52 protein-coding genes (1 of these 52 running past the window's edge) are annotated in these 56,498 nt (G+C 64.8%); 33 read left to right on the top strand and 19 right to left on the bottom strand.

The features are described 5' to 3' along the window. Positions 1 to 234 precede the first annotated feature (234 nt). From fdhF to KP010_RS08165, 4 genes are all read left to right on the top strand, one after another. Positions 235 to 3,111, top strand: a complete 2,877-nt coding sequence (fdhF, locus tag KP010_RS08180) for a formate dehydrogenase subunit alpha (RefSeq protein ID WP_142863347.1) — start codon at positions 235 to 237, stop codon at positions 3,109 to 3,111. Positions 3,112 to 3,536: 425 nt separating this feature from the next. Then, the gene (locus tag KP010_RS08175; RefSeq protein WP_185966514.1) at positions 3,537 to 5,132 is read left to right on the top strand and encodes a sugar transferase; all 1,596 of its coding nucleotides are present in this window, start codon (positions 3,537 to 3,539) and stop codon (positions 5,130 to 5,132) included. A 56-nt stretch (positions 5,133 to 5,188) separates the two neighbouring features. Next, positions 5,189 to 6,211 (top strand): enoyl-CoA hydratase/isomerase family protein, encoded by a 1,023-nt coding sequence (locus KP010_RS08170; RefSeq protein ID WP_216280729.1) that lies wholly within the window; start codon positions 5,189 to 5,191, stop codon positions 6,209 to 6,211. A gap of 36 nt (positions 6,212 to 6,247) precedes the next feature. Next, positions 6,248 to 7,102 (top strand): nitroreductase family protein, encoded by an 855-nt coding sequence (locus tag KP010_RS08165; protein ID WP_142864794.1) that lies wholly within the window; start codon positions 6,248 to 6,250, stop codon positions 7,100 to 7,102. Positions 7,103 to 7,112: 10 nt separating this feature from the next. Here the strand turns inward: KP010_RS08165 and KP010_RS08160 are convergent, their stop codons facing one another. The 6 genes from KP010_RS08160 to KP010_RS08135 form a co-directional block, all read right to left on the bottom strand. Beyond that, positions 7,113 to 7,937: an ABC transporter permease gene (locus tag KP010_RS08160; protein ID WP_216280728.1), complete on the bottom strand. Its 825-nt coding sequence runs from the start codon at positions 7,935 to 7,937 to the stop codon at positions 7,113 to 7,115. Between the two features lie 48 nt (positions 7,938 to 7,985). Continuing rightward, positions 7,986 to 8,738 carry an ATP-binding cassette domain-containing protein gene (locus KP010_RS08155; protein WP_216280727.1) on the bottom strand — a complete coding sequence of 251 codons (753 nt, stop codon included), beginning with the start codon at positions 8,736 to 8,738 and terminating at the stop codon, positions 7,986 to 7,988. Continuing rightward, positions 8,735 to 9,778, bottom strand: a complete 1,044-nt coding sequence (locus tag KP010_RS08150; protein ID WP_246660017.1) for a YVTN family beta-propeller repeat protein — start codon at positions 9,776 to 9,778, stop codon at positions 8,735 to 8,737. Before KP010_RS08150 ends, KP010_RS08155 begins: the two co-directional genes overlap by 4 nt. 83 nt (positions 9,779 to 9,861) lie before the next feature. Then, positions 9,862 to 11,046, bottom strand: coding sequence for an ABC transporter substrate-binding protein (locus tag KP010_RS08145; RefSeq protein ID WP_142863515.1), 1,185 nt, complete (start codon positions 11,044 to 11,046; stop codon positions 9,862 to 9,864). A 28-nt stretch (positions 11,047 to 11,074) separates the two neighbouring features. Continuing rightward, the gene (locus KP010_RS08140) at positions 11,075 to 11,479 is read right to left on the bottom strand and encodes a calcium-binding protein (protein ID WP_108915665.1); all 405 of its coding nucleotides are present in this window, start codon (positions 11,477 to 11,479) and stop codon (positions 11,075 to 11,077) included. Between the two features lie 115 nt (positions 11,480 to 11,594). After that, entirely contained in the window at positions 11,595 to 12,995 is a 1,401-nt protein-coding gene (locus KP010_RS08135; protein WP_142863516.1) for an ATP-binding protein, read from the bottom strand. 115 nt (positions 12,996 to 13,110) lie between these two features. Between KP010_RS08135 and KP010_RS08130 the strand changes: the two genes are divergently transcribed. Then, positions 13,111 to 13,743, top strand: coding sequence for a response regulator transcription factor (locus tag KP010_RS08130; RefSeq protein WP_108915667.1), 633 nt, complete (start codon positions 13,111 to 13,113; stop codon positions 13,741 to 13,743). A 208-nt stretch (positions 13,744 to 13,951) separates the two neighbouring features. Here the strand turns inward: KP010_RS08130 and KP010_RS08125 are convergent, their stop codons facing one another. Further along, positions 13,952 to 14,572 (bottom strand): response regulator transcription factor, encoded by a 621-nt coding sequence (locus KP010_RS08125; RefSeq protein ID WP_142863517.1) that lies wholly within the window; start codon positions 14,570 to 14,572, stop codon positions 13,952 to 13,954. A 117-nt stretch (positions 14,573 to 14,689) separates the two neighbouring features. On the opposite strand from KP010_RS08125, the gene KP010_RS08120 reads away from it, so the two are divergent. Together KP010_RS08120 and hemA are read left to right on the top strand one after the other, a co-directional pair. Continuing rightward, complete coding sequence (locus tag KP010_RS08120; RefSeq protein ID WP_142863518.1) at positions 14,690 to 16,039, top strand: histidine kinase; 1,350 nt, start codon at positions 14,690 to 14,692, stop codon at positions 16,037 to 16,039. Positions 16,040 to 16,268: 229 nt separating this feature from the next. Continuing rightward, positions 16,269 to 17,555 (top strand): 5-aminolevulinate synthase, encoded by a 1,287-nt coding sequence (hemA, locus tag KP010_RS08115; protein WP_142863519.1) that lies wholly within the window; start codon positions 16,269 to 16,271, stop codon positions 17,553 to 17,555. 230 nt (positions 17,556 to 17,785) lie between these two features. Here the strand turns inward: hemA and purC are convergent, their stop codons facing one another. Further along, entirely contained in the window at positions 17,786 to 18,580 is a 795-nt protein-coding gene (gene purC, locus KP010_RS08110; protein WP_018267133.1) for a phosphoribosylaminoimidazolesuccinocarboxamide synthase, read from the bottom strand. Positions 18,581 to 18,878: 298 nt separating this feature from the next. Between purC and KP010_RS08105 the strand changes: the two genes are divergently transcribed. The 3 genes from KP010_RS08105 to KP010_RS23055 all read left to right on the top strand — a co-directional run bounded on the left by KP010_RS08105 (position 18,879) and on the right by KP010_RS23055 (position 20,585). Continuing rightward, on the top strand, positions 18,879 to 19,199 hold the full coding sequence (locus KP010_RS08105) for a DUF1476 domain-containing protein (protein ID WP_142863520.1): 321 nt from the start codon (positions 18,879 to 18,881) through the stop codon (positions 19,197 to 19,199). A gap of 42 nt (positions 19,200 to 19,241) precedes the next feature. Next, positions 19,242 to 20,237, top strand: a complete 996-nt coding sequence (locus KP010_RS08100) for a tyrosine recombinase XerC (protein ID WP_142863521.1) — start codon at positions 19,242 to 19,244, stop codon at positions 20,235 to 20,237. Between the two features lie 213 nt (positions 20,238 to 20,450). After that, complete coding sequence (locus tag KP010_RS23055) at positions 20,451 to 20,585, top strand: hypothetical protein (protein WP_255461765.1); 135 nt, start codon at positions 20,451 to 20,453, stop codon at positions 20,583 to 20,585. 37 nt (positions 20,586 to 20,622) lie between these two features. On the opposite strand, the gene KP010_RS08095 is transcribed toward KP010_RS23055, so the two are convergent. Continuing rightward, positions 20,623 to 21,192, bottom strand: coding sequence for a hypothetical protein (locus KP010_RS08095; RefSeq protein ID WP_142863522.1), 570 nt, complete (start codon positions 21,190 to 21,192; stop codon positions 20,623 to 20,625). A 34-nt stretch (positions 21,193 to 21,226) separates the two neighbouring features. Beyond that, the gene (locus KP010_RS08090; RefSeq protein ID WP_108915675.1) at positions 21,227 to 21,502 is read right to left on the bottom strand and encodes a hypothetical protein; all 276 of its coding nucleotides are present in this window, start codon (positions 21,500 to 21,502) and stop codon (positions 21,227 to 21,229) included. Positions 21,503 to 21,694: 192 nt separating this feature from the next. On the opposite strand from KP010_RS08090, the gene KP010_RS08085 reads away from it, so the two are divergent. Next, positions 21,695 to 21,964 carry an usg protein gene (locus KP010_RS08085; RefSeq protein WP_036293855.1) on the top strand — a complete coding sequence of 90 codons (270 nt, stop codon included), beginning with the start codon at positions 21,695 to 21,697 and terminating at the stop codon, positions 21,962 to 21,964. 148 nt (positions 21,965 to 22,112) lie between these two features. Here the strand turns inward: KP010_RS08085 and lpdA are convergent, their stop codons facing one another. Together lpdA and KP010_RS08075 are read right to left on the bottom strand one after the other, a co-directional pair. Then, on the bottom strand, positions 22,113 to 23,525 hold the full coding sequence (gene lpdA, locus KP010_RS08080) for a dihydrolipoyl dehydrogenase (RefSeq protein WP_142863523.1): 1,413 nt from the start codon (positions 23,523 to 23,525) through the stop codon (positions 22,113 to 22,115). Positions 23,526 to 23,630: 105 nt separating this feature from the next. Then, on the bottom strand, positions 23,631 to 24,842 hold the full coding sequence (locus tag KP010_RS08075; protein ID WP_142863524.1) for a glycosyltransferase family 4 protein: 1,212 nt from the start codon (positions 24,840 to 24,842) through the stop codon (positions 23,631 to 23,633). Between the two features lie 171 nt (positions 24,843 to 25,013). On the opposite strand from KP010_RS08075, the gene KP010_RS08070 reads away from it, so the two are divergent. The 12 genes from KP010_RS08070 (at position 25,014) to KP010_RS08015 (ending at position 40,313) form a co-directional block, all read left to right on the top strand. Further along, entirely contained in the window at positions 25,014 to 25,808 is a 795-nt protein-coding gene (locus KP010_RS08070; RefSeq protein WP_142863525.1) for a carboxylesterase, read from the top strand. A gap of 199 nt (positions 25,809 to 26,007) precedes the next feature. Further along, on the top strand, positions 26,008 to 26,811 hold the full coding sequence (bcsS, locus tag KP010_RS08065; RefSeq protein ID WP_142863526.1) for a cellulose biosynthesis protein BcsS: 804 nt from the start codon (positions 26,008 to 26,010) through the stop codon (positions 26,809 to 26,811). Between the two features lie 65 nt (positions 26,812 to 26,876). Further along, positions 26,877 to 29,165, top strand: coding sequence for a UDP-forming cellulose synthase catalytic subunit (gene bcsA, locus KP010_RS08060; protein WP_216280726.1), 2,289 nt, complete (start codon positions 26,877 to 26,879; stop codon positions 29,163 to 29,165). Positions 29,166 to 29,223: 58 nt separating this feature from the next. Further along, complete coding sequence (locus KP010_RS08055; protein WP_142863528.1) at positions 29,224 to 31,854, top strand: cellulose biosynthesis cyclic di-GMP-binding regulatory protein BcsB; 2,631 nt, start codon at positions 29,224 to 29,226, stop codon at positions 31,852 to 31,854. Further along, a complete protein-coding gene (locus KP010_RS08050) occupies positions 31,851 to 32,984 on the top strand; it encodes a glycosyl hydrolase family 8 (protein WP_246659905.1) in 1,134 nt (377 codons plus the stop codon). Before KP010_RS08055 ends, KP010_RS08050 begins: the two co-directional genes overlap by 4 nt. A 323-nt stretch (positions 32,985 to 33,307) precedes the next feature. Continuing rightward, positions 33,308 to 35,221, top strand: coding sequence for a hypothetical protein (locus KP010_RS08045; protein WP_142863530.1), 1,914 nt, complete (start codon positions 33,308 to 33,310; stop codon positions 35,219 to 35,221). Positions 35,222 to 35,240: 19 nt separating this feature from the next. After that, on the top strand, positions 35,241 to 36,218 hold the full coding sequence (gene bcsN / locus KP010_RS08040; protein ID WP_142863531.1) for a cellulose biosynthesis protein BcsN: 978 nt from the start codon (positions 35,241 to 35,243) through the stop codon (positions 36,216 to 36,218). Between the two features lie 226 nt (positions 36,219 to 36,444). Further along, positions 36,445 to 37,608 (top strand): homoserine O-acetyltransferase, encoded by a 1,164-nt coding sequence (locus KP010_RS08035; protein WP_370464660.1) that lies wholly within the window; start codon positions 36,445 to 36,447, stop codon positions 37,606 to 37,608. A gap of 3 nt (positions 37,609 to 37,611) precedes the next feature. Further along, positions 37,612 to 38,271: a methionine biosynthesis protein MetW gene (gene metW, locus KP010_RS08030; protein ID WP_108915685.1), complete on the top strand. Its 660-nt coding sequence runs from the start codon at positions 37,612 to 37,614 to the stop codon at positions 38,269 to 38,271. Positions 38,272 to 38,605: 334 nt separating this feature from the next. Then, complete coding sequence (locus KP010_RS08025; RefSeq protein WP_108915686.1) at positions 38,606 to 39,307, top strand: Crp/Fnr family transcriptional regulator; 702 nt, start codon at positions 38,606 to 38,608, stop codon at positions 39,305 to 39,307. 89 nt (positions 39,308 to 39,396) lie between these two features. Continuing rightward, positions 39,397 to 39,882 carry a hypothetical protein gene (locus tag KP010_RS08020; RefSeq protein WP_108915687.1) on the top strand — a complete coding sequence of 162 codons (486 nt, stop codon included), beginning with the start codon at positions 39,397 to 39,399 and terminating at the stop codon, positions 39,880 to 39,882. 29 nt (positions 39,883 to 39,911) lie between these two features. Continuing rightward, positions 39,912 to 40,313: a DUF1636 domain-containing protein gene (locus KP010_RS08015; protein WP_142863532.1), complete on the top strand. Its 402-nt coding sequence runs from the start codon at positions 39,912 to 39,914 to the stop codon at positions 40,311 to 40,313. A 64-nt stretch (positions 40,314 to 40,377) separates the two neighbouring features. Here the strand turns inward: KP010_RS08015 and ppa are convergent, their stop codons facing one another. From ppa to KP010_RS07995, 4 genes are all read right to left on the bottom strand, one after another. After that, positions 40,378 to 40,911, bottom strand: coding sequence for an inorganic diphosphatase (gene ppa / locus KP010_RS08010; RefSeq protein WP_108915689.1), 534 nt, complete (start codon positions 40,909 to 40,911; stop codon positions 40,378 to 40,380). A gap of 27 nt (positions 40,912 to 40,938) precedes the next feature. Continuing rightward, entirely contained in the window at positions 40,939 to 41,460 is a 522-nt protein-coding gene (locus KP010_RS08005) for a GNAT family N-acetyltransferase (RefSeq protein WP_036293876.1), read from the bottom strand. A 117-nt stretch (positions 41,461 to 41,577) separates the two neighbouring features. Next, positions 41,578 to 42,450 carry an undecaprenyl-diphosphatase UppP gene (gene uppP / locus KP010_RS08000; protein WP_142863533.1) on the bottom strand — a complete coding sequence of 291 codons (873 nt, stop codon included), beginning with the start codon at positions 42,448 to 42,450 and terminating at the stop codon, positions 41,578 to 41,580. Between the two features lie 113 nt (positions 42,451 to 42,563). After that, positions 42,564 to 43,556, bottom strand: coding sequence for an NAD-dependent epimerase/dehydratase family protein (locus KP010_RS07995; RefSeq protein WP_142863534.1), 993 nt, complete (start codon positions 43,554 to 43,556; stop codon positions 42,564 to 42,566). Positions 43,557 to 43,737: 181 nt separating this feature from the next. On the opposite strand from KP010_RS07995, the gene ettA reads away from it, so the two are divergent. From ettA to KP010_RS07980, 3 genes are read left to right on the top strand one after another with little or no spacing between them, the layout of a single operon-like run. Beyond that, entirely contained in the window at positions 43,738 to 45,390 is a 1,653-nt protein-coding gene (ettA, locus tag KP010_RS07990) for an energy-dependent translational throttle protein EttA (protein ID WP_142863535.1), read from the top strand. Between the two features lie 34 nt (positions 45,391 to 45,424). Beyond that, complete coding sequence (locus KP010_RS07985) at positions 45,425 to 46,606, top strand: RNA-binding domain-containing protein (protein ID WP_142863536.1); 1,182 nt, start codon at positions 45,425 to 45,427, stop codon at positions 46,604 to 46,606. Then, the gene (locus KP010_RS07980; protein WP_142863537.1) at positions 46,603 to 47,598 is read left to right on the top strand and encodes a ParA family protein; all 996 of its coding nucleotides are present in this window, start codon (positions 46,603 to 46,605) and stop codon (positions 47,596 to 47,598) included. Before KP010_RS07985 ends, KP010_RS07980 begins: the two co-directional genes overlap by 4 nt. Positions 47,599 to 47,656: 58 nt before the next feature. Here KP010_RS07980 and KP010_RS07975 read toward each other — a convergent pair whose 3' ends face one another. Continuing rightward, the gene (locus KP010_RS07975; RefSeq protein ID WP_142863538.1) at positions 47,657 to 48,631 is read right to left on the bottom strand and encodes a LysR family transcriptional regulator; all 975 of its coding nucleotides are present in this window, start codon (positions 48,629 to 48,631) and stop codon (positions 47,657 to 47,659) included. A 196-nt stretch (positions 48,632 to 48,827) separates the two neighbouring features. Here KP010_RS07975 and amoC point away from each other — a divergent pair, with 196 nt between their 5' ends. From amoC to KP010_RS07945, 6 genes are all read left to right on the top strand, one after another. Further along, positions 48,828 to 49,604 carry a bacterial ammonia monooxygenase, subunit AmoC gene (gene amoC / locus KP010_RS07970; protein ID WP_108915693.1) on the top strand — a complete coding sequence of 259 codons (777 nt, stop codon included), beginning with the start codon at positions 48,828 to 48,830 and terminating at the stop codon, positions 49,602 to 49,604. 335 nt (positions 49,605 to 49,939) lie between these two features. Next, positions 49,940 to 50,275 carry an AtpZ/AtpI family protein gene (locus KP010_RS07965; protein WP_108915694.1) on the top strand — a complete coding sequence of 112 codons (336 nt, stop codon included), beginning with the start codon at positions 49,940 to 49,942 and terminating at the stop codon, positions 50,273 to 50,275. Positions 50,276 to 50,339: 64 nt separating this feature from the next. Next, positions 50,340 to 51,080, top strand: a complete 741-nt coding sequence (locus KP010_RS07960) for a F0F1 ATP synthase subunit A (protein ID WP_018267103.1) — start codon at positions 50,340 to 50,342, stop codon at positions 51,078 to 51,080. A gap of 52 nt (positions 51,081 to 51,132) precedes the next feature. Next, positions 51,133 to 51,363: a F0F1 ATP synthase subunit C gene (locus tag KP010_RS07955; RefSeq protein ID WP_018267102.1), complete on the top strand. Its 231-nt coding sequence runs from the start codon at positions 51,133 to 51,135 to the stop codon at positions 51,361 to 51,363. Positions 51,364 to 51,441: 78 nt separating this feature from the next. Beyond that, a complete protein-coding gene (locus KP010_RS07950; protein ID WP_142863539.1) occupies positions 51,442 to 52,026 on the top strand; it encodes an ATPase in 585 nt (194 codons plus the stop codon). An 11-nt stretch (positions 52,027 to 52,037) separates the two neighbouring features. Further along, on the top strand, positions 52,038 to 52,514 hold the full coding sequence (locus tag KP010_RS07945) for an ATP F0F1 synthase subunit B (RefSeq protein WP_142863540.1): 477 nt from the start codon (positions 52,038 to 52,040) through the stop codon (positions 52,512 to 52,514). Positions 52,515 to 52,708: 194 nt separating this feature from the next. Here the strand turns inward: KP010_RS07945 and KP010_RS07940 are convergent, their stop codons facing one another. After that, positions 52,709 to 53,332, bottom strand: a complete 624-nt coding sequence (locus tag KP010_RS07940; protein ID WP_142863541.1) for a GNAT family N-acetyltransferase — start codon at positions 53,330 to 53,332, stop codon at positions 52,709 to 52,711. 116 nt (positions 53,333 to 53,448) lie between these two features. After that, entirely contained in the window at positions 53,449 to 54,591 is a 1,143-nt protein-coding gene (locus KP010_RS07935) for a type III PLP-dependent enzyme (RefSeq protein WP_142863542.1), read from the bottom strand. 763 nt (positions 54,592 to 55,354) lie between these two features. On the opposite strand from KP010_RS07935, the gene KP010_RS07930 reads away from it, so the two are divergent. Further along, on the top strand, positions 55,355 to 56,498 hold the 5' portion of the coding sequence (locus KP010_RS07930; protein ID WP_108915699.1) for a glucan biosynthesis protein. It continues 416 nt past the right edge of the window; only the first 1,144 of its 1,560 coding nucleotides appear in the window; the start codon lies at positions 55,355 to 55,357; its stop codon lies beyond the right edge, outside the window.

Genomic DNA, 56,498 nt, shown 5'->3' with positions numbered 1-56,498 from the left:
CCACGCGCCGTCCGGCTCGCAGCGAGCTTCCCGAACGATCGTCTTTCGTATCGATATATTCGACGCATATGTTTCTGCACAGCTGCGGCCATTCCCACGTATCTGCGGCATCCTGACGAGATTATAGGCGTCGCCTATGAAGCGACGATTTGCAGATATTGACAAAAACCTCCCCGTCAATCGTTATGTAATTTTACTACATCGAATCCGTTCGGCCTCGCGGGGACCAGAATCATGAGCCTCATCAAGGAAATCGACTATGGAACGCCGGCTTCCCGCTCGCAGAAGGAAGTCACTCTGACCATCGACGGAACGCAGATCACGGTCCCGGAAGGCACGTCGATCATGCGCGCGGCGATGCAGATCGGCATAGAGATCCCCAAACTCTGCGCCTCGGACAATCTCCATTCCTTCGGCTCCTGCCGCCTCTGCCTCATCGAGATCGAGGGGCGCGGCAATCTCTCCGCCTCCTGCACCACGCCCGTCATGCCGGGCATTGCGGTGAAGACCTTTTCGCCGCGGCTCGACTCCATCCGCCGCGGCATAATGGAGCTCTATATTTCCGACCATCCGCTCGACTGTCTCACCTGCCCTGCGAATGGCGACTGCGAACTGCAGTCCATGGCCGGCGCGGTGAGCCTGCGCGAGGTGCGCTATGGCTATAGCGGGCGCAACCATGTGACGGCGCGGCGCGATGGCCGCCGCAATGAGGATTGGAAGCCCAAGGACAAATCCAATCCTTATTTCACTTACGATCCGTCCAAATGCATCGTCTGCAATCGCTGCGTGCGCGCCTGTCAGGAAGTGCAGGGCACATTCGCGCTGACGATCGAAGGCCGAGGCTTCGACAGCCGCGTCTCGCCCGGCGCCGGCGAGGCCTTCATGGAATCCGAATGCGTTTCCTGCGGCGCCTGCGTGCAGGCCTGCCCGACGGCGACGCTCATCGAGAATTCGGTGGTCGAGATCGGCCAGCCGGAACATTCGGCCGTCACCACTTGCGCCTATTGCGGCGTCGGCTGCACCTTCAAGGCGGAGATGCGCGGCGAGGAAATCGTGCGCATGGTCCCGTGGAAGGACGGCAAGGCCAATCACGGCCATAGCTGCATCAAGGGCCGCTTCGCCTATGGCTATGCGCTGCATCGCGACCGCGTGACCAGCCCGATGATCCGCGAGAAGATCACCGACCCCTGGCGCGAAGTGTCATGGGAGGAGGCGATCTCCCACGCCGCTTCCGAATTCGAGCGCATTCAGGCGAAATACGGCCGCCTCGCCGTCGGCGGCATCACCTCCTCGCGCTGCACCAGCGAGGAGACTTTTCTGGTGCAAAAGCTCATCCGCAGCGGCTTCGGCAATAATAATGTCGACACTTGCGCGCGCGTCTGCCATTCGCCGACCGGCTATGGCCTCAGCCAGGCTTTCGGCACGTCGGCCGGCACGCAGGATTTCGACTCGGTCGCCGAGGCCGATGTCGTGCTGATCATCGGCTGCAATCCGACCGACGCGCATCCTGTCGTCGGCGCGCAGATCAAGCGGCGTCTGCGCGAGGGCGCGAAACTCATCGTCGTCGATCCGCGCCGCACCGAGCTGGTGCGCTCGCCCCATATAGAAGCGGCCTTTCATCTACCGCTGCGTCCGGGCACCAATGTCGCGATCGTCACCGCTCTCGCGCATGTGATCGTGAAGGAGGGGCTCGTCAACGAGGCCTTTGTGCGCGAGCGCTGCGATTTCGACGAATATCTCGAATGGGCCGCCTTCGTCGCCGAGGAGCGCAACAGCCCGGAGCAGATCGAGAAATTCACCGGCGTTCCGGCGCATCTGGTGCGCGGCGCGGCGCGTCTCTACGCCACCGGCGGCAACGCCACTATCTATTATGGTCTCGGCGTGACCGAGCACAGCCAGGGCTCGACCACAGTGATGGCGATCGCCAATCTCGCTATGGCGACCGGCAATCTCGGCCGCCCCGGCGTCGGCGTCAATCCGCTGCGTGGGCAGAACAATGTGCAGGGCTCCTGCGACATGGGCTCCTTCCCGCATGAGTTCCCCGGCTATCGCCATGTCTCCGACGACAATGTGCGCGAGCTGTTCGAGGAGGCGTGGGGCGTTCCATTGGACGGCGAGCCGGGGCTGCGCATTCCCAACATGTTCGACGCCGCCGTCGATGGCGTGTTCAAAGGCATGTATGTGCAAGGCGAGGATATTCTCCAATCCGACCCCGACATCAAGCATGTCTCCGCCGGTCTTGGCGCGCTGGAATGTCTCGTCGTGCAGGACCTCTTCCTCAATGAGACCGCCAATTACGCCCATGTGCTGCTGCCGGGCGCGAGCTTCCTCGAGAAGGACGGCGTCTTCATCAACGCCGAGCGGCGCATCCAGCGCGTGCGGCGCGTGATGAGCCCCAAGGCCGGCTATGCGGATTGGGAGGTGACGCAGCTTCTCGCCAATGCGCTTGGCTGCAATTGGACCTATACGCATCCGAGCCAGATCATGGACGAGATCGCACGGCTGACCCCGACGTTCAAAGGCGTCTCCTATGAGAAGCTCGAGCGGGACGGCTCGGTGCAATGGCCCTGCAACGATGCGACGCCGGAGGGTATGCCGATCATGCATATCGACGGCTTCGCGCGCGGCAAGGGCAAATTCGTCATCACCGAATATGTGCCGACGGAGGAGCGCGCCGGGCCGCGTTTCCCGCTGCTGCTGACGACGGGGCGCATTCTCTCGCAGTATAATGTCGGCGCGCAGACGCGCCGCACCGAGAACAGCCAATGGCATCCAGAGGACGTGTTGGAAATCCATCCGCATGATGCGGAAGTGCGGGGCGTGCGCGAGGGCGATTGGGTGCGCGTGCAGAGCCGCGCCGGCGAGACGACGCTGCACGCCAAGATCACCGATCGCGTCGCGCCGGGCGTCGTCTACACGACCTTCCACCATCCTCTGTGCCAGACCAATGTCGTCACCACCGACAATTCCGATTGGGCGACCAATTGCCCGGAGTATAAGGTGACTGCGGTGCAGGTCTCGCCCTCCAACGGCCCCAATGAATGGCAGGAGCGCTATCGCGAAATGTCGGAGAAGAGCCGGCAGATCGTCGGCGCCGGCGAGGCGCGCTAGACGATCGCCCGGAGAGCGAGCGCCGGGCGCAGACAGCGGGACGTGATTCGGGAATCGCCGTCTCGATTGTTTCGGCTCGATGATTCCGTTCGATCCTCGCGCCGACGACGCTCGCGGACTTATCCACAAACGACGCTCTGCAAATCGGCGCCGATTGCGGCGGCGCGTCATCGCGCTCCGATTTGGCCACGCTGCGCCGATCATGGCGATGCGCCTCCCGCATCGTCCGATCGGACCGCCTTTCATTGTGCGCTGCAATCATTTTCCGAGCGATACCACGATATTGCGCGGCCATGCGCGGGCTCCGGCTTCGGCGTTGCGATCGTGATCGGCGCGAGCGTCCGTCTTTGGCCTTAGACGCCGGCCCGGAGTGACTTTTCGAAAATTGCGGGCCAGTTTTCGATCGCATTCGGAGAATCGGCGCTATGCGATTGGCTTCCCCAGCATCGAGAGATCGCAATCAATTTCGAATCGAGACAGCCGATCTGCTATTGGCGATCACGGCGCCTTTCGTCGCGCTCGCTCTGCGCGATCCCGTATTGCTCGATCCCGGCGATTTTCCAGCGACCATTCCGGCGCCCTATCAATATGGCTTCGTTTCCGCAGCTTGCGCCATTCTTCTGATTCTCGCCTTTCGGCTCGGCGATCACATGGGGCAGTTCTTCTCGCTGCGCGACGCCTTCGCCGTCTGCAGCGCTTCGGCTTGCGCGGTCGCGCTCGGCTGCCTGCTCCTTTTCGGAGTCATGCGCATCGAGGGCGTGCCGCGTTCGACGCCCTTGATCTTCGGCCTCGTGCTGAGCGCCGGCATGATCGCGATACGCATCGCGGCGCGCGCCTTTCACAAGGATCTCTGGCCTGGGCGTGGGGCCGACCGCGACGTGGCGAAGGCCGATCCGCGGCGCGTGATCGTCGTCGGCGTCGACCGTCTCGCCTCGGCCGCGATCAAATTGACGGATGAGCTGCGGCCGCGAAAGGCGCAGGTCGTGGCGGCGCTCGATGCGCGTCCGCGTCTCCGCGGCCGCAAGATCGCCGGCGTCTCCATCGTCGGCGATCCGCGCGACATCGGCGCCGTCATCGACGAATACGCCATTCATGGCGTCGAAGTCGACGAGGTCTGGCTCGCCGAAGATCCGGCCTCCTCGCCCGTCGATCGCCTCGCTGCGATCGAGTCGCAATGCGCGGCGCGCGGGGTCGTCGCCATCGGAATTTCGCAGGCGTTGAATTTCATCGCTTCGCCGCAGGACGATGCGGCCGCCGCGGCGATCGAGAGCTATGAGACGCCGGCCTACTTCAAAGCGAAGCGGCTCATCGAGTTCTGCGCGGCGAGCGTGCTGCTCGTCGCCATGCTTCCTCTCGCGCTCTGCGTCGCCTATGTCGTCTATCTCGATGTCGGCGCGCCTCTGCTGTTCTGGCAGCAGCGCCTGGGGAGGAACGGCCAGAAGTTCCTGCTCTACAAATTCCGCACCTATCGCGCGCCTTTCGACGCACATGGCCGGCCGGCGCCGGAGAACACGCGACTCTCGCGCGTCGGGCGTTCGATCCGCGCGAGCCGTCTCGACGAGATTCCGCAGCTCTATAATGTGATCGTCGGGCATATGTCGCTGATCGGTCCGCGGCCTCTTTTGCCGCAAGATCAGCCGGACGATCCGGGGCCGCGCCTCAGCGTGCGCCCGGGAGTGACCGGATGGGCGCAGATCAATGGCGGCACCAGCGTCTCGCCGGAGGAAAAAAACGCGCTCGACCTCTGGTACATCAGGCACGCGTGTCTGCGCCTCGATCTCGAAATCATCGTCAGCACGATCCTCGTGGCGCTGACGGGGGAGCGGCTGAATGGGCGCGCGGTCGATCACGCGCTCAGCTGGTATCGACGGGAATTCGAAGCGCCGAACCGCGACGCCGTCACGATGGGCGAAGCCCCGCGGGATCGTCGCCGGCGCGAGGAGGCCGCCCGCGCCGACAGGCGACGCGCCGTCGGCGCCGTGCGCATCGAATATCCTTATCGCGCCGTCGAGCCCAGCTGATTTCTCCGCCAGGTCGACGTCGCCGAGCTTCAGACGGCGGAGGAGAGATTTTCGATATGCGGCACGAAACCGAGTTTCAGCAAAAGGCGCGCGAGGCGCTCGGTCTCGTCGATGTTCCGGGACTGCGATACGAAACCATCGACGAGACGCTGCGCGTCACAATATCCGATCCATCCAATCACAATGCGTTGACGAAATCCGCGATGGACGGTCTCTATGAGACGCTTCGCCGCTTTCGCGCGCTTCCTTTCGATAGGCTGGAGATCGATTTCGATACGGCCTCGGGCTCGGTCGCCTGCGCCGGCCTCAATCTCGAGGATTTCGAAGCGGCCGCCCGCCGATTGCGTCCCGGCGAAGATCTGCTCGGAGCGGACAATTATTTCGTTCGCGCCGCCGCGGCTCTGCGCGGCCTGGGCGAGACGGTTTCGACGCGCGCCGTCGTCGGCGGACACCTCGTCGGCGCCGGCGTCGAATTGGCGCTCAGCTGCGGCGAGATCGTCTGCGCGCGGGCAGACGCCAAAATTCTGCTGCCGCATTTGCGGATCGGCGTTCCCTATCATACCTACGGCCTCTGCCATATGGCCGGCGTCATCGGCTGGGACGTGATGTCGCGCGCGATGGTGACGGATGCGATTCCGATTTTGCTGTCCGACGTTCTCGCCGATCGCGGCAGGATCGAAAGCGCGACGCCCGCCGAGCGCATCGCCGACGCGAAAATCGCGCTCCAGCGAATGGCGGCGGTGTTTCACGACCGGCCTGCGCGAATCGGCGACGCCTTTTTCGCCGTGCAAGATCGCACCGGAAGGACGCGGCAGATCGCCGAAGCGCATCTGATGCAGATATTGTCGCATATCGCCTTCGCCGGCGAGATGGATGCGCTGCCCGATGCGCTGAGCGAGATCATAGACGCGCCGCGCCTGCGCGCCTCCTCGAGCGCCGAAGGCCGGCTGGCCGAGTCGATCGCGGCGCATCGACAAACGCCGAAGCGCCTCAATCGCCATTTTTCGAAAGCCATCGGCGCCAGCCTCGCCTCCGAGGAGCCGGGCGGCGACGAAATCACATTGTCCTTGTCCGATTGACGCGCCGCGGCCGGCGAGACGAAGAGGAGAATCGCAATGGAGGCGATCGGCCTCGAACGAGGATTGCGCGAGCGAAGGGCGATACGACATTATAGCGATTCGCGGGTCGACGACGCTCTGCTCGCGGAAATTATCGAGCTCGCGTCATGGGCTCCCTCGCCCGGCAACACGCAAGCGTGGAAAGTGATCGCGCTCGGTCACGACGCCTCGAAGGATGTGATCGCGCGTTTCGAGCTTGCCGGATGGGAATCCGTCTTCCCGGTGCTGGAACAGGTGCTGCGCAATGGCGCGGCGGAGCGCGCCTCGATCGCGCCGAAAAGCGATTTGGAAGACGTGAGCCCGGCGACGGCGGACGAGTGGAGCCGGCGCGTGATCGCCATGTATCGACAGCGCTTCGAGGTGCGCGGCTCGCCGAGGCTGGTCTTCGTCTATCGCGTCGCCGATCGAAAGCGATATGTCGATCTCGCCTTTCTGTCTTTGTCGGCGCTGATCCGACGATCCCTTGGCAAGCCTTCGCCGCTCGGAGCGATGCGTTGCTTTTTCGCGGCCTTGCGCGACATTCCCGTGCTTTTGCGCGTCAATGCGCTGACACGCACTTTCGGACTGGCCAATTTCACTTACGCGCTCACGCTCGCCGCCCATTCGCGTGGACTTTCGACCTGCATTCAATCCAATTATCTCAATGTGCAGCGCGATCTTCGACGCTATCTCGGCCTCGGCGCGGATGTCGACATCGTCGCCTCCATATTGGTCGGCTTTGAGGCCGACGACGCGCTGCCGGCGCCCGAGATGTTCCGAACGCGCAAGCCCGTCGCGGTCGATTGGATCGAGACGACGCCCGGGACCGTCGCAGCGCGTCGCGGCGAGCGCGTCTTCGAGGCGGCGGAATGAGCGGGACGGCTCAGCCGCCCTTGCGCATCAGCATTCCTTTGGCGGGATCATAGGCGATGAGCGCGCCGGCGGAGAAGAGAGTCGTATAGGCGGCGACCGCCGCGAGCGATTCCCAGGAGATTTTTTCATAGAAGGCGAAGCGGATCAGCTCCACCGCATGGGTGAAAGGATTGACGACGCAGAGCCAATAGAGAACCGGGCTCGACTCCTGCACGCGCCACAGCGGATAGAGAGCGGAAGAGGCGAAGAACATCGGGAAGATGACGAAATTCATCACGCCGGCGAAATTCTCGAGCTGCTTGATCGCGGAGGAGAGCAGCATTCCGAGCGCGCCGAACATCAGCCCCGCGAGCATGAGCGCAGGAAGAACGGTGAGATAGCCGAACGGCGTCGGCGGCTCGATCTCCCAGAAATAGGCGATGACGAGATAGGCGTAGACTTGCAATATCGAGACGGCGACGCCGGCGAAGAGCTTGGCGCCGAGCAGGAACCAGCGCGGAAAGGGCGAGACCAGCAGCGTGCGCATATTGCCCATCTCGCGGTCATAGACCATCGACAGCGAGGATTGCATTCCATTGAAGAGCTGGATCATCGCCATCAGGCCGGGCGTGATATAGACCTCATAGAGAACATAGGTCTCATAGGGCGGGATGATGGACACGCCGAGCACTTGGCGAAAGCCGGCGGCGAAGATCAGCAGCCACACCAAGGGGCGCACCAGAGCGGAGACGAAGCGCTCGCGCTGATGCAGGAAGCGCAGAGCCTCGCGCCAGACGACGCCGGAAAGGCAGATGGCGTATTGGCGTGCGGTGAAGCCGCTGGTTTCGGTCGTCATCGAGATTCCATTCTGAGAGCGAGCCATCAGGCTCGCATCGCAAGGGCGTCATGCCGCGTCCCGCGCCTTGGCGCCGGTCAAATGCTCGAATGCGGCGCCGATCGACTCTGTCGATGTCGCCGCCATTATATTCACCGATGTGTCGGCGGCGAGAACCTTGCCCTGATGCAGCACGACGACATCGTCGCTCGGCGTCACCTCGTCGATGAGATGCGTGGTCCACAGCACGGCGAGCCTGCGTTCGGCGACGAGCGCACGCACTTGCGCGAGAATATCGGCGCGCGCCTTTATGTCGAGGCCGACGGTCGGCTCGTCGAGCAGCAGCAGGCGCGGCTCATGCAGCAGCGCGCGCAATATTTCGACGCGGCGCATCTGCCCGCCGGAGAGATCGCGCGCCTTGTCCTTGGCGCGATCGGCGAGGCCGGCGCGCTCCAGCAGCGCGGCGCCGCGCTGCTTCGCCTCCGCGGGGCCGATGCCGTGCAGCGCCGCGTGATAGATGAAATTCTGCGTCACGCTCAATTCGAGATCGAGCGTGCGCGCCTGGAAGACGACGCCGAGCCGGCGCAGCGCCGCGCCGCTCTCGCGCGCGACGTCATGGCCGAAGATTTCGATTTTGCCTTCGCGCGCGGCGTAGAGGCGCGTGATGAGCGAGAACAGCGTGCTCTTGCCGGCGCCATTGAGGCCGAGCAGGACGGTGAAGCTCCCCGCCGCGACGGAAAAGCTCACATCGTCCAGCGCGCGCCGCGCGCCATAGCTGTGGCCGATATGCGCGACGTCGAGCGCGAGCGGTTCGTCGCTCACTTCGTCGCCACCGCAATGCCCCAGGGGAAGGCTCCCACGGGGATCGACTTCAACACTTTCAGGCTGGCGGCGTCGACGATGGAAATATCATTGGAGACGCCATTGGCGGTCAAAAGATATCTCTCGTCCGGCGTGAAGGCGAGGTGCCAGACGCGCTGGCCGACGAGCAGATATTTCTCGATTTTTTTCGTCGCCGTGTCGATGACGGCGACGCGATTGGCGGGGCCGAGAGCGACGAAGGCGCGCTTGCCGTCATTGGTGAAGGCGATGCCGATCGGCTGGATCGCCTCCTTGGAGAGGCCCGGAATCTCGAAGCGGATTTTCTGCGTCACCTTATGGCTCTGCGGATCGATGATCGCGACCGTGCCGCCGATCTCCGACGACACCCACAGCTCGGAGGCGTCCGGCTTGAAGGCGGCGAAGCGCGGACGCGCATCGACGAGCACATTGGCGATGATCTGCTTCGTCTGCGTGTCGATGAGATGCGCCATATTGGTGGTCTCGGACGTATTGACGAGAATGCGTCCGTCCGGGCTCACCGCCATGCCTTCCGGCTCGACGCCGACAGGCACGTCGCCGATCTGGCGCTTGGTCTTGGTGTCGATCATGGTGACGAGATTGTCGTTCTCATTCGACACATAGACGGTCTTGCCGTCGGGGCTCAATATCATCAGCTCGGGATCGGGGCCCGAGGGCAGATTGCCGGTTATCTTGAGCGTCCTGGTGTCGAGCACTTGAATCGTGTCGTCGTCGCCTGCGCAGATATAGACCTCGGAATTATCCTTGGAGATCTCTATGCCGCGCGGCCGGCGGCCGACTTTCACGGTTTTGATCGCCTCCATCTTGTCGGTGTCGATGATGGTGACGCTATTGCCTTTCTCATTGCTGACATAGGCGGTGAAGGCGTGAGCGGGCGAGGCGAGAAGCAGCGCCGCGATCGCAGCCGAGCAGAACGCGCGCGCTCGCTCCCACTCGAGGGAGAAGGCGTGTGAATGCGGGACGGACGAGGGGCCGTTCGGGGAAGCTTCGAGGGCCCTCATCCGACCCCACTTCGTGGGGCCACCTTCTCCCGCGAGCGGGAGAAGGAGTCGCGCACGAAGGCTATTGGTCAGCGTCGTCGTTTTCATTTCAGCCTGCATTTGGTTTCGGGCTTGTCGACGCCCAATGTGTCGAGCTCGGAGGTCTGATGCAGGAAGCCGTCCTGCGGCGACACCGAAACAATCATGCGGCCGTCGCCGAGCAGGATAGGCTGGCGCAGCTGAAGATTCCAGGGCCGCAGCGACAGGCGCACGCCCTTGAAGGCCGCTATGTTGAAATCCGGCCCGGTGAGATAGGCGGCCAGCGTCTTCGGATCGGCGGAGGAGGCGCGCGTGACGGCTTCGCCGATCATGCGCGCGGCGATCCAGGCCTGATGATCGTGGGCGTTCATGCCGCGATGAAACTGCGCGCGGAAGCGGTTTTGCAGCTGCACCGCGCCCCATTGCTCATGCGAGGCGTCCCAGCTCGTCGGAACGAGGCCGGCCGAGCCCGCGACCGGACGCGGATCGAATGTTCGATAGGGCAGATAATTGCCGAACACCTCGCTCTCGTCGGCGGCGATCAGCACGTCATAATTCGCGCCTTGCGTCAGCGGCGGAATCAGCCGCTGCGTCTGCACGCTGCCCGAATCGGAGCGGCGCCCGCCCTCCGTGTCGACATAGACGCGCTCGTCCACGATCTTCGCGCCGAATTTCTTGGCGCTGGCGCGATAGGCGGCGGCGAGCAGCTCGTCCTGCGGATGCGAGCCCTTGATGATGAGCCAGCGACGCCATTGCTTCCAGACGAGATATTGCGCGAGGCCGTCGGTCAGCATGGAGCGCGTCGGCGCGACATGAATCACATTGGCGCGGCAGTCCGCCTCGCGCAGCCGCTCGTCGGTCGCGCTCACATTGAAGAGCAGCGTCTCGCGCGATTTCAGCGTATCGGCGACATGCAGGAGGTCATCGGCGGGAAGATCGGCGAGAATGGCGACGGCGCCCTGGTCGAGCAGCTTTTGCGCGGCGGCGACGGCGTCATCGCCGGGCGCGAGCTTCTCGTCGATGGCCTCATAGCTCTGGCCGGTGAAGCGGCCGGTGGTGTTGTCGTCGGCGACGCCGATCAGCGCGCCGGCGAGCGTGTCGTCCTCGGCCGGCAGGTCGAGGATCGACAGAGTTTCGCTCGAATGTTGCTGGCGCAGCACGCCGAATTTCACCCGCAGCGGCTCGGCCGCGGCGGGCAGTATGGAGAGGATGGCGGCGACCGAAACGCCGATGACGCAACGCTTGATCATGACGCTAGTCGGTCGCTCCTTTTTTCGCTCAGCGAATCAGCTTCAGCAGCGCCTTGCCCGCCTTGGACTTCAGCTCCTTGGCGTCGAGCGTGCCTTCATCGTCCTTGTCCGCCGCTTTGAACAGCTTGCCGACGAGGGCGAGATATTCCTCTTTCGTGAGCGTTTTGTCATCGTCCGGATCGGCGGCGGCAAATTCTTTCTTGCCGATGCGCGCGCCGACCTCCTTGCGGTCGACGGTGCCGTCATTGTCCTTCTCGAGCTTGTCGAAGACGGCCGCGGCAGCCTTGCTCACTTCGGCGATGTCGAGCGTGCCGTCATTGTCCGTATCGAAAGTCTTTATGGGCGAGGGCGCGGCGATGGCCGGCTGCGCGGCGATGGGCGCGGCGAGGCAGAGACCTGCGCCGAGGGCGATCATTTGAAATTTCGAAACCATATGCGCCTCCTTGTCCTGTCGTAAATCGCGACAAATCGGAAATCAGAATCTCCGATTTTTCCCAATATAGACAGGCCCGGCGCTTCGCACAAAGGGACCCGACGACAAGGCTGCGCTACAGATCGTCGCCCTCGCGCTCCTCGGCCTCGGGAAGTTCCTCCACCTCGGGAAGCGGCAGCAGCACCTCTATGCGCGTGCCGCCCTCCGGCCGGCGCTCCATGCGCATCACGCCGCCGAGCGTATGGACACGCTCGCTCATGCCGATGAGGCCGAGGCCGAATCTATGCTCTTCCGGCAGGCCGACGCCATCGTCCTCCACCACCACGCGCAATGCTTCGGCTGCGCCGGCGAGCTCGGGCGGCGCCTCGACGAATTCGAGACGCGCCTCGGCGTTGGCGGCGGAAGAGTGGCGGAAAATATTGGTGAGCGCCTCTTGCACCACGCGATAGGCGGTGAGCGCCGATCGTTCGTCGAGGCAGGAGAGATCATGGGCGATGCGCAGCGACAGCCGCACATCGGCGCGGCCGTCGCTCCAGGAGGCGACGAGTCCGCGCAAGGCGGTCTCGAGGCCGAGCTCGCTCATCGCCGGCGGGCGCAGTCGCTCGAGCATACGCCGCAGCAGCGTCTGCAACGCCTGCCCGGCGGCGTCTATATTGGCGCAGCTTCGCTGCAACAGATCGCGATCGGGAAAATTTCCCGAAGCCGCGGCGGCGAGCGTCGCCGCGCCGGCGCGGATGGAGAAGAGGCAGGGGCCGGCTTCGTCATGCAGATCGCGGGCGATGTCGCGGCGCTCGGAATCCTGCACGGCGAAGAGGCGCTCGATGAGCGAGTGATTCTCCTCCTGCACGCGATCGAGCGTCGACGCCAGCGAATTGAGCTTTTGGGAAATATCCCTGAATTCGGACGCGCCGCGCAGATCGAGTCGCACCGCCGTCTCGCCCGCCTCGAGCCGCGCCAATCCACGTCCGAGCGAATCGAAGGGAGCGAGCGTTCGGCGCAGCAGCGCCAGCACCAGCGCCAGCATCAGCAGCGTGACGGCGAGGCTGATCGCGCCGAGCCACAAAAGATCCGACCAGATTTCGGCGAGCTCGTCGACCGGATTGAAAATAATGGCGATATTGCCGTATTGCACGTCGCCGATGCGCGCTGGAATAATGTCCACTTTCGGCGCTGGCGCGACGAGGCTGACGAACCAATCCGGCACGCCGTTCTTGATTTCGGAGCGCAATTGCGAGTCGAAATTCGGCGCCGTGTCGTCATTCGGCAGAATCTCGATTTCGATGTGGCGCAGATTGCGCAGACTGTCGAAGAGCCGCCGCAGCGATGGAATCGGGTCCTTCGTCTCCTGCACGCTCGCGAGCGCCGTCTCGACCAGCTCATGCGACAAATGCTCTATGCTCTCCGCCTCGGCGCGCACGCGCGGGCCGGCATGGCCGATCATGATCGCGACATTGACCGCCAGCATGGCGGTGAGGACGATGGCGATGAGCCAGCCGAGCCTCGCCTTCAACGACATAGTATGCTCCCGGTTTCGCCGCGGACCCCGCGCAGGCCGGCGCGCGGGCCGGCGATTGACAAAGAAGATTTTGTATTCCCATAGTAATCTCGCTTACCAAGAGTGGCTATGCCCGATGCGCGTGCTGATCGTCGACGACCATCCCATGGTGATTGCCGGGTGCCGCGGCATGTTGTCCGGCCAATCGGACATTGAAGTGCTGGAGGCGCGCGACGCCGACGCCGCGCTCGAGGCGCACGCTTCCGCGCAGCCGGACGTCATCGTGCTGGATATAAATCTGCCGGGGCTTTCCGGATTCGAGCTGCTGCGACGAATGCTCAAGCGCAAGCCGGACACCAAGGCGATCGTCTTCACGATGAATGACGACCCCGTCTTCGCTGCGCGCTCCATAGAACATGGCGCCAAGGGCTATCTCGCGAAAAACGAAGACCCCGCGCAATTCCTCAAGGCGGTGCGCATGGTCGCCGCCGGAGAGCGCTATCTCTCCAACCAAGTGGCGCAAAAGCTCGCTTTTTTCGATCAGAAGCACGGCGCCAATCCGCTCGAAGGGCTCAACGGCCGCGAGCTGGAGATTTTGCGCCTGCTCGCGGAAGGCAAGGGCATGGCCGAGATCGCGCACATCATGCGCGTCTCCTACAAGACGGTGGCGAACAGCTGCTCTCTGCTCAAGCGCAAGCTCGGCGCCCGCTCGCGCGCCGATCTCATCCGCATCGCCGTCGAAAATAAGCTCGCGAAAGAATTGGTCTGAATCTCGGTGTGAGCTCCTTCTCCCGCTCGCGGGAGAAGGTGGCCCTCGCGTCAGCGAGGGTCGGATGAGGGCTCTGCGTGTTCAGAATTGCCGATTTATCCGGGAATTTTTAGACATTTCGTGCTGGAAAATTTAGAAAGAAAAATCCGCGGACCCTCATCCGACCCCGCCTTCTCCCGAAGGCGGGAGAAGGAAGAGCCCCTCTCCTTCACGCCAATCGCTGCTCTATCGCTATGCGCACCAGATCCATCGGCGTGCGCGCGCCGAGCTTGCGCTTGAGCAGCGAGCATGTGTTGGCGATCGTCTTGTAGGACACATGCACCGCATCGGCGATTTCGGTCATGCTCGAGCCCTTGCCGAGCAGGCGCAAAATCTCGAGCTCGCGCGAGCTCAGCTCCGCCAGCGGATTGGCGAGGGCCGAGGTCTTGTCGAAGGCGAGGCGATTGGCGAGCTTCGGCATCAGGAACACGCCGCCCGCCGCCACCTCGCGCACCGCGCGCAGCAGCAGAAACGGATCGTCGTTCTTGGTCACATAGCCGCGCGCGCCGGCCTCTATCGCCCGCGCGGCGAAGATCGGATCGTCATTCATCGAAAAAATGACGATGCGCGCCTCCTCGTCGTGACGCAGCATTCGGCGCGTCAGCTCGAAGCCCGAGGCGCCGGGCAGATTAATGTCCACGACGGCGACATCCGGCCGCCATTCCACGAAGAGCGTCAGGGCCGTCTCGGCGTCGCCGGCGTCGCGCGCTTCGATGTCGCCCTCGCCGGCGAGCATCGCCGCGCAGCCGGAGACGATGATCGGATGATCGTCGACGATCAGGACACGCATCTTTTTTTCGAACTCGCGACGCAGTGTTTCGAGGACGCTACGGCCGGAAGCGTCGGGACGGATTGACCAAGCGCTACCCTTACGTAAAGTCGCCGCGCATTGCAAAGGCGGGTCCCCATGCTGGAAAGTTTATCCTTGCGCGCCAGGCTGTTGGCGCTGCTCGGCGCGACGCTCGCGACCGGCCTCGCTCTCGGCGTCGGCCTGCTGATGCTGCACGCCGCCTCGCGCGTGCGGGCCGAATCGGACAGCACCGCCCGCCTCGCGCGGGAATTCGTGGCGACGGCGCTGGCCAGCGTGGCGGAGAGCGACGATCCGCTGTCCGCCCTTCGCGTCCGGCTCGCCGAGGTGGAGCGGCTGCGGCACATTCATATTTTCATGGCCGGCTCCGGCGCGGCGGGCGCGCCCGCTGGGGAGGGGCGGCGCGCGCCGGCCTGGTTCGCGGCGCTCGTCGCCGGGCCGCCGAGCGAGACGCGCATCGCCCTGGACGGCCGCGGCCCACTGCGCGGCGAGCTGGCGCTGGCCGCCGATCCGGGCGACGAGATCGACGAGATATGGGAGGAGGCATGGCTGCTGGCGCTGGGCGCGGGGGCGCTGGCGCTCGCCGGCTTCGGCGTGGTGTCGATCGTCGTCTCTCGCGCGCTCGCGCCCGTTTCGACGCTCGCCGAGGCGCTGCATCGGCTCGAACGCGGCGATCGCAGCGTGCGCATGGCGGCGGGCGATGCGCCGGAGTTCGTCGCCATCGCCTCCCGAGTGGATGCGCTGGCGCAGACGCTCGCGCGTCTGGACGCGGAGAATCGCGCGCTCGTCGAGCGCATCATCCATGTGCAGGATGCGGAGCGGCGCGACATCGCCCGCGATCTGCATGACGAGATCGGGCCGTTTCTGTTCAGCATTCGCGCCGGGCTCGGCGCGCTCGCGCGCAAGCTCGAGGGCGCACGTCGGGAAGATTGCCTGACCATCGACGCGCAGCTCGGCGCATTGCAGCAGGTCAATCGCCGCATCCTCGGCCGGCTGCGGCCGGCTGCGCTGGACGAAATGGGTCTCGAGGGGGCGTTGCAGGCGCTGGCCCAGGGCTGGCGCGATCTCGAGCCCGAGGTCGCCGTCGGTCTGCATGTCGCCGAGACCGGCGAGCCGCTCGACGAGACCATCGCGCTCACCGCCTATCGCATCGTGCAGGAGGGGCTGACCAATGTGTTTCGCCATGCGAGCGCCGCGCGGGTCGATGTGACGGTCGAGCGCATCGTCGCAGGCGCAGAGAGCGAATTGCGCATCCTCGTGCGCGACGACGGCGCCGGCGTTTCGGCAGGCGTGCGCGAAGGCATCGGCCTGCGTGGAATGGGCGAGCGCGTCGCCGCGTTGGGCGGCCGACTGACGCTCGAATCGACATCGCCGCGCGGCGCCGCGCTGCAAGCGCGTCTTCCTCTGCCGACCGGGGCGTCGCTCGAAACATTGTGCGACGCAAAATAGGATTGCGCGGCGCAGCAGTCGTTTTATTTCGCGCTCACGCTCGCGGAGAGAAAAGCATTCGTGGCCATTTCGTGACTTTGTCTCGGCGCGACGTTCTGCCTCTCGCCAAGCCTCTTCGGATAGTTTATGTAGCAAAACGCACAAAGCGGGAGCAGCGCGGTCCGATCGCGCGGCAGTCCCGCGGGGCCAAGAGTATCGGTCCCCCTATCGTGGTATGAAGGGTCGTCACATGAACTATCGGCGCTTTTTCGAGACGGCGGTCACTCGTCTCCAGGAGGAACGCCGATATCGGGTCTTCGCCCATCTCGAACGCTGCGTCGAAACCTTTCCGCAGGCGGTCTGGCACCGGGACGACGGCTCCACCCGCGATGTGACGATCTGGTGCTCCAATGATTATCTCGGCATGGGCCAGCACCCCGAGGTGATCGCCGCAATGGTGGAGACCGCCTCGCGCGTCGGCGCCGGCGCCGGCGGCACGCGCAACATTTCCGGCACCAGCCACGCGATCGTGGAGCTCGAGAGCGAGCTCGCCGATCTTCATGGCAAGGAGGCCGCGCTGGTCTTCACCTCGGGCTGGATATCCAATCTCGCCGCTATATCGACGATCGCCGATCTTCTGCCCGATTGCGTCATTCTCTCGGACGCCTCCAATCACAATTCGATGATCGAGGGCGTGAAGCGCTCGCGCGCCGAGCGCAAGATCTTCCGCCACAATGATCTCGCTCATCTCGAGGAGCTGCTGATCGAGGCCGGCGCGCGGCCCAAGCTCATCGTCTTCGAGAGCCTTTATTCGATGAACGGCAATATCGCTCCGGTCGCCGAGATCGCGGCGCTCGCCGAGCGCTATGGCGCGATGACCTATATCGACGAGGTCCATGCCGTCGGCATGTATGGCGCGCGCGGCGGCGGCATCTGCGAGCGCGAGGGCGTGATGCATCGCATCGACGTCATCGAGGGCACGCTGGCCAAGGGCTTCGGCACGCTGGGCGGCTATGTGGCGGGCGATCGCGTCGTCATCGACGCCATTCGCAGCTATGCGGCTTCCTTCATCTTCACCACCGCTCTGCCGCCCGCCGTCGCCGCCGCGGCGACGGCCGCCGTTCGTGTGCTCAAGGCGCGCTCCGATTTGCGCGCTGCGCATCAGCGCGCCTCGCATATCACCAAACATGCGCTGGCGGCGGCCGGCCTGCCGGTGCTGGAGAATGGCTCGCATATCGTGCCGGTGATGGTGCGCGACGCCGAGCTGTGCAAGGCGGCGAGCGACATGCTGCTCGAGCGCCACGACATCTACATTCAGCCGATCAATTATCCGACCGTGGCGCGCGGCTCGGAGCGTCTGCGCATCACGCCGACGCCGCGCCATACGCCGGAGCATATCGTCGCTCTGGTGGAGGCGGTGGCGGATGTGTGGCAGACGCTCGGCATTCCCTTCGTCGAGCCGCCGCAGCATCTGCATGTCGATCAGGAGAGCCGCGAGCGCTGTACCTATCCCGAGATCAAGCTCGCCGCGCAGTGAGCGGCGAGCTCTCTCGGGACAGATCGATCGAGATTTTAGGAAGGTTCGCGCTTTCCTTCTCCCGCTTGCGGGAGAAGGTGGCCCGACGAAGTCGGGTCGGATGAGTGCTCTCAGGCGCGAAGACAGTTTTCGAAGAGGTCGCCTCGCGACGCGTAAGCCCTCATCCGACCCTCGCTGACGCGAGGGGCGCCTTCTCCCACGAGTGGGAGAAGGATGCGAATGATTGCGCCTTACTGCACCAGCTTGGGCTGGCTCGGGCGGGGCGTCTCGTTCTCTTGCAGAATGCCGAGACGGCGCGCGACTTCCGTATAGGCCTCGACGAGGCCGCCCATGTCGCGGCGGAAGCGGTCCTTGTCCAGCTTGTCGTTGGACTTGATGTCCCACAGCCGGCAGGAGTCGGGAGAAATCTCGTCGGCGACGACGATGCGCATCATGTCGCCTTCCCACAGCCGCCCGCACTCCATCTTGAAGTCGACGAGGCGGATGCCGACGCCGAGGAAGAGTCCGGAGAGGAAATCATTGACGCGAATGGCCAAGGCCATGATGTCGTCGATCTCCTGCGGGCTCGCCCAGCCGAAGGCGGTGATATGCTCTTCCGAGACCATCGGGTCGTCGAGCGCGTCGTTCTTGTAATAGAACTCGATGATGGAGCGCGGCAGCTGCGTGCCTTCCTCCATGCCGAGGCGCTTGGACAGCGAGCCGGCGGCGACATTGCGCACCACGATCTCGAGCGGAACGATCTCGACCTCGCGAATCAGCTGTTCGCGCATGTTCAACCTGCGGATGAAATGCGTCGGCACGCCGATATCGTTCAGATGCTGGAAAACGAATTCCGAGATCCGATTGTTGAGGACGCCCTTCCCGTCGATGACCTCGTGCTTCTTGGCGTTGAACGCGGTGGCGTCGTCCTTGAAGTGTTGGATCAACGTCCCGGGCTCCGGGCCCTCATAGAGGACCTTGGCCTTGCCTTCGTAGATGCGGCGGCGGCGATTCATCGGGATCAACCGGGGCTTGAGAAAATCCATTACGGGCCCGTGGCTCCTCGGTTCGGCTCCGGCGGCCGCCGCCTCGGCCAGAGCGGGAGCTCGGGAAAAGGGACGTTCGTCCGAAGCGGCGTTGGTGACGGCCGCGGATGGAACCGGGTCCTATCCTGTTCCGGCGGTCGTTACAACCCGCGAAGCGAGACTAGCCGAATCGAGTGGCCGACACAACTTGACTGAAATTTTCGTTAATTGCGTGAACGTCACTGGATTTTCGACCGAATCGCCTACATCCAGACTTGCGCCGGGCCGAACGAGGCCAACGAAACATCCGAGGGTTGCAATGAGCACGTTCGACAATCGGGAAGAAGCTTTCGAGAAGCGCTACGTCCATGATCAGGAAATGGAATTCCGCGCGGCGGCGCGGCGAAACAAATTATTCGGCCTGTGGGCGGCCGAAAAGCTCGGCAAATCAGGGCCGGAAGCGGAGGCCTACGCCGAGGCGCTGGTGACCGCCGAGACGTCCGCCAATGCCGATGAGCTGGTTTTTTCCAAGGTGAAGGACGATTTCGCCGCCGCCGGCGTCGAGCAGTCCGACCATCGGCTGCGGCGCACGCTCGACGAATTGCTGGAGACGGCGCGGCGAGAGCTGACGAAGGGCTGACCCTTTACCCTTCCTTTATCGGCGCGCGCCACCACTTATGCCATGCGCGATTCCCCAAGAGCCGCAACCAAAAGATCGGGCGCCGCCTTTCTGGCGGCGCCCGATATCGTCTCGGCGGCCGAATCTTGGCTGGAGCATCTCTCCGGCGAGCGGCGCTGCTCGCGCCACACGCTCGACGCCTATGCGCGCGACACCCGGTTTTTTCTCGCCTTTCTCGCCGAGCGTCGCGGCGCGCCCGCCGACGCCGCCACATTGAGCGCGCTCGCTCCCGCCGACATACGCGCCTTCATGGCGCAGCGGCGGACCGAGGGGCTGGAAAATCGCTCGCTGCTGCGGGCGCTGGCTGCGGTGCGCTCGCTCATGCGCTTCCTCGAGAAAAAGGGCCTCGCCAAGACCGATGTCTTCGGCGCCGTCCATGCGCCGAAAAAGCCGCACAGTCTGCCCAAGGCGCTGAGCGTCGCCGACGCGCGCGATCTCACCCGCGCCGAGACCCGCGCCGGCGAAGCCCGCGAGCCCTGGATTTTGGCCCGCGACGCCGCCGCTCTGGCGCTGCTCTATGGCGCCGGTTTGCGCATTTCGGAGGCGCTGTCGATCGAGCGCGACCGCGCGCCCATCGGCGCCGTCGATCGCGTCTCCATCACCGGCAAGGGCGGCAAGACCCGCGTGGTCCCGGTCATCGAGCCCGTGCGGCGGGCCATAGAAGACTATATTTCGCTGTGTCCCTATCAGCTCGCCGGCGGGCCGCTCTTCGTCGGCGCGCGCGGCGGGCCGCTGTCGCCGCGCATATTGCAGCTCGCCGTGGAGCGAATGCGCGGCGCGTTGGGCCTGCCCGCGAGCGCCACGCCCCATGCGCTGCGCCATTCCTTCGCGACGCATCTGCTGGGCCGCGGCGGCGATCTGCGCAGCATTCAGGAGCTGCTCGGCCACGCCTCGCTCTCGACGACGCAGATATACGCCGCCGTCGATAAAGCGCGGCTTCTCGACGCCTGGCGCTCGGCGCATCCGCGCGGCGCCCGCGTTTCGACGAAATCGAATTGATTTTGCTTCGATTGCAATCGATCTCGTCAAGCGCTTCCTCGCCGAAATTTTGATCTCGAGCGAGGTCTCGCCTTTTCTCGTCCCCGCCCTTCCTTCCTAGCGAACCTGCCGCCTTTTCACTTCGTGCGCCCGCGCACGCGGACGTTTTTCGGGCTCGGGCAGGTTACGGCGTCCGTTGAGGGGACGGGCGCCGGCGATCGGCAGGAGGGGAAAATGGGTCATACGCCGAGATTGTCGCTGCTCGGAGTCGTTCTCGTCATGGCTTTCGCCTATGGCGTCTGGATCATCGTCACATCTGGGCAGGCGGCTTCGGCCGACGCCTGTCTCGGCTATGCGCTCTGCCGCTGAGCGGCGGAGCGAAATGTCGAGCGGCGGAGCGAGATCGTCACGCCGCGCCGCGGCGGCGGACGAGAGCGCGCAGCAGGGCCAGCTTGCGCAGGAACAGCGAGCGGCCCTCCTCGCCCAGAGCGCGGGACAGCCGCGCCTTCAAATAATCCTTCGCCTTGCGAATCTTCTGCTTGAACGGCTCGACCCGCTCATGCGCCCAGCGGCTGACGCGCAGCACGGCCGCATAGAGCTTCGCGAACCAGCCGATTTGCAAGAGCTTCTCGCGGCTGGCGTCGAAGAGGAAGGATGTGACGCCGAGCGCCAGCGTCTTGGCGGCGAGGATCACCGCGAGCCCCGTCACCACATGGCCATGGGCGATGGCGGCGACCGCGAGCAGCTTCAACGGAAAAATCGTGATCGCCGGAAGGGCGAAGACGGCGAGCGTGGCGATGGGCGATAGGCCGGCGATGAATGCGCGCAGCCGCGCCTCCAACTCCTTCACGCCGAGCGCGGCCGCGAGCCGCAGGATCCATAGTTTCACATGGTCCCACAGCCAGCTCTCGATGAGGAAGAGAACCGCCAGCGTGAACCAGAAGGCGCGAATGAGGCGTTGCTTGACGGATTCCATCGGGCGTTCTTCTCCTATCGGGCCTCGAGGGCCATTATCGCGCGCCGGCCGTTTCTGCGATCCTCGCCGCCTCGGCCAGCGATTCCCCGAGACGAAGCCGCATTCGCGCGTCGAGCGCTGCGTCCCGCTCACGCGCTTCGCGGTCGAAAGCGAATTCGAGAAGCAGAATATAAGCGCCGTTCAAGGCGGCGCCGAGCGCTCCCTCGGCGTCGAAGCATAGCGCTTCCACTTCCTCGACGCTCGTTTCGCCGCCGTCGACGATGCGCATCAGCAGGCCGACGATGTCCTTCACATCCCGAACAGCGCGCATGTCGGCGTCTCCTGAGATCGCGACAGAAATATGCCGTCTCGGCAGGTTTCGCCACAATGAGCCGGCCGATCGATCAGCACTCGCTCGCGCTTGCTGATAGCATATTGTTTTTAAAAGTTTATTCGGCATTGGCCTTGCATCTTTGTCGTGGTCGAACCTATCGTTCTCACGCGATCGAAGAGGAGGCGTCTCATGGCGTCGCGCGAATTTCGCCGTATGCTCGAAGGCTATGGGCTGACGACGGCCAATATTTTCTATCGTCTGCCCGATCACCCCGCGATCATGCAGTCCTACATCTGGCAGGACTACGATCTGCAGCCTGAATTTCCGCAATTGCGGAAGTTTCTGGATTTTTGGCAGAGGAGCCTCGACGGCCGGCTCCATTCGGTGCAGGTGGCGCATAGCGGGCTTATTCGCCCGGCGGAAATCTCCTTGGTGGACAAGGAGTTCCGTTTACATTGAGGGCGTCGAGGCCGGCCCCTCGCCCTGAGGAGCCCGCATAGCGGGCGTCTCGAAGGGCGGCCTCGCCCCGTCACCTGGAGCGCCCTTCGAGGCTTTTCGCGTTCCGCAAAAAGCGCCTCAGGACGAGGGGGCTGGAATTGCGAGCCTGTCACATATGGATCGAGCGCTTGGCGACGCCGAGCGCCGCTTCCTTGATCGCTTCCGACAGCGTCGGATGCGCATGGCAGGTACGGGCGAGGTCTTCCGCCGCGCCGGAGAATTCCATCAGCACGCCGCCTTCGGCGATCAGCTCGCCGGCGTCCGAGCCGAGAATATGCACGCCGATCACGCGGTCTGTGGCGGCGTCGGCCAGCACTTTGACGAATCCCTCCGTCTGCCGACTGGCGCGCGCGCGGCCATTGGCGGCGAAGGGGAATTTGCCGACGTTATAGGCGATTCCCGCCGATTTCGCCTCTTCCTCGGTCAGACCCACCCAGGCGACCTCCGGCATCGTATAGACCACAGACGGAATGACCCCGTAATTCACATGTCCCGCCTGGCCGGCGAGGATTTCCGCCACGGCGACGCCCTCCTCCTCGGCTTTATGGGCGAGCATGGCGCCGCGCACCACATCGCCGATGGCGAAAATGCCCGCCACATTGGTGCGGAAATGCTCGTCGATGACGATTCGCCCGCGCTCGGTGGCGACGCCCGCCTCCTCGAGGCCGAGGCCCGCCGTATAGGGAATGCGCCCTGTGGCGATCAGCACGGCGTCGGCCGTTATCGGCGTGCCGCCGCCGCCCTTGGTGGAGGCGTAGGAGACGGAGACGCCCTCCGGCGTCTTGTCGATCTTCGTGACCTTGGCGGCGAGATGGAAGGCGAAGCCCTCCTTCTCGAGAATCTTCTGGAAGCGGGTCGCGACCTCGGCGTCGGCGCCCGGCAATATGCGGTCGAGATATTCGATCACCGTCACCTGCGCGCCGAGCCGGCGCCAGACCGAGCCGAGCTCGAGGCCTATGACCCCCGCGCCGACGACGACGAGATGCTTGGGGACCGATTCGAGCTCCAGCGCCCCGGTGGAGGAGAGAATCTGCTTCTCGTCGAAGGCGATCTCCTTGCCGTCGACATCGCGCAGCGGCGCCACGGCGGAGCCTGTCGCTATGACGATATATTGCGATTCGAGAATCTGCGTCGCGCCATTCTCGCCCGTCACCTCGACGCGCCCGGCGCCGAGAATGCGGCCGACGCCATGGAACGAATCGATCTTGTTCTTCTTGAACAGAAAGGCGACGCCGCCGACATTGGCGGCGACCGTGTCGGCCTTGTGCTTCATCATTTTCTCGAGATCGAGCCGCGGCGGCTCGACGATCACGCCGAGATCGGCGAGGCCGTGGCTCGTCTCCGCGAACATATGCGAGGCGTGCAGCAGCGCCTTGGAGGGAATGCAGCCGACATTGCCGCAAGTGCCGCCATGGGTGGCGCGCTTCTCGACGACGGCGGTCTTGAGGCCGAGCTGCGCCGCGCGAATCGCGCAGACATAGCCGCCCGGGCCCGTGCCGATGACGATGAGATCATATGCCATCCGCCAACTCCTTTGTCGCGCTGCGATCGATCGCTAGAATGTTTTTATGAAAGGAGAATATCCGCTTCATGGGGGTGAGGTCGAACCATTTCTTCCGCAGCCGCTTCACAGCGCGCGTCCGATGAGCAGCCGCTCATAGGCGTCGAGCGTCGCAGCGCACATGCGTTCGACGGAAAAATGCGTCTGCACATGCCGCCGCGCGCGCGCCGTCAGCGCCTCGCGAGCGGAGGGGCGCAGCTCCAGCGCCTCGCGAATCGCCTGCGCCAGAGCGGCGGCGTCGCCGGCCGGCGTGCGCCAGCCGGTCGCCTGCGTCGCATCGACCTGCGGCGGGGCGAGCACGGTCTCGATCGCCGCGCCGAGATCGGAGACGATGACCGGCGCGCCCATCGCCTGCGCCTCTATGGCGACGCGGCCGAAAGCCTCGGGCGTCGTCGAGGGCGCGACGGCGACGGCGGCGGCGAGATAGGCGGCCGGCATATCGGCGCAATAGCCCGGCGCGCGCATGATTTCCTCGAGCCCGGCGCGCGCGATATGCGCCTCCACATTGGCGCGAAAAGCGGCGTTGGGCGCATCGCCCGCCAGCACGAAGCGCACATCGGAAAATCCTTCGGCGAGGAGCAGCTTCGCCGCGTCGACGAGCGCGAGATGGCCCTTGCGCGCCGAGAGCCGCGCCGGCAGCAGCACGACGCGCTCGTGTCGCGCGACGCCCCATGACGCGCGCACGCGCTCGACGCGGGCGGGCTCGACGGCGGAGGGCGAGAAGGCGCGCAGATCGAGCCCGCGCGCGATGACGACGATGCGCTGCCTCGCCTGCGGATAGAGCTCGGCGATATGGCGGGCGGTGAAATGCGAATTGGCGATGACGAGATCGCCCGCCGCCATGATGGAATTATAGCGCTGCTTGATGGCGGAGGCACCGCCGTAGATGCTGTGGAAGGTGGTGGCGAAGCGCGCGCCCGCGCGCCGCGCCGCGTGATGCGCGACCCAGGCGCAGGCGCGCGAGCGCGCATGGACGATATCCACGCCCTCCTCGCGCAGAATGCGGGCGAGGCGGAAGGAATTCAGCGCCATGGCGAGCGGGTTTTTGGTCGCGGCGGGAAAGGGCAGCCACACGCCGCCCTTGGCCTGCAGCTCGCTGACCATGCGGCCGCCCTCCGAGGCGACGAGCGCCCGCGCGCCCGCTATATGCAGCGCCTCGGCGATGTCGATGGTCGTGCGCTCCGCGCCGCCCGACTGGAGATCGGGCACGATCTGCAAGATCGTCCGCCCGGCGAGAGGGCGGCTGGTCGAAGGGAAGGCGTGGAAATTCTCTAGCATGGAGCGATCTTGCCCAGTAAACGAGAACCTCGCCGCGGTCGAGAGAGGCCGGGGCCTTCTTCGCCGTAGAAATGAGCCAGCAATAAGGCCCGGCCGCCGGAGCATGACTTTGAAGAAAAGCACATTTTTCGTTAATAGCGAGAGCGGGCGCATTCGCCCGGCGGGGAGACGATGGCTGTGGACGGCGTCGAGGAGGGGCTGAGCTTCATCGAACTCGCCCTCGAGGGGCGGGCGCCCTGGCGCATCGCCCGGCGCCTTCGCGCTGCGCATGGGGCTGGGGCGGAGCGTCCCGGCGTCATGCTGCTCGGCGGTTTCAAATCCGACATGCTGGGTTCCAAGGCCGCGCATCTCGACGCATGGGCGGAGCGCGAGGGGCGCGCTTTTCTGCGCTTCGATTATTCCGGCCATGGCGAATCGAGCGGACGCTTCGAGGATGGAACGATCGGCGATTGGCTGGCGCAGAGTCTCGCCGTCTTCGACGCTTCGACGCGCGGCCCGCAAATTCTCGTCGGCAGCTCCATGGGCGGCTGGCTCGCTCTGCTGATGGCGCGTCGACTCGCCGAGCAGGGCCGCCGCCTGCACGCTCTCGTGCTGATCGCGCCCGCCGTCGATTTCACGCAAGAGCTCGTCTGGAACAACGCCGACGACGATATTCGCCGCGCGATTCTCGAAGACGGCGCATGGTTGCGGCCTTCGCCCTATTCGCCGGAGCCAACGCCGATCACGCGCCGGCTCATCGAGGAAGGTCGCGCGCATCTCATGCTGGACGACGTCATCCGTGTGAATGCGCCCGTGCATATCTTGCAGGGGATGCGCGACGAGGATGTGCCCTATCGCCATGCGCTGCGGCTGATGGATTGTCTCGCGAGCGATCCCGTCGTGCTGACCTTGGTGATGGAAGGCGATCATCGCCTCTCGCGCAGCGAGGATCTCGCGCATCTCACGGCCACGATAGAGGCGCTCTGAAGCGCGTGCGCGAGCTGAGCAGTACCGCGCATTAGGCATAACGGCTTCTTTGCGAAGCGCGAAAGCATTCAATAAACATTGTCCCATTAACCTCCATTCTTAAGGAAGGCGCCATGTCAGGCGCTCTTGATCGAGAGACGCGAATGTAACGCGGTCGTTCCCGCGCGCGCCGTTCGATCGGGCCTGGGAATGAAGAGTCATGATGCTCTCGAAAACGGCTCTGCCGCTCGCATTGTGCGCGGCGCTCTGCTCGACGGCGCGCGCCGCCGATTGGTATACGGGCGTTCCCGCCGAGGCGCCGCCGCCGGCGACGCCTCGGCCGACGGTCTCCATCGACCTTTCCGTCGACGGAACGTCGCGCAATTCGATCGCCGGCGCCGCCATCGGCAAGATCGCGCCTTTCGGATCGCTCGTGGAGAGCGGCCCACGCATTCGCGTCTCCACCGTCATCGGCAAATATGCTTATGACGCCAGCGATCTTCCGGTCTACATCCCCGTCGGCGCCGCTTTCATTCCCAGCAATTCCGGCTATGGCCGCGTGAATGGAACGCTGGAGGACGGCTCCTTCATGGTCGGCTACGAGGTCGTCTCCAATCAGGGTGGCGTCGCTTTCTATGTCGGCCCGGATGTGATGAATCACAGCCTGTCGCCTTTCGATCCGGGCAATCAGGTGCGCGGCGTTTCCGTCGGCGCCAAGGTCGGCGTCGAGGCCTTCGCGCGGCCGACCGAATCCACCATGGTCGCGCTCATCGCCTATTATTCGACCGTGCATAATTCCTATTACACGCGGCTGAAATTCGGCGTGGAGCTCGCCGATTACGTCTATGTCGGACCGGAGGCGCTGGCGCTCGGCGATGATTATTTCGCGCAATGGCGCGCCGGCGCGCATCTCACCGGATTGAAATTCGGCGCGCTGCAGATCGGCCTCTCCAGCGGCTATCTGCGCGATCGCGTGCGCGGCGGCGGCGCCTATGGAATTCTGGACACGCATATCGCTTTCTAAAATCGACGGCCGCAGATTTCACGGCCGTACCTTTTCATTGTTCGTCTTTGCTCGAAGGCGTCGCCATGTCTCTCTTGCGCTTCCTCTCCTTTCTCCTTCTCGGCGCCGTCGCCGTCGCGCTCGCCACACAGCCGGTGAGCGTGCAGGCGCAGCTGGCGACGAGCCTTTCTGTCATCATGCTGCTGGCCTTTGTGTGGAAGTTCGCGCGCGGCGCGGAAGCGCGCCAGCTGTTTATCGCGCTCGCGCTGTTCGTGGTGCTGCGCTATGTCTATTGGCGCGTCACCTCCACCCTGCCGCCGCTCTCCGATCCTGTCGGCTTCACTTGCGGCTCCATATTGCTCGCCGCCGAGCTCTATTGCGTGGCGATGCTGCTCCTCACCCTCGTCGTCAACGCCGAGCCGCTGAAGCGCGAGCCGGCGCCGCAGATAGAGGACGAGGCTCTGCCGGCGGTCGATGTGCTGGTCCCGAGCTATGACGAGAGCGCCTCCATTCTCGCGACGACTCTCGCCGCGGCGAAATCCATGGATTATCCTGCCGACCGGCTGAATGTCTTTCTGCTCGACGACGGCGGCACGGAGCAAAAATGCGCGCATCCCGATCCCGAGATCGCCGAGCGCGCCCGCGCCCGCCGCGCATCCTTGCAGGAGCTCTGCGCTGCGCTCGGCTGCTATTATCTCACCAGAGAGCATAACGAGCGCGCCAAGGCCGGCAATCTCAACGCGGCGCTCGAGCATATCGATGGCGACATCGTCGTCGTGCTGGACGCCGATCACGCGCCGTTTCGTTCCTTTCTGCGTGAGACGATCGGCTATTTCTTCGAGGATGATCGGCTCTTCCTCGTGCAGACGCCGCATGTCTTCCTCAATCCCGATCCGATCGAGCAGAATCTGCGCACCTTCCGCCATATGCCGTCCGAGAACGAGATGTTCTATGGCGTCACGCAGCGCGGATTGGACAAATGGAACGCGGCCTTCTTCTGCGGTTCGGCGGCTCTGCTGCGCCGCGCCGCGCTGGACGAGGCCGGCGGCTTCTCCGGCGTCTCCGTCACCGAAGATTGCGAGACGGCGCTCGAGCTTCATGCGCAGGGCTGGACCAGCGTCTATGTCGACAAGCCGCTCGTCGCGGGATTGCAGCCTCAGACTTTCGCCGCCTTCATCGGCCAGCGCGTGCGCTGGTGCCAGGGAATGCTGCAAATTCTGCTGCTGCGCAATCCACTGCTGAAGCGCGGCCTCGAGCCCTTGCAGCGGCTCGGCTATCTGTCGAGCATGAGCTTCTGGTTCTTTCCCTTCCCGCGTCTGGTCTTCATGCTGGCGCCGCTCGCCTTCATTCTCTTCGACGTCAAGATTTTCGTCTCCAACATAGAAGAGGCGATCGCCTATACGGCGACCTATGTCGTCGTGAACGCGATGCTGCAGAATTATCTCTTCGGCCGCGTGCGCTGGCCCTGGGTGTCGGAACTCTACGAATATTGCCAGGGCGTGTTTTTGTCGAAAGCGATCCTCTCTGTGCTTCTGCGGCCGCACAGCCCCTCCTTCTGCGTGACGGAGAAAGGCGCGACGCGAGCGCAGGATCGTCTCTCGGAGCTCGCTTGGCCTTTCTTCGCCATTTATGGCCTGCTCGCCATCGGCGCTGTCGTCGCCGTCTATCGTTGCGTGGCCGAGCCCGGCGTGCGCCAGCTGATCGTCTTCGTCGGGCTATGGAACTTCTTCAATCTCGTCACCGCCGGCGTCGCGCTCGGCGCCGTGGCGGAGCGTCGCCGCCGCGAGAAGCATCCGAGCCTTCCCGTCGAGCGGCGCGGCGCGCTCGCTCTCGGCGAGGAGCATGTTCGCGTCGCGATAGAGGAAGTCTCCGCCGGCGGCTGTCGCCTGCGCGCGGCGACAGAGGCGGACGCCGAAGCGCTCGCCGCGGCGAAACAGACGGAAGGGCGCTTCTTCATCGACTCGGTCGTCGACGCCGCGCGCCGTCCGAGCCTTTCCGCGCGCATCGTCGGCGTCGCGGCGGACGGGCACCGCCACATCGTCTTCGCGCTCACGCAGCCGCAGGATCATCTCGCGCTCGCCGATCTCATGTATGGCGACGCCACGGCGCTCGAGCGCTTCCAGGCGGCGCGGCGCAAGCACAAGGGCATTGTCGCCGGCACGGCGCAGTTCCTCTGGTGGGGCGCGATCGAGCCCTTGCGCGCCTTCGGCTATCTGCGCCCCCGCGCAGGCGAGGCGGCGCGGAGCGAGCCGCCGCCCATCGCCGAGCTTCCGTCGATCTTCGGCCGCCGCCAACCCCGCCTGCGGCCGCCGTCGAAAGTGAAAACGCCGCCCGCGATAGAGCGCGAGCGCTCCGTGAGAAACGAAAGCGCCTGACCTTTTTCGCAAGTCCATTCTCGTCGACAAGACCATTCTCGTAAAAATGAGCGCCAAAATGAAGTACCGACTCCGCGCCGCTCTGCTCGCGGCCACGACGGCGCTGACGCCGATCGCGGCCTCCGCCCAGGCGATTTTCACGACGGCGCCGCAAGAGCAGCTGTTCCATCTGCAAGTCGAGCGGCCGCGGCAGGCCGCGACCCGCCTCCAGCCCATCATCCCCGCGCGTTTCGCCGCGCGCGAGCCGTCCCGCATCGCGGCGGTGGAAACGCCGGCCGCAGCGCCTGTCGCGCCGCCGCGGCCGATCGTCGCCGGCGCGATGCTGCGGCATCTCACCAATAATATTCAGGGCTACCGCCTCGCCGGCGAGATCGGCTCGTCCGAATGGCCGATCTATGTCACCGAGGCGCAGGCGTCGCGCCGTCTGCAATTTCGCATCGGCTATCTCGCCGCCGTGTCGGTGATGCCGGAGGCCTCCGCGCTCACTCTGACGATCAACGATCAGACGATCGGCGACACGCCGATCCGCGCGGTGCAGGAAGTGGAGACCATCGTCTTCGACATTCCGCCGGGCGTGATGCGTCCCGGCTTCAATTCGGTGCGCATCGCGACGAGCCAGCGCCATCGCGTCGATTGCTCGCTCGAGGCGACCTATGAATTGTGGACGCAGATCGATCCGACCGAGACCGGCCTGGTGCTGCCGGAGGACGATCCGGGCGTCGTCAGCCTCTCCGATCTCGGCGCGCTGCCGCCGGACGAGCAGGGCGCGCTGCCGATCCGCGCCGTGCTCGGCGCCAACGCCAAGCCTCTCGAGATCGAGCGCATGTTGCGCGCGGCGCAAGCGATTTCGCTCGCCGGCCGTTTCGAGCAGCCGGTCGTCGACGCCGGCCCCGCCGCGGGCGGACGCTATGGCGTCAATCTCTTCGTCGGCGCCGCCGCCGAGCTCGCCGGCCGCGTCGATCTTTCGCGCGCCGGCCCCATAGACGAGCCGCGCGCTTTCGTGCTGCCGGCCGCGCCCGGCCGTCGCGCCGGCATTGTGGTGACGGGCGCGACATCCGCGCAAGTGGATGAGGCGATCCGCCGTCTCCTCGTCTCGGCCGCGCCCAAGGGCTCGCCGCAAGGGCTGCGCGCTTCCGCCGCCTTTCCGGGCTATCGGCTCGACGGCGGACGCAAGGTGAAGCTGCGCGATCTCGGCGTCGCCAGCGAGGAATTCACCGGGCGTCTCTATCGAGCGGCCTTCAACATCGTCATGCCGCCGGATTTCTATGCGGCCGATTACGGAAATGCGCTGCTGCGCCTCGCCGGCGGCTATGCGGCGGGGCTCGACTCCAATGCGCAGATCGTCGTCAAGGTGGACGAGCGCACGGCGGTGAGCCTCAATCTCCTGAAGGCGTCGGGCGACGTCTTCCGCGACAATCCGCTGCCCTTGCCGCTCGGCTTTCTGAAGCCTGGCCTCAATCGCATCGAGATCGAGGCGCATGTGCCGACGCGCCGGGACGCCGATTGCGATCCGCTGGCGGCGATGCGCGCGGCCAAGCGCTTCCTCTTCCTCGACGAGACGGAGATCGAGCTGCCGCCGATCGCCCGCATCGCGCAAATGCCCGATCTCGCGGTGACGGCGTCCGGCGGCTTCCCTTATGCGGGCGCCAAGGGACGGCCGAAGCTCTATATGCCGTCGCTCGATTCCGACGCTGTGGGCGCGGCGGCGACGATCGTCGCGCATTTCGCCATCGCCGCCGGCAAGCCGATCGATTTCGAGATCGTCGATACGCCGCCCGGCGAAGGCCAGGGGCCGACGCTCGCCGTCGCGCCGCTCGATTCTTTCGACGCCGCGCTGTTGCAACGTCTCGACATGCCGGCCGACACATTGCGCGAGGCATGGGGGCCGCATCTGACCGCCGATCGCCGCAAAGCGTCGGAGAAGCGGCTGTCGCCGCTCGAGATCGCGGCGCGCAATCGCTTCGTCCTGCAGCGCAATTTTCCCATGGCCTGCTATGCGCCGCGCAACATGCTCGACAAGACGATCACCGCGCAGTCGGGAGGAGCGAGCGCGCCTCCGCCTCCCTCCGGCGAGGCGGAGCGCGTCGATTTCGCGCCCGTCGGCACGACGCCCGTCGGCCGTCTGGAGCGCCCCGATGGCGAGCGGGACCTGCTCGAGGCCTGGCGCGACGATCTGCGCCGCGAGGGCCATTGGGGTTATGGCGTCGTCGAGCGGCTGCGCGTCGCCGGCGTGTGGAGCGCGGCGCGCGTCGCCGACGCCGCGCAATGGCTGCGCGCCGGCTTCGAGGCGGAGGCCGCCGACCGCGTCGCTCCGCAGCGCGCCTCGCTGGCGATGAGCCAGACGATCCTCGGCGACACGGCCAAGGATGTCTGGACCATCGTCACCGCGCCCAACGCTGCGACTCTGGCGGAGGCCTCCGCCTGTCTCGTCGATCCGCGCGTCTCGCGCCGCGTGCAGGGCCAGCTCGCGATGCTCGACATGACGGACGCCGCCGTCGCGGCGAGCGGCGCCGACAGTCCGCGCTTCATCGTCACGCGGCCTTTGTCCTTCGGCAATCTTCGGCTCATCGCCGCCGGATGGATGTCGCTGCATCCCGGCGTCTATGTGGGCCTCGCAATTCTCGTCGCCGCGCTCTTCGCCGCCTCCACGCGATGGCTGACGCGCAATATCGGAAGGAGCTCGAGATGAGAATTGCGTCACTCGCCGTCGCCGCTCTCGGCCTCGCCGTCGCTCTCGCGCCGGCCGTCACGCGCGCCGAGCCGATCGCGGAAATCTCCGCCGCGATCGGCGTTCCGCTCTCGCTCGACGCGCATAAGATCAAGCTCGGCGGCGCGCTGAAATCGCCCGAGGCGTGGATGGCGTATAAAAAGCGCTTCATCGCCGAGCAGGGCCGCGTCATAGACACGGCCAATGACCATGTGAGCCATAGTGAGGGGCAGGGCTACGCCATGCTGCTCGCCGTCGCCGCCAATGATCGCGCCACATTCGATCGCCTGTGGGGCTGGACGCGCGCCAATCTCATGGTGCGCAACGACGAGCTCGTCGCCTGGCGCTTCGATCCGCAGCATCGTCCCGCCGTCGGCGACATGAACAACGCCTCGGACGGCGATCTCCTGATCGCCTGGGCGCTCGCGGAGGCGGCGGAATATTGGGACGATTTGCCGCTGCGCATGGCGGCGCGGCGCATCGCCGTCGAGCTGTCGCGCAAAGTGGTGCTGTTCAAGACCAAGATGGGGGCGCTGCTGCTGCCGGCGGTCGCCGGCTTCAACGCCTCGGATCGCTCCGACGGGCCTGTGGTCAATCTCTCCTATTATGTTTTCCCGGCCTTGGCGCGGCTCGACAGCGTCGCGCCGGAGGTCGATTGGGCGGGCCTCACGCAGACCGGTCTCGATCTGCTCGAGGCGTCGCGGCCGACGCCGCAGACTCTGCCCGCCGATTGGATCGCGCTCGAGGGCTGGCGGGCGCGGCCGGCGGAGGGCTTCGCGCCGGAGTTCGCCTATAACGCCGTGCGCATTCCGCTCTATCTCGCCTGGGCCGGCGTCGGCGAGCGCGCCCATTACGCGCCCTTTCTCGCCTGGGCGCAGCGCGCCAAGGAGGCGCCGCCGATCGTCGACGTCGCTTCCGGCAAGGATGTCGGCCAGTTCGGCGGCGGCGGCATAGCGTCGATCGCCGCGCTGGTTTCCTGCGTCGTCGACGGCGGCAAGCTGCCCGCCGATTTCGCCGCGCCGAGAGCCAATGAAGACTATTACCCCGCCACTCTGCATCTGCTGGCGCTGCTCGCTGCGCAAATGAGGTATTCGTCGTGTCTCGCCAATTGAGAGCCCTCCTTCTCGCGGCCTGCGCCGCCACTTCGTCGGCGGCCCCTTCGGCGCTCCACGCCGAGGGCGCCGCTCCGCAATTTGTCGTCGAAAAGGCGCCGGAAGAGGCGTTTTCACCACCTCTCCCTCGAGGGGGGAGGTCGAGCGCCGAAGGCGCTCGGGAGGGGGTGCTTCCGCCGAGTCTTCTTCGTGGAACCCCACCCCGGACCGCTTCGCGGTCCGACCCTCCCCCTAAAGGGGAGGGTGAGCGCGCTCCTTTCATCGTTCGTCAGACGGCCGCGGCCGGCGCGACATCCGAGCGCGAAAAGCCCGACGATCTCGCATTGCGCTATTACGCTTCGCTCGATCAGCGCGCCCGCGTGCGCGCCGAATTCTCGCGGCTGCGTCGGCTCTATCCTAATTTCGAGCCGCCGGCCGATCTCTATGGCCCGCGTCGCGGCGACGTCGACGAGGCGGGTCTGTGGGAGCTGTTCGCTGCCGACAAGCTCGACGAATTGCACGAGATCATCGGAGCGCGCCGCAAGGACATGCCCGGCTGGCGCCCTTCCGCCGATCTCATGCGCAAGCTCGAGCAGAAGGAGCAGCGCAACAAAATATTCGCCTTCTGGCGCGAGGGGCGCTGGCTCGACATCGCCTCCTTCGCGCGCGACAGTCGCTTTTTCGCCGCCAACGCCGATGTCGAATCGCAATGGACGATCGCCGAAGCCTTCGCCCGCACAGGTCAGATCAGCGAGGCGATCGATGTGTATAAATCGATCTTCGCCTCCAATGAGGACAAGCATATTCGGCTCGCGACCATGCAGAAGGCGATGGCCGCGCTGCATATGGGCGATGTCGAGGCTCTGCTGGTCGAAGCGCGCAAGAGCTCCAAAGAGCCGGAGGACGAATTCGCCCCGGTGGCGATCGACATCACCCGCGCGCGCATCGTCGCCGTGCTGCGCGACGAGCGCAAGGACGAGATTTCGCCGCAGGAGCTGCAACGCTTCGAGAGCTTCGCCAAGCTGACGCGCGAGCCGCAGCAGCTCGGCCTCGTCGCCTGGCTGCAATATAAGCGCCGCGATTTTCGCGCCGCGCTCGAATCCTTCAAAGCGGCGATCGAGCATGGCGGCGACGCCATGATCGCGCATGGGCTCGCCCATACGCTGCGCGCGCTCGATCTGCGCCGCGAGGCGGAGGAGGTGGCCTATGCCTGGCGCGCGCCGCTGGTGAACAATGGCATTCTCTTTCTCGATCTTCTGGAGCGCGATCTCACCCAGGAGACGCCGCCCTATCTCGAGCCGGCGCGCCTCGCCCGCTATGCGGCGGTGACGATCGAATCGGCCTCCGGCGAAGGCGCGCAGGGCCTCGGCTGGTACGCCTATAATTCCTGCCAGTTCGACGTCGCGCGCTTCTGGTTCGAGCGCGCGGTCGCCTGGTTTCCGAAAGAGGCGACCGTCTATGGCTATGTGCTGACGTTGAAGCGTCTGCGCCAGGACAAGGAGGCGCTCGAGCTCATCAATCGCTATGACGGGCTGTTCCCCAAGCTCGTCGAGCTGCTGTTCCCGGATGATTATTATCATCCGCCTTTCCCCTGCGATTCGCGCATCGCCGCCAAGGCGCATGGGCCGGCGGTGAAGATGGCCGGCTATGTCGTGCCGGGGCCGGCCGGCCCGGCGCTCGCCGCCGAGCGCGATCGCCTGCGCGTCGAGGCCGACAAGAAAGAGGCGACGACGCCCGACGCCGCCAAGGTGGCGGCGCAGGCGCAGCAGCGCGAGCGCGTGCTGAAAGCCGTGCGCGGCAAGTTCCCCATCGCCGTCGCGGCGGAGAATCCGCTGCGCTTCCAGCCGCTGGCGCAGGCGCGCTCGGCCGCGGGCTCGCCGGCGCCTGTCGGCCTGAGGGCGGAGCCGCAGCCGGGCAAGGCGCCGCTTGTGGCGCGGCGCGTTCCAGGGGTCGGGCCCATGCCCTCCGAGCGCTATGGCTTTTTGCTCTCGCCGAGCTGGAACGCCGTCGATCTCGCCACTTGGCCGCCGGCCTCCGAGCAAGTGGCCCCCGTCGGCACGCAATGGGCCAATCAGGAGGCCGATCCGGCCTGGATCGGCCAGCAGAAGGCGGATGCCGGCGCCAAGCTGACGGCCGGCGCGGCCGAGCACGTCGCCACCGCAATGGCGCCGCGCACCCGCTATGGCGCCGCGCCGCCGCCGCCGAACCTCGCCGCCGTCCTCTCGCTGCCGGCGTCCAAGCAGAGCCAGACTCGTTGATCCTTTTGGAGATTTCCTCATGAGACAATTTTTCAGACATTCGCCGCCGCTCTTTCTGCTCGCCCTCGGCCTTTCCGCCTGCTCGCCGACGCGCGGCATTCTGGCCGTCGATCCGACGCCCACCGGAGCCACCGCCGGCGCGCCGCCGGCGCGGGGCGTCGAGGCGCGCAGCGGCGCCGCCGCCATTCTGGCGCTGCCGGCCGAGGCGCGCGTGCGCGGCGGCCTCGAGGAGCGCCGCTACGCCAATGGCTGGCGCCAGAGCGTCGCGCTCGACCGCGCCGTGATGGGCAAGGGCTGGAACGAGATGACCGTCGACATTCGCACGGCGCCGGCCGGCGGCGGCCGCGAGGGCGCGATTCCCATGGGCAAGCCCACGGAGGAGGGCGTGCGCCAAGAGCTGTCGCTGCGCTTTCCGGCGACGCGAATGCGCATCGTCGCCAAGCCGTTGCGCAATGATCTCGGACCCTTCGGCCTCGCCGTCGGGCCGGGGCCGGAAGGAACGCGCTGCGCCTTCGCCTGGCAATGGGTCGACGATCTGCGCGCTGTCGCCCGGCCCGAAGCCACGGCGACGACGATCGTCCGCGGCGATGAGATTCCCGCTTCGATCCGGCTGCGTCTGTGCCGCAAGGGCGTCACCGAACGGCAATTCGCCGATTGGTTCTCGCGGCTGCGCGCCGCCGAGGCCGCCACTGTCGAGCGAGTGGTCGAGGCCGCTCGCAGCGGCGGCGACGCGCCTTTCCCGGCTCCGGCGGTCGGCGACCGGCTCGCGTCGCCGACGACGGTGGCGAGCATCGCGCGTCCGGCGAAGCGGCTGCCCGTCCTGAAGGCGCGGTCGAGGCCGACGCTTCGCGAGACGATCCATGAGGAGACGACGACCGAAGTGCGCCGCTACAGCGCGCCGCCGAAGCCGGTCGAAGTCCGGGCCGCTTCGTCGGGCTTCGATCCCGGCCTGCCGCCGCAGGCTTTCGCCGGGCCGCCCAAATCTGGGGCGCGGTGAGCCCAGGACCCCGCTCCGGCGTGCTCGCGCCAGGGAGGGCTGCGCCGGCCATCGCTTCAGAGTGGAGCGTGAACGCCCCTTTCGGCGTTCACCGGGCGATCCGTCCCCGAGGCCGGTCGCCCGACACCCGAGGTCTTGACACTCTTCTCCCGGCCGTCGATGCTGCCGAACAAATTGTTCGGCATATCGAACAGGAGAGAAGAATTTGGCCAATGCGCTTCCCGCCATAGAGACGTTGTCCTCTTCGGACCCGCTCAATGGGCGCATCGTCGAGTTCCCGCCGGACCGGCCGCTCGTCACCGACGGCGGCGGCTGCGTCACGCCTTTGACGATCGCCTATCAGGCCTATGGCGAATTGAACGCAGAGCGTTCCAACGCCATTTTGCTGTGCCATGCGCTGACCGGCGACCAGCACGCCGCCAATGTGCATCCGCTGACCGGCAAGCCGGGCTGGTGGGATGTGATGGTCGGCCCCGGCAAGCCTTTCGACACGGAGCGTTTTTTCATCGTCAGCTCCAATGTCGTCGGCGGTTGTCTCGGCTCTTCCGGGCCGTCCTCGATCAATCCCGCGACCGGCCGGCCCTATGGGCTCGATTTTCCGGTCGTCACCATTCGCGATATGGTGCGCGCCCAGGCGATGCTGATCGACCATTTGGGGATAGACCAGCTCTTTTGCGTCGCTGGCGGCTCCATGGGCGGAATGCAGGTGCTGCAATGGGCCGCGAGCTATCCCGAGCGCGTCTTTTCGGCCATGCCGATCGCGACGGCGCCCAAGCACTCGTCGCAGAATATCGCGTTTCACGAGGTCGGCCGGCAGGCGGTGATGGCCGATCCCGATTGGCGCGGAGGGCGTTATCTCGAGCAGGGCGTGCGGCCGGAGAAAGGCCTCGCCGTGGCGCGCATGGCGGCGCATATCACCTATCTCTCGGAGCCGGCGCTGCAACGCAAGTTCGGCCGCAAGCTGCAGGACCGCGCGGCGCCGACATTCTCCTTCGACGCGGATTTCCAGATCGAGAATTATCTGCGTTATCAGGGCATGGCCTTCGTCGATCGCTTCGACGCCAATTCCTATCTCTATGTCACGCGCGCCTGCGATTATTTCGATCTCGCGGCCGATTACGGCGGCTCGCTGGCGCAGGCGTTCAAGGGCACGAGGACGCGCTTTTGCGTCGTCTCCTTCAACACCGATTGGCTCTATCCGACCTCCGCCTCGCGCGCCATCGTCCATGCGCTCAACGCGGGCGGCGCCTCGGTCTCTTTCGTCGAGATCGACAGCGACAAAGGGCATGACGCCTTTCTCGTCTATGAGCCGGATTTCATTGCGACGACGCGCGGTTTCCTGGAGGCCGCCGCCGCGGCGCGCGGCCTGCCGCGGGCCGAGGAGGCTTAGCCGATGAACGCCCCCATTTTTCCGAAGAGCGCGCAGCAGCGCCCGGTTCGTCTCGATCTCGCCGCGGTCGCGGCGATGGTCGCGCCGGGCAGCCGCGTGCTCGATGTCGGCTGCGGCGACGGCGCGCTGCTGCAATTGCTGGCCGACACCAAGCAGGTGGACGGGCGCGGCGTGGAATTGTCGCAGCGCGGCGTCAATGATTGCGTGGCCAAAGGCTTGTCGGTGATTCAAGGCGACGCCGACACGGATCTGCGCGATTATCCGACCGATGGATTCGATTATGTGATTCTCTCGCAGACGCTGCAGGCGACGCATCATCCGCGTCAGGTGCTGGTCGAAATGCTGCGCATCGGCCGGCGCGCGATCGTGTCCTTCCCCAATTTCGGCCAATGGAAAGTGCGGCTGTCGCTATTGGCCAAAGGCCGGATGCCGCAGACCTCGACGCTGTCGCACGCCTGGTACGACACGCCGAACATACATCTTTGCACGATAAGAGATTTCGTCGATCTCGTCGAAGCGCTCGGCGCGCATATAGAGCGCGGCGTCGCGCTCGATCACGCCGGCGCGCCGATCCGCGTGAACGCGCCTTGGTGGGTGTGGAATCTGTTCGGCGCACAGGCGATCTTCCTGCTCGAACGCGATGCGCCGAAAAAAATATCATGATTAGCTGCTGAAAATACTTAGGCGATTGAATTTCGCGGCGCTCCGCCGCTGCGCAATATTGCCGAGACAAAGCGCGCGCGATTGGCCGCACAGCGCCGCGCGATTTGCGAAAACGCTAGAAATTCAAAGCAGATCGCCGTTTTTATGCGGCGGGCGTCGGTCTGCGGCGCGCGCCGCGTGCGACCTCCTGTCCAGAACGACCGCTTTCCCGAGGGGAAGCTTCACGATAGATTGCTCGCAATGACCGACGGACAAGCGCCGATTTGCGCTGAACATCGTCGGCGACCGCGGGAGCGCGCTGATGCTGGAGCCGCCGTCTCTACGAGACGTGCCGATGTTTGCGACTGTCGACGCACAGTCGATGCAGCGGCTCACGCGCGACGCCAAATTAGAACAATTCGAAGACGGACAGACGATTTTTCGTCAAGGCGACCATGCGCTTCATGTGGCGATCGTGCTCGACGGATTCGTGAAGCTGACGCGCACCGCCGCCTGTGGCGACGAGACTCTCATCAATATCTGCAATGTCGGCGAGAGTCTCTATGAGGCGTTGACGCCGGACGGCGAAAGCTATCGCGTCGGCGCGGAAGCGATCGGCCAGGCCCATCTCATGAAGCTCTCGGCGCCGCGCTTTCGTTTCATGCTGCGCGAATCTCCCGCGCTCGCATCGGCGGTGATCGAAGAAGCGGCGCGCAAATTGAGCGGCCTCATCGGCGAGATCGAATCGCTCAAAGGGCAGACCGCCGAGCAGAGGCTGGCGCGTTTTCTCTTGTCGCTATGTCCGCCGAACGCCGAAAGCTGCAGCGTGCGCTTGCCTTATGACAAGCGCCTCATCGCCGCGCGGCTCGGCGTCAAGCAGGAGACGCTGTCGCGCGCTTTCGCCAAGCTGCGTGAGATCGGCGTCCGCACGGAGACGCGCGATGTGTCGATCGAGAATGTCGCGCGCCTCTCCAGCGAATGTTGCGGCGGCGAGCGCGAGCCTTGCCTGCCCTCCGAGCGGCGCGATCTGATCGAGAGCCGCGGCGCGCTCGCCTGAGTTCTGTTGCGTCCTCGCCTTGATTTCGGCGGGGCGCGCGATGATCCTCCACCACTCGCGCGCGACGCGCCGAGACGGAGGAATTGCGCATGAAACGGATTTTCTCGACGGCCCTTTTTGTTCTCGCGGCCAATGGCGCGGCGTTCGCCGGCGCTGCCACGACGGATGGAGCCGGCGCTTTGTCGCTCGCCGCGCTCGTCGGCAAATATGCGCCGGGCGTCACGCCGAAGGAGAAGACGGCGCTGGCGGCGCTCGCCGACGGCCATGCGAAAATCGCTTTTCCCAAGGGCAAGACCATAGAGGTCGCCGTCGACGCGATCAGCTGCCGCGCGAGCAATGTGGACATCACGCAGCACGCGTGCGAATTGACCTTCGGCGACAAGAAGGTCCAGGTCGCCGGCCGCCTCGCGCATGAAATCTTCGCGACGCTGCTCGAGGTCGGTGCGCCGCCCGAAGGCGCCGCCGGAACGATTTATGCTGCGGTCTCCGCGCTCGACTGCACGATCGACCCGGACGAGATCGCGCAAAAGGCCGGCGGCGGGGCCCAATGCAAATATGAGCCGCCCAAAATGTGAGCCGCCGGAGCGGCGGTGAAGGAGGTCATGTGAGCCAGCCGGAAACGACTGTCCCGAAAACGACTGTCCCGAAAACGACTGTCTATGTGTGCACTGTCTGCCGAGCCAAGGACGATCCCGAGGCGCGTCCGGGCAAGGCGCTGCTCGAGGCTTTCGACGCGCGCCTGTCCGCGGAGGATCGCGCGATCGTGGCGGCCGAGCCGGTGGAGTGCCTCGGCGTCTGCTCGCGCCCCTGCACGGTCGCCATGGCCGCCCGCGGCAAATGGACCTATGTGCTGGGCGATTTCGACACTGCCGCCGATGTGGACGATCTCATCGAATCGGCGCGCCGCTATACGGCTTCGGAAACCGGCCTCGTGCCGAAGAAGGATCGGCCGGAGGCGATGCGGAAGGGCGTGATCTCGCGCACGCCGCCGGCGCCGAGGGGGTGAGCGAGTAGCGAAATAGCGAGCAGCGAATAGTTCATGCTGCTCGCTACTCTCTATTCGCTCTCTGCTACTCGGCCTTTTTCGCCCGCTCGATCGCCTCATTGATGATCTTGCGGGCCGCGTCCGCGTCGCCCCAGCCGGCCGCCTCGACCCATTTGCCGGGCTCGAGGTCCTTATAATGGGCGAAGAAATGCTCGATCTGCCGCGTCGTGATGTCGGGCAGGTCGGTGTAGTTCTCCACTTTGTCGTAGCGCTTGGTCAACTTGGGCGCGGGGACCGCGATGATCTTCTCGTCGCCGCCGGCCTCGTCGCGCATGTAGAGCACGCCGATCGGCCGCACCGCGATCAGCGCGCCGGGCGCGATCGGCCGCGTGTTGGCGACCAGCACGTCGCAGGGGTCGCCGTCTTCCGACAGAGTGTGCGGAATGAAGCCGTAATTGCCGGGATAGCGCATCGACGTATAGAGGAAACGGTCGACGACGAGCGTTCCAGAGGCTTTGTCGAGCTCATATTTGATCGGCTCGCCGCCGAGCGGCACTTCGATCACGACATTGACTTCGAATGGAGGATTCGCGCCGATTTCAATGGCGTCGAGACGCATCTAGCAGCTCCTGGAGGTGGGGATAATTCAGCGGACGGGCGCGGAGACGAATCCGAAGGCGACGCGCGCCAGCATGTCGTCGCCGAAGCGCTCCTCCGCGCGGCGGACGGTGAGGCCGCCGAGCCGCCGATAAAAGGCGAGAGCCTTGTCGTTATCGGCCAAGGCCCAGACGATGGTGGAGAGATAGCCATGCGCGGCGAGCTCCTGCCGCGCGGCGTTGAACAGGCGACGGCCGAAGCCGAGGCCCTGATATTCGGGCAGAAGATAGATCTCGAAGATCTCGCCCGAATAGGGCATGGAGGGCACGCGATTGCGCCCATAGGTGACATAGCCGACGACGTCCTGGTCGAATTCCAGCACCAGAATGCCGCTGCCCCGCACGATCGCCCGCGCCCACCATTGCGGCCCGCGACGGGCGATCATGCGCTCGAGCTCTCCGCCCGGGATGACGCCGCGATAGGCGTCCCGCCAGGAGGCGTCGTGCACATGCGTGATCGCCTCGGCGTCGCCGGGTCCAGCATGGCGAATGAGGGTGGCGGTCTCGACCATGGTTCCGATGTTAGGTCCCGAGGGCCTGTTTGGGCAAGAGCCGGGCGCCGACAAAGCGAACAAAAATAAAAGATCGCGGCGCCGAAACGACCGAATCGGCGCCCCGTCCCTCGCCGCTCAGGACAGCAGGCCGGTGGCGGCTCCGGCGAGCAGAACCACGCCGATGAAGGCCCGGTAGGCGACGAAGGGCCATGTGGAGAAACGCTCCAGAAACCGCATCAGCCCCCATATGGCCGCGAAGGCCGAAATGGAGGCGACGACGAGGCCGACCGCCAGCACCGACCAGCCATGGCCGTCGAGATGGGCCTTGTGCAGCTCGTAGAGCTCCTTGAGGCCCGCCAAAGTGATGGCCGGCAGGCCGAGCAGGAAGGAGAATTGCGCCGCCTGCTCGCGCTTGAGGTCCAGGAACAGGGCCGCGGTCAAGGTGGAGCCGGAGCGCGAGACGCCCGGCACCAGCGCGCCCACCTGGGCGAAGCCGACGACCAGCGCATCCTTCAGGCTCACATGGTCCAGCGTGCGGGTGTGGTTGCAATAGAGCTCGGCGATGGCGAGCAGCGCCGCCATGACGATGCAGGAGATGCCGATGACCGGCAGCGAGCGCAGCGGCGAGCCGCAAGTGTTGAGAACGCTTGACAAAGCCACGCCGGCGAGGCCGATGGGGATCGTGGCGAGGGCGATCCAGACGACGAAGCGGAAGCTCCAGTCGCTGAAATCGCGCCGCAGCGCAGCGCGAACGGAGCCGAAGGCCAGCGCGCGAATATCCTGCCAGAAATAGCTGACCACGGCGGCGAGCGCGGCGAGCTGCATGGCGGCCGAGAAGGCCGAGCCCGGATCCTTCCAGCCGAGCAGGGCGGGCACGATGCGCATATGCGCGGTGGAGGAGATCGGGAGCAGCTCGGTAATGCCCTGCACGACGCCGAGCGCCGCCACTTTCGCATAGCCGAGCTCGACGAAGCCGGTGTCGAGACCCGAAGTGCAAGCCAAGGCCATGGAACGTTCTCCGAAACGGGGCCGGCGGCCGCGCCTTCGAGGCGAATCGCCTCCGCGCGGCGGTTGCGGTCTTGTCTCAGACAGATGGTTAAGGATTGCTCACGGCTCCGCCGTCAGGCGGCGCCATAATAGTCGCGATACCAGTCGACAAAAGCCGAAACCCCTTCTTCCACAGAGGTTTGCGGCCGATAGCCGGTGAGCTGCTCGAGCAGCGAGCAATCGGCGAAAGTGCGGGGGGCGTCGCCCTTCTGCATCTCGAGGTAGTTGCGGATCGCGGTCTTGCCCAATTTGCGCTCGATCGCCTCGATGAAATCGAGCAGGCCGATCGGCTCGCCGCGCCCGATGTTGACGACGCGGAAAGGCGCGACCGGCGAGACCGATGCGTCGGCGCCGATCGCCGGCGCCCGGTCGACGAGGCGCGTGATCGCCTCGACGAGATCGCCGACATAGGTGAAGTCGCGCTGCATCTCGCCGCGATTGTAGATGTCGATCGGCCGGCCCTTCTCTATGGCGTCGACGAATTTGAACAGCGCCATATCCGGCCGGCCCCAGGGGCCGTAGACGGTGAAGAAGCGGAACATGGTCGTCGGAATCGCCCACAGATGCGCATAGGAATGCGCCATGGCCTCATTGGCCTTTTTCGTGGCGGCGTAGAGAGTGAGGGGAAAATCGGCGCGCTCGCTCTCCAGAAAGGGCACATCCTGATTGCCGCCATAGACCGAGCTGGTGGACGCCATCAGCAGATGCGCGACGCCCCGCATCCGCGCGACCTCGAGAATATTGAAGCCGCCGACGAGATTGGCGTCGACATAGGCGCGCGGATTCTCGAGGCTGTAGCGAACGCCGGCTTGCGCGGCGAGATGGACGATGACCTCGGGTTCCGCCGCCGTGACGGCGCGGGTCAGCGCCTCCATATCCTCGAGCATGGCGATATGGGGCCGAAATCCGGGGGAACGCGCCAGCGCGGCGTGGCGCGCCTCTTTCAGCGTCACATCGTAATAAGGGGTCATCCCGTCGAAGCCGTCGACGCTGTGGCCGCGCTCGAGCAGTTTCCTTGCGAGATGGAAGCCGATGAATCCGGCTGTGCCGGTCACGAAGACGCGCATGAGGCCGCTCTCGTTGGAGACGGGCAAGCTCTGACGGAAAAGCCCCGTCGCTGTCAACTTCCGGCCCCCTACGGAGCTTCCGCGGCGGCGGCGGCCCTGCCCAAAATGCCGGTTTTCACTTCCGCCCAAAAGGCGCTAAACATCGCGCCCAGTTTCTTTCTCCAGCAGGACCGGATCACCCATGGCGCGGCAGTTCATCTATCATATGCAAGGTCTCACCAAGACCTATCCGGGCGGCAAGAAGGTCCTCGACAACGTCAATCTCTCCTTCTACCCGGACGCCAAGATCGGCGTGCTCGGCGTCAACGGCGCCGGCAAATCGACTCTGCTTCGCATAATGGCCGGCACGGACAAGGAGTTCACCGGCGAGGGCTTCGTCGCCGAGGGCGCGCGCGTCGGCTATCTGCCGCAGGAGCCGCAGCTCGATCCAGAGCTCGACGTGCGCGGCAATGTGATGCTGGGCGTCGCCGAGAAGAAGGCCGTTCTCGATCGCTACAATGATCTCGCGGTGAATTATTCCGACGAGACGGCGGACGAGATGACCCGTCTGCAGGACGAGATCGAGGCCAAGGGGCTCTGGGATCTCGACAGCCAGGTCGACCAGGCCATGGAGGCGCTGGGCTGCGCCCCCGACGACGCCGATGTGACCAAGCTCTCGGGCGGCGAGCGGCGCCGCGTGGCGCTCTGCCGCCTGCTGCTGGAGCAGCCGGAAATGCTGCTGCTCGACGAGCCGACCAACCATCTCGACGCCGAGACGGTGAACTGGCTCGAGGGCCATTTGCGCAATTATCCGGGCGCGATATTGATCGTCACCCATGACCGCTACTTCCTCGACAATGTCACGGGTTGGATTCTCGAGCTCGATCGCGGCCGCGGCATTCCCTATGAGGGCAATTACACCAGCTGGCTGAAGCAGAAGCAGAAGCGCCTCGCGCAGGAGAGCAGCGAGGACAAGGCCCGCCAGCGCGCGCTCGAGGCGGAGAGCGAGTGGATCTCCGCCTCGCCCAAGGCCCGCCAGGCCAAATCCAAGGCGCGCATCCAGCGCTATGAGGAATTGGTCGCCAAGCAGAACGAGAAGGCGCCGACGACGGCGCAGATCGTCATTCCGGTGGCCGAGCGCCTCGGCGCCAATGTCATCGACATCGAGCATGTGTCCAAGGCCTTCGGCGATCGCCTGCTCATCGACGATCTCTCCTTCAAGCTGCCGCCCGGCGGCATCGTCGGCGTGATCGGCCCCAACGGCGCCGGCAAGACGACTTTGTTCCGCATGATCACCGGCCAGGAAAAGCCGGACAATGGCGCCGTCTCCGTCGGCGAGAGCGTGCAGCTCGGCTATGTCGATCAGTCGCGCGACGCGCTCGACGACAAGAAGACCGTGTGGGAAGAGATTTCCGGCGGCAACGACATCATCTATCTCGGCAAGCGCGAGATCAATTCGCGCGCCTATTGCGGCGCCTTCAACTTCAAGGGAACCGACCAGCAGAAGAAGGTCGGAATGCTCTCGGGCGGCGAGCGCAATCGCGTGCATCTCGCCAAAATCTTGAAACAGGGCGCCAATGTTCTGCTGCTCGACGAGCCGACCAATGATCTCGACGTCGACACGCTGCGCGCGCTCGAAGAAGCGCTGGTGGATTACGCCGGCTGCGCGGTCATCATCTCGCATGACCGCTTCTTCCTCGACCGCATCGCGACGCATATGCTGGCCTTCGAGGGCGATAGCCATGTCGAATGGTTCGAGGGCAATTTCGCCGATTATGAGGAAGACAAGAAGCGTCGCCTGGGGCTCGACAGCGTCATCCCGCATCGGCTGAAATATAAGAAATTCTCGCGGTGAATGAATGATCGAAACTTGCTGAGAGAGAGGCGACATGCCTGCTCCACACGATCTCGAGGCGCTCGCCACCAAAGGCGAAGCGACAACGATAGAGTTCAAGGAATCGATCGCCGGTCTCGATGGCGTCAGCAAGACCGTGTGCGCGTTCGCCAATGACATCAGCGGGCTCGGCAACCCTGGATTGATCTTGATCGGCGTCGACAAAGATGGACGAATCGTCGGAGCGCCGAGTGACGACGCGACATTGCAAAAATTGGCGCAACTTCGAGTGGACGGAAACATTACACCGACCCCCTCGATGACCGTCACGCCCGTCGCCGTTCAGGACAAAACGGTAATAGTTCTGGAGGTCTCTCCGTCGGAATCGCCCCCCGTTCGCCGTCACGGCATTGCTTATGTGCGGATCGGAACAACGACTACGCGGGCAACGTCGGAGGAAGAACGAAGGCTTATCGAGCAACGCAAAGGCCGGGCGTTGCCTTTCGATGCGCGCGGCATCTCGGGAAGCGCGATCGGCGATCTGGATGTGAAGCGATTTCAACTGGACTATTTGACCGAGGCCGTGAACCCGTTGGTTTTGGCGGAAAACGGGCGTTCGGTGGAGCAACAGCTCGCCGCTCTCAAGCTCATGGATGGAGAGGGCCGCGCCACGCCGACCGGTTTGCTCGTCGTCGGAATCGATCCACTTTCTTGGTTGCCCGGCGCTTATGTGCAATTTCGTCGGGTCGCGGGGGACAAAATCACCGACGACACGATCGATGAGGCGCGTTCGAGTGGCACTATCGACGTCGTCGTACGTGTTCTGGAGGAAAAGCTCTCCGCGCATAATGTGACATCACTGACCATCCCCGGCGGACGGCATGTCAAGCAGTCGCTCTATCCGATGGTCGCCCTTCAGCAGATTGTCCGAAACGCCGTCATGCACCGTGATTACGAAATCGCCGCGCCGATCAGAGTGACTTGGTTCGACGACAGAATCCAAATCGATAATCCCGGCGGTCCGTTTCAAATCCAACCGGACAAATTGGGAGAGCCGGGCTTCACCGGATATCGGAATCCGAATGTCGCGGAAGCGATGCATAATTTAGGCTTGGTGGAGAGGTTCGGCGTAGGCATTCCTCTCGCACGCAAGTCACTGGAGGATAATGGTAATCCGCCGTTGGAAATACGTGCTGACGGAAATTTCGTATTCGTCGTAGTGCGAGCCGCTCGATGAAGACAGTCGCCTTCTTCAACAACAAAGGCGGCGTCGGCAAGACATCGCTCGTCTTTCATTTGGCCTGGATGCTCAATGAGATGGGCTATAAAGTGGTCGTCTGCGACCTCGATCCGCAAGCCAATGTCACGACATTTTTCCTCGGGGAGGATCGTGCGGCGCGGCTGTTGGAAACGGGCCATGGCGTTCGAACCATCTATCAGGCGTTTCTGCCTTTGCTGGAAGGGTTGGGCGACCTCGCCGAGGTGGACGCCGAAATCATGACGGAAGGCCTGACGCTTATCCCTGGCGATTTGGCTCTTTCCGGAGCCGAAAGCGAATTGTCCACTCAATGGGGGAATTGCCTTTCCTCCGAAGAGCCGACGAAAAAGAAGGCGTTTCGGACGATATGCGGTTTCCATAGGGCAATCGCTGCGGTGGCGCGCAAGCAAAACGCGACGATAGCGCTCATCGATGTCGGCCCGAATCTCGGACCGCTGAATCGCGCGGCCCTGGTGGCGAGTGATCATGTTGTGATTCCTCTCGGCAGCGATGCATTCTCGCTTCAGGGGCTGAAAAATGTCGGCAAGACCTTGACCACTTGGCGGGAAGACTGGTCGGAAAAAAAGAAGCGCGTGCCACAAGGCTTGGGTTTCGAAGCGCCTGAGGGCGCAATGGAGCCCATCGGCTATGTCATCAGCCGCTTTTCGATGCGCTCGGGACGTCCGGCGCGAGCCTATCTCAATTGGGCGGCGGAAATGCCCGCCGCCTATCGACAATACGTCCTGGGACAGGTCGACGTAAGTTGCCGCGATCCGCATCAAGATCCCAACTGCTTCGCGGAATTGAAGGATTATCGATCCTTGATGCCGATGGCGCAGGATGCAATGAAACCGATTTTCGACCTGAGGGCGGCGGATGGCGCAATTGGCGCGCATCAGGCCGGCGTGATCGAGGCCAGGAAAAATTTTCGAGCTCTGGCCGACAAAATTATCGATCGACTCCGTCTTTAGCGAGCGCACAGTTCACACTATTTGCTCCACTCGAGGTGGCGCTGAGGCGGTGGTTGCATTACGCTGGCGCCTTTCCTTCTTCCCGCGCATGCTGCAACTCGCTGTCCTCCGGCCTCTCCACGACGCCGCGGCAAATCTCCACGATCTCGCGGCGCAGCCAAGCGTGCGCCGGCTCGCGGTCCTGCAGCGAGCGCCACACCATCAAGAGGTCATAGGTCGGGAACTCGATCGGTATCTCCAATATTCGCAGCGGCGCGAGACGCACGAAATGCTCGGCGATGCGCAGCGGCAATGAGAAGACGAGATCGCTGCTCGCCACGATCCAGGGCGCCGAGAGAAAATTCGGCACGACGAGCGAAACCTTGCGCGCGAGGCCGCGCCGCTCCAGCCAATCGTCGATGATGCCCGTGCCCGCCTCGCGCCGCGACATCAGCATATGTTTCGCCGCGACGAATTGCTCGAGCGTCGGCTCGTTCGTCGGAAAATCGGGATGGTCGCGCCGCGCCAGCGCGACGATGCGATCCGTGTAGAGCCGCTCGCGCCGCACATAGGGCGTCGAATCCAATATCACGTCGAAGCCGATGACGAGATCGACCTCGCCGGCGTCCGCCGCCTCGCGTAGCGATCCCGACGTCTGCACGAGATGGATTTCCACATTGGGCGCCTGCCGGCTCACCGACCGCATCAGCGGCGGCAACAGGCAGAATTCGACGTAATCATTCGTCGCTATGGTGAAGCGCCGCTGCGTCGTCGCCGGTGAGAACTCCTTCGAGCCGCGGATCACCTGCTCGACCTCGTTCAATATGGAAGCGACCGGCTCGACCAGGGCGAGCGCGCGCTGCGTCGGCTTCATCCCTTGTGGCGTCTTCACCAGCACCGGATCGTCGAGCTGCTGGCGCAGGCGCTGCAGCACATGGCTCATCGCCGATTGCGTGATGAACATCTTTTGCGCCGCGCGCGAGACATTGCGCTCCTCCATCAGAAAGTTGAAGGCGACGAGAAGATTGAGATCGAAGTTCCGCAGCTCGGTCATGCGCCCGCCATTCGTCCCCCGCGCAAAGCGAGGATCGCTCGTGAAGATGACGCCAGAACGGCGCCGCCGACGCCACTGAAAATTTTCGATAGCACGATGAAAACAATGCATTTTACCAAAGAGAGAGGCGGACCTTACCTCTCCTTGCGGCCGTGCGGAAGCGGGCGCGGACGCAAGACGAAAAAAGGAGAGAGAAATGAGCCTCACGACGGAGACCGCCGGCAAGGCCGGCGTCGCGGACGACACGGATGTGATCGTCGATTTGAAGCTGTTCTGGATCGGCGCCGCGGCGCTCTGCACTTTCTATCTGATGGTGCGCATTTATGAGCAGATTTTCGGCTGGCGCGCCGGCCTCGATTCCTTCGCGCCGGAGTTCCAGACCTATTGGCTGACGATATTGTGGACCGAGATTCCGCTGGAGCTGGTCGCCGGCCTCGGCCTCGCCGGCTATTTGTGGAAGACGCGCACGCGCGACATGTCCAAGGTGACGCCGCGCCAGGAGCTGCGCGCGCTCGTCGACAATATGAAATGGCTGACGATCTACGCCATCGCCATCTATTGGGGCGCGAGCTTCTTCACCGAGCAGGACGGCACCTGGCATATGACGGTGATCCGCGACACGGATTTCACCCCGTCGCATATCATCGAATTCTACATGAGCTATCCGATCTACTCGATCATGGCGGTGGGCGCCTTCTTCCACGCCAAGACGCGCATCCCCTATTTCTCCAAGGGCTATTCGCTGGCCTATCTGATCGTCGCCGTCGGCCCCTTCATGATCATCCCCAATGTCGGCCTCAATGAATGGGGCCATACGTTCTGGTTCATGGAGGAGCTGTTCGTCGCGCCGCTGCATTGGGGCTTCGTCTTCTTCGGCTGGATGGCGCTCGGCGTGTTCGGCGTGGTTCTTCAGCTCTTGATGCGCGTCAAAGCGCTGCTCGGAGAGGATGGCGTGAAGGCCGTCATCGGCTGACCTCGCGGTCTCGCGCCCGCCATCCCCTGGCGGCGGGCGCGGGGCGGCTTTTCCGCATCGCCGCTCCGCGCCATCTCGCAACCGCGAAAAGGAGTCTGCGCAAGAATTGGACAATTGCGAAAAAACCCTGGTTTTCCGGGGGATTCGCGGCTGCGACTGCGGCTTGACACGAAATGGCGCTGCCCATATGTTGCGCGCGGCTCGAACGACTTGGCCGCCCGGCCGATATCGCGTCGCGTCGAAATCCCTTCCGTCGCCCCTGTCCGGGCGTTTCCTCGGCGATCATCTATGCTGCTCGCGCGTGCTCTGAAGCTTTTGCGCGGGGAGGAGAGCCGATGACGATGGACAAGAACGAGAGCGACCGAGATCTGCGCGCGCGGCTGGAGCGACTCCAGGCCGAGCTCGTCGGCAAGGAAGCGGAGCGACGCGCCGAGACAGGCGGCGGATTGCCGGTCGGCGGGTCGTTCGGAAAGGCGCTGAGCGCGGGCTTCACCGTGCTGTCCGAATTTGTCGCGGCGATTCTCGTCGGCGCGCTGATCGGATGGCAGGCGGATCGCTGGTTCGGCTCCGGGCCGTGGCTGCTGATCCTGTTTCTGGGGCTCGGCGTCGCCGCGGGCTTCTACAATGTGTTTCGCTTCGTCGCGCCGAAAGACGCGCGAGGCGGCGGATGAAACAGGCGGCCCGACTTCCTCGGCGCCGCGGAGATGAAGGGCCGGGCGTCGTCCGGATCGAGCGATGAATCCTACCGAGCAGTTCGAGCTCCAGCGTATTGCGCCTTACTTCATCAATGGCGTCGACGTCTCCTTCACCAACGCCTCGCTCTACATGCTGCTCGCCGCTTCGGCGGCCATCATTCTCACCATATTCGCGACGTCCAAGCGCGCACTGGTGCCGGGCCGCGGACAGGCGCTCGCCGAGGTTCTCTACGAATTCGTGGCCAATACGGTGCGCTCCACGGCGGGCAAGGAAGGGATGCGCTTCTTCCCCTTCGTCTTCACGCTGTTCACCTTCATCCTGATGTCGAATCTGATCGGCCTCGTCCCCTACACCTATTCGCTGTCGAGCCAGATCGTCCTCACCTTCGCCTTCGCGGCCTTCGTCCTTCTTCTGGTGATCCTCTACGGGCTCTACCGCCATGGCTTCGGCTTTCTGCGGCTGTTCGTGCCGCATGGCGTTCCCGCGCCGGTGCTGGTCATTCTGATCCCGATCGAGATCATCTCCTTCCTGTCGCGGCCCGTGTCGCTCTCGGTTCGTCTCTTCGCCAATATTCTCGCCGGCCACATCACGCTCGCCGTCTTCGGCGGCCTCGCCGTGATGCTGCTGGGCGCCGGCTCCTGGGCCGCGCTCGCGCCGGTTCCCGTGCTCGGCGTCGTCGTGCTCTACGCCCTGGAGCTGCTGGTCAATTGCCTCCAGGCGTTCGTCTTCACCGTCCTCACTTGCGTCTATCTCAATGACGCGATCCACCCGGGCCACTGATAAATATTCGAACAATAAATGGTCGCCCGCCCAAAAAGAGCAGGAGTTAACAATGGCTGATGTTTCCGTCTACGGCCCGATCGGCGCTGGTCTCGCCGCCATCGGAACGGGCGCCGCCGCGATCGGCGTCGCGATCATCTTCGGCAACTATCTCAATGGCGCTCTGCGCAATCCGTCGGCCGCGGCCGCTCAGTTCACCAACGCCATCATCGGCGCGGCGCTGGCCGAAGGTCTCGGCATCTTCGCGTTTCTGATCGCGATCCTGCTCTATCTCAAGGCCTAAAGGCCTTAATGAACAAAGGCTCGGGACGCGTCCCGAGCCTTTGTCGTCTCCCACGCAGACAAGAGGCTGGAAGCCGTCATGGCGAATATCGTTCTCGCCGCCGAAGAGGCGGCGCCGCATGGAGCCCATGAGCCGGGCGCGACGCAAACGAGCGTCGAGCATCACGGTGGAGGCGAGTTTCCGCCGTTCCAGACGGAGAATTTCGTTCCGCAGCTCGTCTGGCTGGCGCTGACGTTCGGACTTCTCTACATTCTCATGTCGCGCATCGCATTGCCGCGCATCGGCTCCATCCTGCACGACCGCGAGAGCCGCATCGAGAGCGATCTCTTCGCCTCGCGCGAGCTCCAGGCGAAGGCGCAGGAAGCCGCCGCCGCGCATGACGAGACATTGCGCGTCACCAAGGCGCAGGCGCAGGACATCGGCCGCGCCGCCCAGCAGCAGTCTGCGTCCGAGACCGCCTCGCGTCGCGCGAGCGAAGAGGCCGCCTTCGCCGAGAAGGTCGCCGCCGCGGAGGCGCAGATTCTCGCCGCCAAATCAGAGGCGTTGTCCAATGTCGAGGCGATCGCCACCGAAGCCGCCGGCGCGATCCTCGAGAAGTTGACGGGCGCCCGCGTCGCCGCCGAGACGCTGCAAGGCGAATTTCGTAACATCAAGGCGAGTTGAGAGGTCGAGCCATGCATTTCGACGCGGAAGTTTTCGTCGCCATCGGCTTCGGCATTTTCGTCTGTGTGCTCCTCTATGTGGGAGCGCATAAGAAGCTCGCGGCCGCGCTCGATTCGCGCGTGATTCGGATCAAGAGCGAGCTCGCCGAGGCCGAGCGCTTGCGCAGCGAGGCCGAGAACCTGTTCGCCTCTTTCGAGAAGAAGCGCGAGGAGGCCGAGGAAGAGGCCAAGGCGATCGTCGCTCAGGCCAAGAGCGAGGCCGAATTGCTGGCGAGCGAAGCGCGCCAGCGCCTCGAGGACTACATCACCCGCCGCACCAAGCAGGTGGAGGACAAGATCGCCCAGGCCGAGGCTCAGGCCGCCGCCGAGGTGCGCGCCAGCGCCGCCGACGCTGCGGTGAAGGTCGCCGAGGCGGTGCTGCGCAAGGGCGTCGCCGGCGCCGATTTCGTCTCCGCCGGCATTGCGGATGTGAAGTCGCTGGCGCACTGACGCGCAGCGGCGCCGCTCTCCCGATCAAAAAGGCCCGAAGTCGTGAGACTTCGGGCCTTTTTCTATTCCAGAATTCTATTCCGGGCTCTTGTTTTCGACCGCCCTTCCGACGCCGAGCCGGCGTCCCCTTCGGCAGGAAACGCTCTCTGCAGAAACGAAAGCAGGCCTTTTCGGCGCGCTTTCTGCTTCGCCGATCAGGCGGCGCGCGCGAGCTCCCGCGCCCGCCGCGGCATCGCGACGGCGTCCCGTGCGCCCGCGCCGGAAACGCGGCCCTCGGCGCCCTCGAGCGCGCCTTTCGTCAGCTCCAGCCCGAGGAAGCGTTCGCGCTCCACCGGCCCGGGCAGGACGAGGTCTCGCGTGAAGCGGGCGTCGAAGCCGAAGCGCGCATAATAGGGCGCGTCGCCGACCAGCAGAACCGCGCGATGATTGCGTGCGGTCGCCCGGGCGAGGCCTTCCTCGATCATCGCGGCGCCGAGGCCGAGCGCGCGACAATCGCGCGCCACCGCCACCGGACCCAGCAGAAGCGCCGGGCGTCCGGCGCCGGCGAAGATCGGCCACATGCGCATCGTCGCGATGAGGCGGCCCTCGCCCTTGGCGACGAGCGCCAGCCCGCGCGCCGGAATGCGTCCTTCGCGCAGCCTCTCACAGGTCTTGAGAAAACGCGCCGGGCCGAAGGCCTCGTCGAGCAGCGCTTCGCGGGCCGACACATCCTGCGGCGCCTCGTCGAGAATGTCGAAGGCCGCGCCGATGTCGACTGGCGCTCCGACCCGCGCAAAGCCGTGCGAGGCGATCTGATGGTGAGGGAATTCAAAGGCCATCGGTTCCTCCCTTCGAGGACGGACGACCCTCGCGCCTGGCGCGCATCGCGCGCCCGCCGAACGGGACAAATTTTTGGGCGGGGGCTGCGAGCCCGAAGGCTCGCGGTCCAGAGGCGTCAGATGACGAAGGATTCGAGCGGCGGAAAGCCGTTGAAGCCCACCGACGAATAAGTCGTCGTATAGGCGCCGGTTCCTTCGATCAGCACTTTGGAGCCGATCTCCAGGCTGATGGGCAGGAGGTAGGGCTCCTTCTCATACAGCACATCGACCGAATCGCAGCTCGGGCCGGCGATGACGCAAGGCGCGGTCGCCGAACCGTCCGCTGCTGTGCGGATCGGATAGCGGATCATCTCGTCGGTCGTCTCGGCGAGGCCATTGAACTTGCCGATGTCGAGATAGACCCAGCGAACCTCGTCCTCCTGCGACTTCTTCGACACCAGCACGACCTCGGCCTCGATCACGCCGGCGTTGCCGACCATGCCGCGGCCGGGCTCGATGATCGTCTCGGGAATGCGATTGCCGAAATGCTTCGACAGCGCTCGGAAGATCGCCTGGCCATAGGCCTTAACGGCCGGCACATTCTTGAGATAGCGGGTCGGAAATCCGCCGCCGAGATTGACCATCTGCAGCTGAATGCCGCGCTCGGCGAGATCGCGGAAGATCGACGAGGCCGACTTCAGCGCGCCGTCCCACATGTTCGGATTGCCCTGCTGCGAGCCGACATGGAAGGAGACGCCATAAGCCGAAAGTCCGAGGCGATGAGCGTGCTCGAGGACGCGCGGCGCCATATCCGGCGCGCAGCCGAATTTGCGCGACAGCGGCCATTCGGCTCCGGTTCCGTCGCAGAGAATGCGGCAGAACACCTTGGAGCCCGGGGCGGCGCGGGCGATCTTCTCGACCTCCGCCTCGCAGTCGACCGCGAAGAGGCGCACGCCCAGCGCATAGGCGCGGGCGATGTCACGCTCCTTCTTGATCGTATTGCCGAAGCTGATGCGATCGGGAGCCGCGCCGGCGGCCATGGCCTGCTCGATCTCGACGACGGAGGCCGTGTCGAAGCAGGAGCCGAGCGAGGCGAGCAGCGAGAGCACTTCCGGCGCCGGATTGGCCTTCACCGCGTAGAATACGCGCGTGTCCGGCAGCGCCTTGGCGAAGCTCGTGTAATTGTCGCGCACGACCTCGAGGTCGACGACGAGGCAGGGGCCGACATCGCGTCCGGCGCGACGACGGGCCTCCAAAAATTCGCGAATACGATCCGTCATTTGCGGCATCCCCAACGAAGTCGCGGCATAAAGAGCCGCGGAGTGGCCAAGGGCTTCGATCGGATGCACGCCGCCGTTTGCGCAGCACGCTGTGGAGGCGCGCTGAACATCGAGACGACTGCGTTCCATGACCGTCACGGCCTCGCTCGCGGCGAGGCGCAGGACGGTCGGGTGATGCGCCGTCGGCTAGACGAAGCACGGACGCGAATGCCCGGACGGACATCGAATCCGATTCGAATAGCCATCGCTTGGAAGGGGATTTTTCCCTTTCCGCACGCCCGGCAAGAAAGACAAGCCTCTTCGGTACGCCGACCTTTGGAGGGTCGACAGAGACGAAAAAGCCCGGTCCGTCGTTGCTTTAAGTCGCGATCCCTCGCTCAGGCGAGGTTCGCCGGTTTCGCCTCCGGCTGCCGGTTTTATTCCGACGGTTGACCGGCCTCTTGTCCGGATCCCCGCCGACCGACACACGACCACAGGCACGTGCGAAATTGGGCAAAGACGTAAATACGCGCTTTCACCGGCTCTGCAAGAGCTTTTTCGCGCCGAGACGAAATTTGTCCGCCTTCGGCCGATTTTACGCCTCTGACCGGGATTAGTCGGAGCGTCTTGCGGCCCGGCGCAAAGCCGGATAGGCAGAAGCCCGGACGGGGCCGAGCGGCGGGCCGCGCTCGTGAGGACGGGGCGGCGTCTCGAAGAACGCCCGATTCGTTCATGATGCGAAGACGGGCTCCCGCTCGTCGCTTTTTTCCGGAAACCGACTGAAATGATCGATATCACACGCCGCCGGCTTCTCGGCGCGATGGTCGCGGCGGGCGCTCAGGCCGCGCCGCTGGGGCGCGCGGTCGCACAATCCGTCCCCAATGGGCAACAGCCGCGCTTCGGTCTCGAGGATGTGACGCGCCGCGCCCGCGAGCTCGCGGGCGCGCCTTTCGAGGCGGCGCCGCCGCAGCTGCCGGACGAATTGGCGAAGCTCGACTTCGACTCCTTCCGCGATCTGCGCTTCCGTCCGGAAAAAGCGCTGTTCTCCAATATTCCCGGTTCTTTCCGGCTGCACACCTTCCATCTCGGCTTTCTCTACAAGCGCCCGGTGACGGTGAACACGATCAGGGACGGCATTCCGACGCCTATCCCTTATTCGGCGTCGCTGTTCGACTACGGCCGCAACAAATTCGAGAAGACTCTGCCGATCAACATCGGCTTCGCCGGCTTCCGCCTGCATTTTCCGCTCAATGATCCGCATGTTCACGACGAGGTGATCTCCTTCCTCGGCGCGAGCTATTTTCGCTTTCTCGGTCGCGGCCAGCGCTACGGGCTTTCGGCGCGCGGGCTCTGCGTCGACTGCGGCGACAATACGGAGGTCTTCCCCTTCTTCCGCGAATTCTGGATCGAGACCCCGCAGCCGGGAAGCAATCGCATCACCATTTACGCGCTGCTCGACGGCGAGGCGGCGACCGGCGCCTATCGCTTCGATCTCGCGACGGGCCAGGACAGCACGATCGACGTGCAGGCGACGATCTTCCCGCGCCGCAAGGGGAAGTTCGGCCTCGCGCCGCTCACTTCAATGTATCTCACCGGCGAGAACGACCGCCGTATGCGCGACGGCTTCCGCACCGAGCTGCATGATTCGGACGGTCTGCTCGTCCATGGCGATTCGAAGGAATGGCTCTGGCGCCCGCTCGCCAATGCGCCGATCGCGCGGCTGACCACTTTCTCCGATCCCAATATTCGCGGCTTCGGGCTGATGCAGCGCGACCGCAATTTCGAGGCCTATCAGGACATCGACCTCGCCTATGAGCGCCGGCCGAGCTATTTCATCGAGCCGCAAGGCGCCTGGGGCGAGGGCGCCGTCGAGCTGCTGGAGCTTCCGACGCTCGACGAGACCAACGACAATATCGTCGCCGCCTTCG

The sequence above is a fragment of the Methylosinus sp. KRF6 genome (genome assembly GCF_018887255.1).
In the GTDB taxonomy this organism is placed as follows: domain Bacteria; phylum Pseudomonadota; class Alphaproteobacteria; order Rhizobiales; family Beijerinckiaceae; genus Methylosinus; species Methylosinus sporium.
Note: the sequence above shows the minus strand (reverse complement) of the source record. Positions and strands in the feature narration are given on the sequence as shown.

Bases quoted from the DNA above. Each gene is read 5' to 3' on its own strand.
- fdhF (WP_142863347.1), top strand. From the start codon at position 235: ATGAGCCTCATCAAGGAAATCGACTATGGAACGCCGGCTTCCCGCTCG.
- KP010_RS08175 (WP_185966514.1), top strand. From the start codon at position 3,537: ATGCGATTGGCTTCCCCAGCATCGAGAGATCGCAATCAATTTCGAATC.
- KP010_RS08170 (WP_216280729.1), top strand. From the start codon at position 5,189: ATGCGGCACGAAACCGAGTTTCAGCAAAAGGCGCGCGAGGCGCTCGGT.
- KP010_RS08165 (WP_142864794.1), top strand. From the start codon at position 6,248: ATGGAGGCGATCGGCCTCGAACGAGGATTGCGCGAGCGAAGGGCGATA.
- KP010_RS08160 (WP_216280728.1), bottom strand. From the start codon at position 7,937: ATGACGACCGAAACCAGCGGCTTCACCGCACGCCAATACGCCATCTGC.
- KP010_RS08150 (WP_246660017.1), bottom strand. From the start codon at position 9,778: ATGAGGGCCCTCGAAGCTTCCCCGAACGGCCCCTCGTCCGTCCCGCAT.
- KP010_RS08145 (WP_142863515.1), bottom strand. From the start codon at position 11,046: ATGATCAAGCGTTGCGTCATCGGCGTTTCGGTCGCCGCCATCCTCTCC.
- KP010_RS08140 (WP_108915665.1), bottom strand. From the start codon at position 11,479: ATGGTTTCGAAATTTCAAATGATCGCCCTCGGCGCAGGTCTCTGCCTC.
- KP010_RS08135 (WP_142863516.1), bottom strand. From the start codon at position 12,995: ATGTCGTTGAAGGCGAGGCTCGGCTGGCTCATCGCCATCGTCCTCACC.
- KP010_RS08130 (WP_108915667.1), top strand. From the start codon at position 13,111: ATGCGCGTGCTGATCGTCGACGACCATCCCATGGTGATTGCCGGGTGC.
- KP010_RS08125 (WP_142863517.1), bottom strand. From the start codon at position 14,572: ATGCGTGTCCTGATCGTCGACGATCATCCGATCATCGTCTCCGGCTGC.
- KP010_RS08120 (WP_142863518.1), top strand. From the start codon at position 14,690: ATGCTGGAAAGTTTATCCTTGCGCGCCAGGCTGTTGGCGCTGCTCGGC.
- hemA (WP_142863519.1), top strand. From the start codon at position 16,269: ATGAACTATCGGCGCTTTTTCGAGACGGCGGTCACTCGTCTCCAGGAG.
- purC (WP_018267133.1), bottom strand. From the start codon at position 18,580: ATGGATTTTCTCAAGCCCCGGTTGATCCCGATGAATCGCCGCCGCCGC.
- KP010_RS08105 (WP_142863520.1), top strand. From the start codon at position 18,879: ATGAGCACGTTCGACAATCGGGAAGAAGCTTTCGAGAAGCGCTACGTC.
- KP010_RS08100 (WP_142863521.1), top strand. From the start codon at position 19,242: ATGCGCGATTCCCCAAGAGCCGCAACCAAAAGATCGGGCGCCGCCTTT.
- KP010_RS23055 (WP_255461765.1), top strand. From the start codon at position 20,451: ATGGGTCATACGCCGAGATTGTCGCTGCTCGGAGTCGTTCTCGTCATG.
- KP010_RS08095 (WP_142863522.1), bottom strand. From the start codon at position 21,192: ATGGAATCCGTCAAGCAACGCCTCATTCGCGCCTTCTGGTTCACGCTG.
- KP010_RS08090 (WP_108915675.1), bottom strand. From the start codon at position 21,502: ATGCGCGCTGTTCGGGATGTGAAGGACATCGTCGGCCTGCTGATGCGC.
- KP010_RS08085 (WP_036293855.1), top strand. From the start codon at position 21,695: ATGGCGTCGCGCGAATTTCGCCGTATGCTCGAAGGCTATGGGCTGACG.
- lpdA (WP_142863523.1), bottom strand. From the start codon at position 23,525: ATGGCATATGATCTCATCGTCATCGGCACGGGCCCGGGCGGCTATGTC.
- KP010_RS08075 (WP_142863524.1), bottom strand. From the start codon at position 24,842: ATGCTAGAGAATTTCCACGCCTTCCCTTCGACCAGCCGCCCTCTCGCC.
- KP010_RS08070 (WP_142863525.1), top strand. From the start codon at position 25,014: ATGGCTGTGGACGGCGTCGAGGAGGGGCTGAGCTTCATCGAACTCGCC.
- bcsS (WP_142863526.1), top strand. From the start codon at position 26,008: ATGATGCTCTCGAAAACGGCTCTGCCGCTCGCATTGTGCGCGGCGCTC.
- bcsA (WP_216280726.1), top strand. From the start codon at position 26,877: ATGTCTCTCTTGCGCTTCCTCTCCTTTCTCCTTCTCGGCGCCGTCGCC.
- KP010_RS08055 (WP_142863528.1), top strand. From the start codon at position 29,224: ATGAAGTACCGACTCCGCGCCGCTCTGCTCGCGGCCACGACGGCGCTG.
- KP010_RS08050 (WP_246659905.1), top strand. From the start codon at position 31,851: ATGAGAATTGCGTCACTCGCCGTCGCCGCTCTCGGCCTCGCCGTCGCT.
- bcsN (WP_142863531.1), top strand. From the start codon at position 35,241: ATGAGACAATTTTTCAGACATTCGCCGCCGCTCTTTCTGCTCGCCCTC.
- metW (WP_108915685.1), top strand. From the start codon at position 37,612: ATGAACGCCCCCATTTTTCCGAAGAGCGCGCAGCAGCGCCCGGTTCGT.
- KP010_RS08025 (WP_108915686.1), top strand. From the start codon at position 38,606: ATGTTTGCGACTGTCGACGCACAGTCGATGCAGCGGCTCACGCGCGAC.
- KP010_RS08020 (WP_108915687.1), top strand. From the start codon at position 39,397: ATGAAACGGATTTTCTCGACGGCCCTTTTTGTTCTCGCGGCCAATGGC.
- ppa (WP_108915689.1), bottom strand. From the start codon at position 40,911: ATGCGTCTCGACGCCATTGAAATCGGCGCGAATCCTCCATTCGAAGTC.
- KP010_RS08005 (WP_036293876.1), bottom strand. From the start codon at position 41,460: ATGGTCGAGACCGCCACCCTCATTCGCCATGCTGGACCCGGCGACGCC.
- uppP (WP_142863533.1), bottom strand. From the start codon at position 42,450: ATGGCCTTGGCTTGCACTTCGGGTCTCGACACCGGCTTCGTCGAGCTC.
- KP010_RS07995 (WP_142863534.1), bottom strand. From the start codon at position 43,556: ATGCGCGTCTTCGTGACCGGCACAGCCGGATTCATCGGCTTCCATCTC.
- ettA (WP_142863535.1), top strand. From the start codon at position 43,738: ATGGCGCGGCAGTTCATCTATCATATGCAAGGTCTCACCAAGACCTAT.
- KP010_RS07985 (WP_142863536.1), top strand. From the start codon at position 45,425: ATGCCTGCTCCACACGATCTCGAGGCGCTCGCCACCAAAGGCGAAGCG.
- KP010_RS07980 (WP_142863537.1), top strand. From the start codon at position 46,603: ATGAAGACAGTCGCCTTCTTCAACAACAAAGGCGGCGTCGGCAAGACA.
- KP010_RS07975 (WP_142863538.1), bottom strand. From the start codon at position 48,631: ATGACCGAGCTGCGGAACTTCGATCTCAATCTTCTCGTCGCCTTCAAC.
- amoC (WP_108915693.1), top strand. From the start codon at position 48,828: ATGAGCCTCACGACGGAGACCGCCGGCAAGGCCGGCGTCGCGGACGAC.
- KP010_RS07965 (WP_108915694.1), top strand. From the start codon at position 49,940: ATGACGATGGACAAGAACGAGAGCGACCGAGATCTGCGCGCGCGGCTG.
- KP010_RS07960 (WP_018267103.1), top strand. From the start codon at position 50,340: ATGAATCCTACCGAGCAGTTCGAGCTCCAGCGTATTGCGCCTTACTTC.
- KP010_RS07955 (WP_018267102.1), top strand. From the start codon at position 51,133: ATGGCTGATGTTTCCGTCTACGGCCCGATCGGCGCTGGTCTCGCCGCC.
- KP010_RS07950 (WP_142863539.1), top strand. From the start codon at position 51,442: ATGGCGAATATCGTTCTCGCCGCCGAAGAGGCGGCGCCGCATGGAGCC.
- KP010_RS07945 (WP_142863540.1), top strand. From the start codon at position 52,038: ATGCATTTCGACGCGGAAGTTTTCGTCGCCATCGGCTTCGGCATTTTC.
- KP010_RS07940 (WP_142863541.1), bottom strand. From the start codon at position 53,332: ATGGCCTTTGAATTCCCTCACCATCAGATCGCCTCGCACGGCTTTGCG.
- KP010_RS07935 (WP_142863542.1), bottom strand. From the start codon at position 54,591: ATGACGGATCGTATTCGCGAATTTTTGGAGGCCCGTCGTCGCGCCGGA.